The 55,998-nt window shown below is 70.9% G+C and carries 54 protein-coding genes (1 of these 54 cut by a window edge); 30 read left to right on the top strand and 24 right to left on the bottom strand.

From position 1 onward, the window contains the following. Nucleotides 1-13 precede the first annotated feature (13 nt). Complete coding sequence (gene ilvA, locus E3328_RS11945) at nt 14-1,225, top strand: threonine ammonia-lyase (protein WP_135364873.1); 1,212 nt, start codon at nt 14-16, stop codon at nt 1,223-1,225. A 225-nt stretch (nt 1,226-1,450) separates the two neighbouring features. Continuing rightward, complete coding sequence (locus E3328_RS11940) at nt 1,451-1,696, top strand: BolA family protein (RefSeq protein WP_135364872.1); 246 nt, start codon at nt 1,451-1,453, stop codon at nt 1,694-1,696. Between the two features lie 405 nt (nt 1,697-2,101). On the opposite strand, the gene E3328_RS11935 is transcribed toward E3328_RS11940, so the two are convergent. Beyond that, a complete protein-coding gene (locus tag E3328_RS11935; RefSeq protein ID WP_209452194.1) occupies nt 2,102-3,274 on the bottom strand; it encodes a DUF7118 family protein in 1,173 nt (390 codons plus the stop codon). Nucleotide 3,275: 1 nt separating this feature from the next. Beyond that, nucleotides 3,276-3,641: a phosphoribosyl-AMP cyclohydrolase gene (gene hisI / locus E3328_RS11930; RefSeq protein WP_135364871.1), complete on the bottom strand. Its 366-nt coding sequence runs from the start codon at nt 3,639-3,641 to the stop codon at nt 3,276-3,278. 146 nt (nt 3,642-3,787) lie between these two features. On the opposite strand from hisI, the gene E3328_RS11925 reads away from it, so the two are divergent. Further along, on the top strand, nt 3,788-4,045 hold the full coding sequence (locus E3328_RS11925) for a hypothetical protein (RefSeq protein ID WP_135364870.1): 258 nt from the start codon (nt 3,788-3,790) through the stop codon (nt 4,043-4,045). 25 nt (nt 4,046-4,070) lie between these two features. Here E3328_RS11925 and E3328_RS11920 read toward each other — a convergent pair whose 3' ends face one another. The 3 genes from E3328_RS11920 to E3328_RS11910 all read right to left on the bottom strand — a co-directional run bounded on the left by E3328_RS11920 (nt 4,071) and on the right by E3328_RS11910 (nt 7,122). Then, entirely contained in the window at nt 4,071-5,192 is a 1,122-nt protein-coding gene (locus E3328_RS11920) for a prepilin peptidase (RefSeq protein ID WP_135364869.1), read from the bottom strand. A 177-nt stretch (nt 5,193-5,369) separates the two neighbouring features. Beyond that, nucleotides 5,370-5,759: a ferredoxin Fer gene (fer, locus tag E3328_RS11915; RefSeq protein ID WP_135364868.1), complete on the bottom strand. Its 390-nt coding sequence runs from the start codon at nt 5,757-5,759 to the stop codon at nt 5,370-5,372. A gap of 163 nt (nt 5,760-5,922) precedes the next feature. After that, complete coding sequence (locus E3328_RS11910; protein WP_135364867.1) at nt 5,923-7,122, bottom strand: inorganic phosphate transporter; 1,200 nt, start codon at nt 7,120-7,122, stop codon at nt 5,923-5,925. Between the two features lie 156 nt (nt 7,123-7,278). On the opposite strand from E3328_RS11910, the gene hisA reads away from it, so the two are divergent. Beyond that, entirely contained in the window at nt 7,279-8,007 is a 729-nt protein-coding gene (gene hisA / locus E3328_RS11905; RefSeq protein ID WP_135364866.1) for a 1-(5-phosphoribosyl)-5-[(5-phosphoribosylamino)methylideneamino]imidazole-4-carboxamide isomerase, read from the top strand. A 237-nt stretch (nt 8,008-8,244) separates the two neighbouring features. Here the strand turns inward: hisA and E3328_RS11900 are convergent, their stop codons facing one another. Beyond that, nucleotides 8,245-9,138 (bottom strand): hypothetical protein, encoded by an 894-nt coding sequence (locus tag E3328_RS11900; RefSeq protein WP_167837388.1) that lies wholly within the window; start codon nt 9,136-9,138, stop codon nt 8,245-8,247. Nucleotides 9,139-9,242: 104 nt separating this feature from the next. On the opposite strand from E3328_RS11900, the gene E3328_RS11895 reads away from it, so the two are divergent. Next, nucleotides 9,243-9,467: a hypothetical protein gene (locus tag E3328_RS11895; RefSeq protein ID WP_209452193.1), complete on the top strand. Its 225-nt coding sequence runs from the start codon at nt 9,243-9,245 to the stop codon at nt 9,465-9,467. On the opposite strand, the gene E3328_RS11890 is transcribed toward E3328_RS11895, so the two are convergent. Then, complete coding sequence (locus E3328_RS11890) at nt 9,448-10,521, bottom strand: TrmB family transcriptional regulator (RefSeq protein ID WP_135364864.1); 1,074 nt, start codon at nt 10,519-10,521, stop codon at nt 9,448-9,450. The genes E3328_RS11895 and E3328_RS11890 overlap by 20 nt on opposite strands. A 111-nt stretch (nt 10,522-10,632) precedes the next feature. Here E3328_RS11890 and E3328_RS11885 point away from each other — a divergent pair, with 111 nt between their 5' ends. Next, a complete protein-coding gene (locus tag E3328_RS11885; protein WP_246023003.1) occupies nt 10,633-11,925 on the top strand; it encodes an MFS transporter in 1,293 nt (430 codons plus the stop codon). A gap of 3 nt (nt 11,926-11,928) precedes the next feature. Here the strand turns inward: E3328_RS11885 and E3328_RS22000 are convergent, their stop codons facing one another. After that, nucleotides 11,929-12,099: a hypothetical protein gene (locus E3328_RS22000; protein ID WP_167837387.1), complete on the bottom strand. Its 171-nt coding sequence runs from the start codon at nt 12,097-12,099 to the stop codon at nt 11,929-11,931. Nucleotides 12,100-12,277: 178 nt separating this feature from the next. Here E3328_RS22000 and hisB point away from each other — a divergent pair, with 178 nt between their 5' ends. From hisB to E3328_RS11860, 5 genes are all read left to right on the top strand, one after another. Beyond that, nucleotides 12,278-12,865 carry an imidazoleglycerol-phosphate dehydratase HisB gene (gene hisB, locus E3328_RS11880; protein WP_135364863.1) on the top strand — a complete coding sequence of 196 codons (588 nt, stop codon included), beginning with the start codon at nt 12,278-12,280 and terminating at the stop codon, nt 12,863-12,865. Between the two features lie 105 nt (nt 12,866-12,970). Further along, entirely contained in the window at nt 12,971-13,459 is a 489-nt protein-coding gene (locus tag E3328_RS11875; protein ID WP_135365712.1) for a TrpY family transcription regulator, read from the top strand. Nucleotides 13,460-13,490: 31 nt separating this feature from the next. Beyond that, nucleotides 13,491-13,679, top strand: coding sequence for a hypothetical protein (locus E3328_RS11870; protein ID WP_135364862.1), 189 nt, complete (start codon nt 13,491-13,493; stop codon nt 13,677-13,679). 97 nt (nt 13,680-13,776) lie between these two features. Then, a complete protein-coding gene (locus E3328_RS11865; RefSeq protein ID WP_135364861.1) occupies nt 13,777-14,109 on the top strand; it encodes a 2Fe-2S iron-sulfur cluster-binding protein in 333 nt (110 codons plus the stop codon). A gap of 37 nt (nt 14,110-14,146) precedes the next feature. After that, entirely contained in the window at nt 14,147-14,752 is a 606-nt protein-coding gene (locus E3328_RS11860; protein WP_135364860.1) for an IMPACT family protein, read from the top strand. A gap of 235 nt (nt 14,753-14,987) precedes the next feature. Here E3328_RS11860 and E3328_RS11855 read toward each other — a convergent pair whose 3' ends face one another. The 4 genes from E3328_RS11855 to tatC all read right to left on the bottom strand — a co-directional run bounded on the left by E3328_RS11855 (nt 14,988) and on the right by tatC (nt 19,648). Further along, nucleotides 14,988-16,400 (bottom strand): hemolysin family protein, encoded by a 1,413-nt coding sequence (locus tag E3328_RS11855; protein WP_135364859.1) that lies wholly within the window; start codon nt 16,398-16,400, stop codon nt 14,988-14,990. A gap of 154 nt (nt 16,401-16,554) precedes the next feature. Continuing rightward, complete coding sequence (locus E3328_RS11850) at nt 16,555-17,121, bottom strand: type IV pilin domain-containing protein (protein WP_167837386.1); 567 nt, start codon at nt 17,119-17,121, stop codon at nt 16,555-16,557. A gap of 113 nt (nt 17,122-17,234) precedes the next feature. Next, the gene (locus E3328_RS11845; RefSeq protein ID WP_135364857.1) at nt 17,235-17,849 is read right to left on the bottom strand and encodes a histidine phosphatase family protein; all 615 of its coding nucleotides are present in this window, start codon (nt 17,847-17,849) and stop codon (nt 17,235-17,237) included. Nucleotides 17,850-17,860: 11 nt separating this feature from the next. Then, nucleotides 17,861-19,648: a twin-arginine translocase subunit TatC gene (gene tatC / locus E3328_RS11840; RefSeq protein ID WP_135364856.1), complete on the bottom strand. Its 1,788-nt coding sequence runs from the start codon at nt 19,646-19,648 to the stop codon at nt 17,861-17,863. Nucleotides 19,649-19,809: 161 nt separating this feature from the next. Between tatC and E3328_RS11835 the strand changes: the two genes are divergently transcribed. After that, complete coding sequence (locus E3328_RS11835) at nt 19,810-22,014, top strand: twin-arginine translocase subunit TatC (protein ID WP_135364855.1); 2,205 nt, start codon at nt 19,810-19,812, stop codon at nt 22,012-22,014. A gap of 517 nt (nt 22,015-22,531) precedes the next feature. Beyond that, nucleotides 22,532-23,809: an adenosylhomocysteinase gene (locus E3328_RS11830; RefSeq protein WP_135364854.1), complete on the top strand. Its 1,278-nt coding sequence runs from the start codon at nt 22,532-22,534 to the stop codon at nt 23,807-23,809. A gap of 43 nt (nt 23,810-23,852) precedes the next feature. Here E3328_RS11830 and E3328_RS11825 read toward each other — a convergent pair whose 3' ends face one another. The 3 genes from E3328_RS11825 to E3328_RS11820 all read right to left on the bottom strand — a co-directional run bounded on the left by E3328_RS11825 (nt 23,853) and on the right by E3328_RS11820 (nt 25,147). Continuing rightward, nucleotides 23,853-24,632, bottom strand: coding sequence for a response regulator (locus E3328_RS11825; RefSeq protein WP_135364853.1), 780 nt, complete (start codon nt 24,630-24,632; stop codon nt 23,853-23,855). A 112-nt stretch (nt 24,633-24,744) separates the two neighbouring features. After that, nucleotides 24,745-24,900: a hypothetical protein gene (locus tag E3328_RS21995; RefSeq protein WP_167837385.1), complete on the bottom strand. Its 156-nt coding sequence runs from the start codon at nt 24,898-24,900 to the stop codon at nt 24,745-24,747. 1 nt (nt 24,901) lies between these two features. Further along, entirely contained in the window at nt 24,902-25,147 is a 246-nt protein-coding gene (locus E3328_RS11820) for a HalOD1 output domain-containing protein (protein ID WP_135364852.1), read from the bottom strand. A 328-nt stretch (nt 25,148-25,475) separates the two neighbouring features. Between E3328_RS11820 and E3328_RS11815 the strand changes: the two genes are divergently transcribed. Beyond that, on the top strand, nt 25,476-30,608 hold the full coding sequence (locus tag E3328_RS11815; protein WP_135364851.1) for a PAS domain S-box protein: 5,133 nt from the start codon (nt 25,476-25,478) through the stop codon (nt 30,606-30,608). 156 nt (nt 30,609-30,764) lie between these two features. Next, a complete protein-coding gene (locus E3328_RS11810) occupies nt 30,765-31,151 on the top strand; it encodes a VOC family protein (protein ID WP_135364850.1) in 387 nt (128 codons plus the stop codon). A 318-nt stretch (nt 31,152-31,469) separates the two neighbouring features. On the opposite strand, the gene E3328_RS11805 is transcribed toward E3328_RS11810, so the two are convergent. The 3 genes from E3328_RS11805 to phnD all read right to left on the bottom strand — a co-directional run bounded on the left by E3328_RS11805 (nt 31,470) and on the right by phnD (nt 34,414). Continuing rightward, complete coding sequence (locus E3328_RS11805; protein WP_135364849.1) at nt 31,470-32,468, bottom strand: PhnE/PtxC family ABC transporter permease; 999 nt, start codon at nt 32,466-32,468, stop codon at nt 31,470-31,472. After that, entirely contained in the window at nt 32,465-33,307 is an 843-nt protein-coding gene (locus E3328_RS11800) for a phosphonate ABC transporter ATP-binding protein (RefSeq protein WP_135364848.1), read from the bottom strand. The genes E3328_RS11805 and E3328_RS11800 overlap by 4 nt, the downstream gene beginning before the upstream one ends. 63 nt (nt 33,308-33,370) lie before the next feature. Next, nucleotides 33,371-34,414, bottom strand: coding sequence for a phosphate/phosphite/phosphonate ABC transporter substrate-binding protein (gene phnD, locus E3328_RS11795; RefSeq protein ID WP_135364847.1), 1,044 nt, complete (start codon nt 34,412-34,414; stop codon nt 33,371-33,373). A 150-nt stretch (nt 34,415-34,564) separates the two neighbouring features. Between phnD and E3328_RS11790 the strand changes: the two genes are divergently transcribed. The 4 genes from E3328_RS11790 (at nt 34,565) to E3328_RS11775 (ending at nt 37,213) form a co-directional block, all read left to right on the top strand. Next, a complete protein-coding gene (locus E3328_RS11790) occupies nt 34,565-35,368 on the top strand; it encodes an inositol monophosphatase family protein (protein ID WP_135364846.1) in 804 nt (267 codons plus the stop codon). 105 nt (nt 35,369-35,473) lie between these two features. Continuing rightward, on the top strand, nt 35,474-36,124 hold the full coding sequence (hisH, locus tag E3328_RS11785) for an imidazole glycerol phosphate synthase subunit HisH (RefSeq protein ID WP_135364845.1): 651 nt from the start codon (nt 35,474-35,476) through the stop codon (nt 36,122-36,124). 98 nt (nt 36,125-36,222) lie between these two features. After that, nucleotides 36,223-36,732, top strand: a complete 510-nt coding sequence (locus E3328_RS11780) for a DUF8173 domain-containing protein (protein WP_135364844.1) — start codon at nt 36,223-36,225, stop codon at nt 36,730-36,732. Nucleotides 36,733-36,820: 88 nt separating this feature from the next. Next, nucleotides 36,821-37,213, top strand: a complete 393-nt coding sequence (locus E3328_RS11775; RefSeq protein WP_135364843.1) for a hypothetical protein — start codon at nt 36,821-36,823, stop codon at nt 37,211-37,213. 10 nt (nt 37,214-37,223) lie between these two features. On the opposite strand, the gene E3328_RS11770 is transcribed toward E3328_RS11775, so the two are convergent. Then, the gene (locus E3328_RS11770; protein WP_135364842.1) at nt 37,224-39,044 is read right to left on the bottom strand and encodes a histidine kinase N-terminal 7TM domain-containing protein; all 1,821 of its coding nucleotides are present in this window, start codon (nt 39,042-39,044) and stop codon (nt 37,224-37,226) included. 552 nt (nt 39,045-39,596) lie between these two features. On the opposite strand from E3328_RS11770, the gene E3328_RS11765 reads away from it, so the two are divergent. The 3 genes from E3328_RS11765 (at nt 39,597) to E3328_RS11755 (ending at nt 42,291) form a co-directional block, all read left to right on the top strand. Beyond that, nucleotides 39,597-40,586, top strand: coding sequence for a CapA family protein (locus tag E3328_RS11765; protein WP_135364841.1), 990 nt, complete (start codon nt 39,597-39,599; stop codon nt 40,584-40,586). 85 nt (nt 40,587-40,671) lie between these two features. Next, entirely contained in the window at nt 40,672-41,952 is a 1,281-nt protein-coding gene (gene thrC / locus E3328_RS11760) for a threonine synthase (protein ID WP_135364840.1), read from the top strand. 90 nt (nt 41,953-42,042) lie between these two features. Beyond that, the gene (locus E3328_RS11755) at nt 42,043-42,291 is read left to right on the top strand and encodes a glutathione S-transferase N-terminal domain-containing protein (RefSeq protein WP_135364839.1); all 249 of its coding nucleotides are present in this window, start codon (nt 42,043-42,045) and stop codon (nt 42,289-42,291) included. A gap of 185 nt (nt 42,292-42,476) precedes the next feature. Here the strand turns inward: E3328_RS11755 and E3328_RS11750 are convergent, their stop codons facing one another. Next, nucleotides 42,477-43,895 carry a UDP-N-acetyl glucosamine 2-epimerase gene (locus E3328_RS11750; RefSeq protein WP_135364838.1) on the bottom strand — a complete coding sequence of 473 codons (1,419 nt, stop codon included), beginning with the start codon at nt 43,893-43,895 and terminating at the stop codon, nt 42,477-42,479. 245 nt (nt 43,896-44,140) lie between these two features. Between E3328_RS11750 and E3328_RS11745 the strand changes: the two genes are divergently transcribed. Continuing rightward, nucleotides 44,141-44,902, top strand: coding sequence for a hypothetical protein (locus tag E3328_RS11745; protein ID WP_135364837.1), 762 nt, complete (start codon nt 44,141-44,143; stop codon nt 44,900-44,902). A 335-nt stretch (nt 44,903-45,237) separates the two neighbouring features. Here E3328_RS11745 and nirK read toward each other — a convergent pair whose 3' ends face one another. Continuing rightward, nucleotides 45,238-46,323 carry a copper-containing nitrite reductase gene (gene nirK / locus E3328_RS11740; RefSeq protein ID WP_135364836.1) on the bottom strand — a complete coding sequence of 362 codons (1,086 nt, stop codon included), beginning with the start codon at nt 46,321-46,323 and terminating at the stop codon, nt 45,238-45,240. A gap of 162 nt (nt 46,324-46,485) precedes the next feature. Between nirK and E3328_RS11735 the strand changes: the two genes are divergently transcribed. After that, nucleotides 46,486-47,583, top strand: a complete 1,098-nt coding sequence (locus tag E3328_RS11735; protein ID WP_135364835.1) for a halocyanin domain-containing protein — start codon at nt 46,486-46,488, stop codon at nt 47,581-47,583. Between the two features lie 59 nt (nt 47,584-47,642). Here the strand turns inward: E3328_RS11735 and E3328_RS11730 are convergent, their stop codons facing one another. Then, a complete protein-coding gene (locus tag E3328_RS11730; protein WP_135364834.1) occupies nt 47,643-48,149 on the bottom strand; it encodes a DUF7858 family protein in 507 nt (168 codons plus the stop codon). Nucleotides 48,150-48,256: 107 nt separating this feature from the next. Here E3328_RS11730 and E3328_RS11725 point away from each other — a divergent pair, with 107 nt between their 5' ends. The 6 genes from E3328_RS11725 (at nt 48,257) to E3328_RS11700 (ending at nt 55,154) form a co-directional block, all read left to right on the top strand. Then, nucleotides 48,257-48,475, top strand: coding sequence for a hypothetical protein (locus E3328_RS11725; RefSeq protein ID WP_135364833.1), 219 nt, complete (start codon nt 48,257-48,259; stop codon nt 48,473-48,475). A 63-nt stretch (nt 48,476-48,538) separates the two neighbouring features. Further along, nucleotides 48,539-49,573, top strand: coding sequence for a Gfo/Idh/MocA family protein (locus E3328_RS11720; RefSeq protein WP_135364832.1), 1,035 nt, complete (start codon nt 48,539-48,541; stop codon nt 49,571-49,573). 136 nt (nt 49,574-49,709) lie between these two features. Then, a complete protein-coding gene (locus E3328_RS11715) occupies nt 49,710-50,111 on the top strand; it encodes a hypothetical protein (RefSeq protein ID WP_135364831.1) in 402 nt (133 codons plus the stop codon). 141 nt (nt 50,112-50,252) lie between these two features. Beyond that, nucleotides 50,253-51,119, top strand: a complete 867-nt coding sequence (locus E3328_RS11710) for a transcription initiation factor IIB (RefSeq protein WP_135364830.1) — start codon at nt 50,253-50,255, stop codon at nt 51,117-51,119. Between the two features lie 184 nt (nt 51,120-51,303). Continuing rightward, the gene (locus tag E3328_RS11705; protein ID WP_135364829.1) at nt 51,304-53,211 is read left to right on the top strand and encodes an ABC transporter ATP-binding protein; all 1,908 of its coding nucleotides are present in this window, start codon (nt 51,304-51,306) and stop codon (nt 53,209-53,211) included. After that, nucleotides 53,208-55,154 carry an ABC transporter ATP-binding protein gene (locus E3328_RS11700; protein ID WP_135364828.1) on the top strand — a complete coding sequence of 649 codons (1,947 nt, stop codon included), beginning with the start codon at nt 53,208-53,210 and terminating at the stop codon, nt 55,152-55,154. Before E3328_RS11705 ends, E3328_RS11700 begins: the two co-directional genes overlap by 4 nt. A 17-nt stretch (nt 55,155-55,171) precedes the next feature. Here E3328_RS11700 and E3328_RS11695 read toward each other — a convergent pair whose 3' ends face one another. After that, nucleotides 55,172-55,852 (bottom strand): MinD/ParA family ATP-binding protein, encoded by a 681-nt coding sequence (locus tag E3328_RS11695; protein ID WP_135364827.1) that lies wholly within the window; start codon nt 55,850-55,852, stop codon nt 55,172-55,174. Continuing rightward, a protein-coding gene (locus E3328_RS11690; RefSeq protein ID WP_135364826.1) for a DUF7857 domain-containing protein crosses the window boundary here: on the bottom strand, nt 55,849-55,998 show its 3' end. The gene runs 702 nt beyond the window's last position; only the last 150 of its 852 coding nucleotides appear in the window; its start codon lies beyond the right edge, outside the window; the stop codon is at nt 55,849-55,851. The genes E3328_RS11695 and E3328_RS11690 overlap by 4 nt, the downstream gene beginning before the upstream one ends.

The following is a 55,998-nucleotide window of genomic DNA, read 5'->3' as shown; positions in this document are numbered from 1 at the left end:
CGGTAGCTGTGGTATGATCGAACTCGCGGACGTGCTCGACGCGCGCGAGCGGGTCGCGGCGACCGCCCGGCACACGCCGCTGGACTACTCCCACACGTTCTCGGCGATGACCGGCGCCGACGTGCACCTGAAACTGGAGACGTTCCAGCGGACCGGCTCGTTCAAGATCCGCGGCGCGACCAACAAGATCGCGACGCTCTCCGACGAACAGCAGGACGCCGGCGTCGTCACCGCCTCGGCCGGCAACCACGCCCAGGGCGTCGCGCTCGCGGCCACCCGCATCGGCGTCGACTCGAAGATCGTCATGCCCGAGCACGCCCCCGTCTCGAAGGTCAAGGCCACCCGCAACTACGGCGCGGAGGTCGTCCTCCACGGCGCCGACTACGACGAGGCCGCCGAGAAGGCCCACGAGATCGAGCGCGAGGAGGGCCGCGTCTACGTCCACGCCTTCGACGACCCGATGGTGATGGCCGGCCAGGGCACCATCGGTCTGGAGGTTCTCGAAGACCTCCCCGAGGTCGAGACGCTCGTCGTCCCCATCGGCGGCGGCGGGCTCATCTCCGGTATCGCCACCGCGGTCAAGGCGAAAAACCCCGACGCCCGGGTCGTCGGCGTCCAGGCGGAGGGGGCCTCCAGCGTCGCCGACTCCCTGCAGAAGGGCCAGATCGTCGAACGCGACAGCGTCGACACCATCGCCGACGGCATCGCCACCCGGAAGGTCGGCACGCGGACCTTCGAGGTGATCCGCGAGCGCGTCGACGAGGTCGTCACCGTCACAGACGACGAGACCGCGGTCGCGCTCACCACGCTGCTGGAGCGAGGGAAGACCCTCGTCGAGGGCGCCGGCGCGGTGCCGCTGGCGGCCCTGCTGGAGGGCAAGTTCGACTACGAGGACGACGAGGTGGTCGTCCCCTGTCTCTGCGGCGGCAACATCGACCTGAACGTCCTCACCACGGTCATCATGCGCGGACTCGTCGAGACCGGCCGCTATCTCCGGATCCGGACCACGCTCAAGGACCGGCCGGGCGAACTCGAACGGCTCGTCGAGGTCATCAGCGACGCCCGCGCGAACATCCACGCCATCGAGCACGACCGCGCCGGCAAGGACGTGGCCATGAACGCCGCCGAGGTGGAGCTGGACCTGGAGACGAAGGGGCCGGACCACGCCGACGCGCTGCTGGAAGCGTTGCGCGAAGAGGGCTACGAGGTCGACGTGCTGGTCTGAGCGCGGCAGTGCTGGTGCGAGCGCGGCAGGATGGATAGCGCCCGCGCCGCCGCTACCGGGTTCGGAGACGTGGCGGCTCGGAGTCCCGTGTCGTCACAAGGGGCTCGGAGGGGTAACCATTCGTCATCGCCGCCACGCGGAGGAAGGCGGCGCCGGCGTATGAAACTCCCGTCTCCCGCGCGGACAGTGACAAGCGTTTTTCCGCTCGCCCGCCTCGCTCCGGGCATGGATCTCGCCGACATCGAGGCGCTCATCGAGGAGTCCATCCCCGACGCCGAGGCGGCCGTCACCCGCGCCCGCGGCGCCGACGACGACGACCACCTCGCCGCCACCGTCGTCTCGCCCGCCTTCGCCGACGAGTCGCTCGTCGACCGCCACCAGATGGTCTACGACGCCCTCGGCGACCGCATGACCACCGACATCCACGCCCTGGAGGTCGAGACCTACACACCCGAGGAACGCGAGGAGTAGTCTCCGGAGGAACCGGGAGCGAGTCTACCGCAGCGATCCGTTCGACCGCACCGCAGAACAGCGTGAAAGCCCCGACCGTCTCGGCTCGGGCGGCTCGCTGCGCGCCTCGCCTCGTTTCACTCGGCTGCGGTGCTTGCTTCCCCGGCCGTCGCCGAGACGGTCGCCCCTTTCATTCCCGCCCGTTTCTACTGACCGACCAGTCTATGCGGGCGGGAATGAAAGGGGCAGCCGGTTCGACGCAGACGGGCGACGCAAGCACCGCAGCGAACACAGTGAGCGAGGAGCGCAGCGAGCCCCTCAAGTCGAACCGGCTGGGGCTTTCACGCTGTTCTGCGGTGCTGTTCTCGATCGCTCCGGTCGCGGTGCTGGCGCCGAGAGAGTCACCGAAACTCACCGACCAGCCGCTCAAAGCCGTGGGTACTCCTCCAGCGCGTCCTCCAGCCGTTCCGTCGCGTCGCGGCACGCCTCCAGTTCGTCGGCCACGTCCCCGCTCGCCAGCCGCTCGCGCTCCTCGGGGCCCAGCTGGGCGCGGGCCTGCGCGCTGTTGCGGAGCCGCTCGTAGTCCGTCTCCCGGGGCAACTCCCGCACCTCGCGCAGCGCCACGAGCACCGCCTCCCCCTCCTCGACGCGGTCGGCGAAGCGCGCGACGACGCTGGTCAGTTCGCGTGCCCGGAACCGGAGCGTCTCGGCCTCGACGGGCGGCCAGTCGACGGTCAGCGGCTCGGCGTCCAGCCGCCGCAGGTAGGTCCGCCGGGTCGAGACGTTGCGCTTCAGCGCCGCCGGGTCGTCGACGTAATGGTCGAGCTTCGACTTCGAGTACTCCGCGTACTCCAGCAGTTGCCCGACCGGCTCCTCGCCGGCGGCGTGGCTCTCGACGTACTCCCGGAGGTCCGCGGGCGGCGACTCGAAGGGCACGAGCGGAAAGGCATCGGTCTTGGCGACGAACGCCAGCAGGTCGCGGGCGCTCGCCGACGAGCGGAAGTCGGCGAACGCGTCGCGGACGCGGTCGTTGTAGGTCTCGATGGGGTCGCGCAGCCGCTCGGTCGGGGCGTCGAGGTCCGCGTCGCCCAGGCGCTGCAGGTCCTCCAGGTCCTCGATCCGGTCCGCGAAGTCGTCCAGGCGGCGTTCGACGGCGAACCGGGCGTCCTCGTAGCGTTCCCGGGCCTCGTCGCGGTCGTCGATCCGGCGCACGTCCTCGCGGACGGGCTCCAGCGCCGAGCGGACCTTCGCCCAGTCGGACTCGGTGAGCCGGCGCTGCTGGAGCAGGTCGTCGACCTCCTCGAAGACCTCCTGGTGGCGGATGTCGTCGGGCATCTCCTCGACGACGGCGGCGATCTGGCTCTGGAACTCGATGAACGTCTTGAAGTCGCCGTCGCCGGTGACCTCCTCCTCGTAGCGGTCGAACAGCCGGGTGAGGTCGTCGTACGTGTCGGCGACGGTCCGGAGTTCGGACTCGCCGACCTCGTCGACGCGCTCGCGGGCGCGCTGGAGGGCGTCGCGGGCCTCCCGCAGGTCGGCGACGAGGTCGTCGGCGGCGGCGCGGGGGTCGTCGGCCGGGGACTGGGCGGCGTCGCTCATCTCACTCGTAGACTTCGTCGGGGTCGAACACCTGTTCGCCGACGGTCTCGCCGTCGACGGTGCGGTGGAAACACGACTCGTAGCCGGTGTGGCAGGCCCCGCCCGTCTGGTCGACGAGATACAGGAGCGCGTCGCCGTCGCAGTCGACGCGGATCTCCTCGATCTCCTGGACGTGGCCGCTGGAGCCGCCCTTCTTCCAGAGTTCCTCGCGACTGCGCGAGTAGTAGTGGGCCAGCCCCGTCTCGCGGCTGCGCTCGACGGCCTCGGGGGTGACGTACGCGAGCATGAGCACCTCGCCCGTGTCGGCGTCCTGCGCGACCGCGGGGAGGCGCTCGTTCTCGTCGAACGCCAGGTCGACGTCGCTCATACCCCACCTGGGTCCGACCGCCGAATAGGTCTTTTGTCGTCGGCGAGGCGGCCGGACCGGCGCCCGACCCGCTGACGGCGGCGTCGCGACCGCCGGTCCCGCGGCGTCGCCCACACTTATGCCGGGCGGGACACAACCCACGGGCGATGATCGGATCCGTCCGGCGGTTCCTCGCGGCGATGGCCGAGGAAGACGCGCGGACCCGGGCGTTCCTGCTCTGGAACGCGGGCAACACCGTCGTCGCGGTCGGGCTGCTCGTCGGGGCGTTCGCACTGCTGGTCGTGACGAACGCGCCCGGCTTCCAGCGCGGGGCCCTGCTCGCCTACATCGCCGTCGCCGTCCTGTGGCTCGTCTCCATCTTCACCATCGGGCCGCTCTACGAACGACTCGTCCCCGAGGAGTAATGCGGACAGCCCGTGCAAGCGCCCTTCACACGAGCACGGAGACGAGCTGGAAGAAGAGATCGCCGTAGACGAGGCTGACGACGAGGGCGACGAACATGGGGACGATGAAGGGCATCCCCGGGGAGATCCACACCACGTCCTCCTCGGTGAGCACGTCGAGGCCGTCGCGCAGCCCCTCGGGGGTCGTCCCGTAGGCCGACCCCTCGATGTCGTCGAGGAACGCCCCCGCGCCCCAGGGGTCGTCGTAGTCGCCACCCCCGTCGGCTGCCGGCTCGCCGTCGTCGCGCCCGTCGGTGGCCGACCCGTCGCCACCGCTCGCTTCGCTCCCGCGGCCGCCGTCGGCGGCCGCCCCGTCGTCGCCTTCGGCCGCCCCGCCGTCGCTCTCGGTCGCGAGTTCACCGCTCTCGGGGATCGAGCCGTCGCCGGGCGGGTCGGGGTCGTCGGGGAGGCTCGCGGGGTCGCGGTACCGCTCCGGGTCCTCGCGGAGGGCGGCCAGCGTCGCCCCGCGCCAGCGCAGGTACATCCGGAGGGCGTCCAGGTCGAGGCCGCCGCGGGTGAAGCCGTCGGGCGTCTGGAGCAGGGAGCCGTACTCGGCGGTCGCCTCCTCGGCGCGGATCGGTCTGCCGATGAACATGATCGGCGCGAGGTGGCCCGAGACGGCGTTGCGCAGCGTGACGGCGACGGGGTAGGCGGCGCCGACGAGCACCGTGTTCGAGAGGACGGTCAGCGAGAAGACGCCGACGGTCGTCCGGGTCAGCGGCAGCGACTCGGCGGGGAGGTAGTAGGTCGGGAAGGTCGGGAAGAGGACGGCGAGGACGATCAGCGCCTTCGCGTCGGCGCCGCCGAAGCCGCCGAACCAGTAGAAGAGGTAGCCGATGGACCCGACCATCCCGAGCGAGAGCGCGACGCGGAGGTAGAACCGCTCGCGGGCGACGAGCCCCCCGGGGAGGTCGCCGGCCGACACCCGCGAGACGTCCCACGCGAGCAGGGCGATCCCCAGCAGGGCCAGCGGCAGCCACGTGGCGTTGGGCACCCGCCGGGTTCGCACGTCCCGGTAGGCGGCCCAGGCGAAGACGGGGACGGCCGCCAGCCGCAGCAGGTCCGGCGGCGAGCTCTCCGTCAGGACGGTTCCCAGCCAGTCGAGCACGACCGAACCAGCGCGCCGGCGGCAATTAGTGGTTTCGACGGCGGCGGGCCCCGGCCGGGGACGGCCGCCGGGCCGCGACCGGACGGTCCCGGGCCGCGAATCGACGGCGCGGCCGCTGGGGCGGCGGAGAGTGGGGGCGAGTCGCCCCGCCCAGAAGCGTCGGCCCGGAGGGGCCGATTATATGACGCGGTTCTGCAGGTAGTCGAGGTGCTTGGCGTTGTAGACGATCTTGACCTCGTCGGTCGCGGCGCTGCCGATGCAGGTCAGGCGGACGTTCTTCTCCTCCACCTCTTCGTCGGAGAGGATCTGCTGCATGTCCATGTCGATGTCGCCCTCGACGGCGATGGCGGCGCAGTTGGCACACGCGCCGGCGCGACACGAGAAGGGCCAGTCGTAGCCCTGGGCCTCGGCGGCCTCGAGGATGTACTCGCCCTCGTTGACCTCGAGTGTGCCGTAGTCCTCGTCGTCGAGGTCGGCATCGGCGGCCTTCTCGAAGGTCTCGTCGTCGTACATGTCCCAACCCTTGTCGTCCAGTACTTCGTAATTCAGGTACTCTACGGTGGGCATCACTTGCCAAGTTCGCCCCCCTGACTGTTAGACCTTGCTGTTCGTCGGACCGTTTCGCGGCCGCGAGCGCAATATCTGCCGGCCGCGCGGGTCCTGTGGTGGACGTACGTCCGAACGTGTTCCGGCCGACGCGGAGGGGTTCACGGGGACGAGCCGGACCGGGTCACAGCGGGACGAACCGGAAGAGCAGGAACGAGGCGACGGTCGCGATCCCGGGGACGACGTTCTGGAGGAAGATGACCCGGGCGGTGGTCTCGGGCTCGAACAGATCCGCGGCCCGTGGGATGTCCTCGCTCTCCTCGTCGCCGATGGCCGGCGAGTCCGTCGGCTCGGGCGTCCCGCCCTCGCCGCCGACGGTGGGGGCGTCGGGCGCGTCGGCCGCGAGCGCGCCGACCGAGACCTCCGGGGCGTCGCCCTTCCGGGCCTCGGAGAGCGTGACCGTCCGGGTCGCCCGGCCCCAGCCGAGGCCGACGATGCTCATCGTCGCGATGATGACGAAGCTCGCGGGCACGCCCAGCGCCGAGAGGCCGGTGACGATAGTCGAGCTGACCGCGGCGACGACCAGCGCCGCGAGCAGCGGCAGGTCGGTCAGGTCGTTGCCGACGGTGTCCATCGTCCGGCGGGCGATGGTGAAGGCGCCGAGGCCGATGGCGCCCCCGCCGAGCAGGATGGCGGGGTTCATCCCGACGGACTCGCTGCCGACCAGCGGCGCGACGGCGTTGGCGACGTTCGAGGCGCCCGCCGAGAAGGCCATGTAACAGCCGATGCCGACGACCGAGAGCGTCCCGACGAACTCCCGGCGGGTCGTGTTCGGCCCCAGCACCGGCTTCGGGAGGCCGCCCGACCGGTCGAGTTCCAGGAGCGCTCCCTCGGTCTGGGTGACCGCGAACCACTCGACGAGCCGCGGGTAGTAGTAGCGGCCGACGACGGCGCTGACCCAGAACGCCAGCACCGGGGAGACGAGCCACCAGGTGACGATCTGGCCCATCTCCGCCCAGTTGAGCGTCCCGCGGGCCAGCCCCAGTCCCGCCATCGCGCCGACCGCCGTCATCGACGTGGAGGCGGGGACGCCGGCGACGTTCGAGAGGAACAGCGCCAGCCCGATGAAAAAGAGGACGCCGATGCTGATCTCCAGCGTGAACGTCGTCGTGACGATGTCGCTGCCGAGCGTGTCGACCACCTCGCGGCCGACGGTCCAGCCGCCCAGCAGCGCGAACACCGTCATCAGGCCCGCCGCCGTCACCTTCGAGATCGTGTTGCTCCCGACGGCCGGGCCGAAGGCGACCCCCGTCGAGGAGCCCCCGATGTTGAACCCGACGAAGACGGCGACCGCGAGCCCGACGAGGAGGAGGGCCTCGACCATACCGATCCCCTGACCCACCGGCGAGTAAAACCTACCGACAGTCGCCGCGTCCGGCGGCGACGCCGGCGCGAACTGACGGGGGTCGACCGGGACGGCGACCGGGCGAGGCCGGGGTCGACCGACACGCTTTCGCCCCCCGCTCGCCCACGGACGGGTATGTTCCCCGAGTTCGAGGTCGTGCCCGCCGTGGACGTACAGGACGGGCAGGTCGTCCAGCTGGTCGGCGGCGAGCGCGGTACCGGGAAGGCCTACGGCGACCCCGTCGAGGCCGCCGAGGGGTGGGTCGAACAGGGCGCGGACACCTTGCACCTCGTCGACCTGGACGGCGCCTTCGAGGGCGAGCGCGCGAACGCCGCGGCCATCGAGGCCGTCGTCGACGCCGTCGATGTCGAGACGCAACTGGGCGGCGGCATCCGCACCGTCGAGGACGCCACGGGCCTGCTAGACGCCGGGGTCGACCGGGTGATCCTCGGCACCGCCGCCGTCGAGACCCCCGACATCGTCGCCGAGATCAGCGAGGACTACCCCGGGACGGTCCTCGTCAGCCTCGACGCGAAGGACGGCGAGGTCGTCGTCTCCGGGTGGACCGAGGGGACGGGGCTGGACCCAGCCGAGGCCGCCGCCCGCTACGAGGATCTGGGCGCCGGCGGGATCCTCTTCACCGACGTGGACGTGGAAGGGCAACTGGACGGGGTCCGGACCGAGCCCGTCGAGCGGGTGGTCGAGGCGGTGGACATCCCGGTGGTCGCCAGCGGCGGCGTCGCGACCCTGGAGGACGTGCGCGCGCTGAAGGACGCGGGCGCCGCCGCGGTCGTCGTCGGGAGCGCGCTCTACGAGGGGGAGTTCACGCTCGAAGAGGCGATTGAGGGAGTTCAACAGAGATAGATAGACTTAGCCTTGTTTAGACGCTGAATCGCAGCCTGCTAAGGGGCTGTGTCGCGATCAGCAATAAACAGACGCCACTAGTTCGACTCACCCAATCGTTTTTTGTACCAGCAGATCGATCACGACTCAGAAACTGTCGAGATTCGCCGATAATTCGGATCCGCAGGAGCGGAACAATTTTTCCAGCCGCTCTAACTGCCGTCTAAACGCGGCCCTATGTTTTAGAGAAGAACACATTCAGTTCTCGTTATCAGGTCGGTTGTATGTTTGGACAACACCAACAACAATCACAGTTAGAATTTGTGCCAGTACAGTGTTTTGTAAATAAATTGCATAAATTATCGGAGATACTATTATATATGGAACTACGATCCGTACTGCTCGACTCTTTGTCCGATCCCCCAGATATGATTTAATCATTTCAACAGGAGTATATCCATCTGCTTGCTCAAGTTGAGTGTCTTCTGTATATAAGTACTTAAGATCAGACACGTAGACAGTAGCTAAACACTGTAAGATTTTATTCGCGACCTCGGGGAACGTATCAGTGAAGTACTGATCGGAATTGCGGTCTTCAACTGATTTCATATACACCTGAAGCTCTTTGGAAAATTCTGGCGGTAGAGCGTAAGGACCGTCGTACGACATGAGTTTGCGGCATTCTTCAAGTTCTTCCCGCGAATTTGTTATATTCCCACGTTCAAATTCTTTGATACTACGGGATAATCGATGATATATGGCCTCATCATGGTCGGTTAGCTGCTTCTCCGCTCTGTTATTAAATATCTTTTTCGAGAACCAAAGAGAAATAGAAACGAGCATCGGAACCCCAACCGCGATCAGATATATTATTGATTCTTGCTGGTCTGAGACGCTGATATGGTTATCGAGTGAATAAGAAACCAAAACAAACGACAGATATGTCAACATCAATGTAGCGATGTGTTTTCCGCCGATTCTGTTTTCCCACTCGTTTGCATCCTGATATTTTTTCACCACAAATTCTTCGATGGTGAATTTACTCAGGATATCATCACTCTGGATTTCTCTATCATTTAATGGGACGGTTGAGGATACCGTATCTGCTACTTCTTCGTTCTTCTCTTTATCTCTAAGATCCATACGTACCATAGTGAGTGAGTACACTTTAGACAATCAAATATTAAGTGGTATAATCAGTTTCTCTATTAAGCGAAAATGAAAGAATACCCGGTTCAATTTAGTCTAAAATTTCTATGGGCTTTCTGGGCACGGTCCTGGGCTACGGCAACAGCGTCGTGAGCCGGCTGGTGGCCGACCCGAGTTCGCTGCTGTACGTGGGGGCGGTCTGCTTCCTGGCGACGCTCGGGCTGGACCGGCTCGCGAACCGCGCCGCCGAGGAGCGGGACGGCGGCGAGGCGAGCGACGGCGGTGACGACGGCCCCGCGGCCGGCCCCGACGCTACGCCGCCCGAAGCGTGACCCGCCGGGCGGCGAAGTCCTCGAAGTAGGGGTCGAAGCCCGGCGAGTCGCCGCCGACGCTGACCGGGCCGCTGTCGGTCTCGACCACGAGTGCGTTCTCGACGGGGAAGGAGCTGGTGACCGGCGGGACCAGCGTCTGGCTGGCCTCGCGGACGGGGACGCCCTCGAAGTCGAGTTCGTGGTCGCCGCCGGTGTCGGCGACGGTCAGGTCCGCGACGAGCTCGCGGTCGGCCGCCAGGTGCTGGGCGGCGGTCGTGACGCCGTTGCGGAAGTACTCGAAGGTGGCCGGCAGCTCGGGCGGCTCCGAGACGTGGCGGACCTGCCCCATCGGCCAGACGTTGCTGACCATGTTGCCGTAGAAGCCGTTGGCGACCTCGGGTTGGCCGAAGGTGACGGCGTACTCGTCGCCGTGGCGGCCCGTCAGGACGCCGTGGGAGCCGACGAGCCCGGCGCGGGCGTCCCGGAGGACGAACACCTGCGGGCGGGCCTCCCACGTCCGGACGACGTGGGCGTACCGGCCGAAGTCGTCGACCGCGTCGGCGACAACGTCCGTGTCGGGCGCCAGGAGCATACAGTAGACGAAGACGCCACGGTCGACCGCCGCGGCCATCGCGTCCCTGACGCTGGCGAAGGCCGTCGCGGGGACGACGACGAACGCCTCGTGGGTCGCGTCCGCGAGGAAGCGCTCGGCGCGGCGCTCGACGGTCCGCCGCGAGCGGACCACCTCGAATCCCACGTCGGCCGCCGCCGGCTCGCTGTACACGTCCGCGATCGCGGATTGCAGGTCCGACACCCGCGTCGACAGCTCCGCGACGGCCTCCGCGGCCGGCCGCGCGCGCAGCACGGTCGGGCTCGCGCCCTCGTCGACGGTGACCAGCCCGCGGTCGACCAGCGTCTCCGCCACGTCGTAGACGTACCCCTGGGACACGTCCGCCGCGGCCGCCACCTCACCCGTCGTCGCCTCCCCCCGGCGGAGGACCGCCAGGTAGGTCTCCACCTCCGTCGCCGACAGCCCGAACGCCCCCAGGTGGTCCCTGATCCGCGATTCGCTCATCTTCGAGGATTCTTGGACTGTCTACAAAAACGTTTTCCGGATCGAACGGGGAGGGAGGGGTATGTATCCGACGAGCGAGCGGGACGGACCGCGACCGGGGAGGCGCGCCCGGTGAGCGGGCCGGCGACGGACGGCAACGGGACGGGCGGCGCGCCCGCCGACGGCGGCACACCACCGGGCGGCGACACCGACAGCGACGGCCCGACCGAGACGGACGCCCGCAACCGCCGACTGTGGACGGCGGCCATCTTCCTGACGATGGCGTGTACCGGCGCCGTGATGCAGATCCGCGGTGCCGTGCTGCCGACGCTGGAAGGCTCGTTCACCGTCCCCGAGTGGCAGCTGGGGCTCGTCGCGCCGGCGGGAACGGTCGGCTACCTGCTGGTCATCCTCGCCGTCGGGTCGAGCGCGGGCCGGGTCGACGCGCGGCGGTTCATCGCCGGCGGCGCCGCCCTCGCCGGGGGCGCGCTGCTCGCGATGGGGCTGGCGCCCTCGTTCCCCCTGTTTCTCGCCGCGCTGGTCGTCCAGGGGGCGGCCGTCGGAGTCTTTCGCGCGCTCGACCGGCCGCTGCTCAGCCACTTCTACCCGAGCCAGCGCGGGCGCGTCTACAACCGCTACGACGGCACCTGGGCGGTCGGCGCCGCGCTGGGCCCGCTGGCGGTCGTCCTCGCGCTGCGGGCGGGGTCGTGGCGGCTCGCCTACGGCGCGGTCGGCCTCGCCGTGCTCGCGCTCGCGCTCGTCTTCCGGTCGCTCCGGTCGCCCGCCGTCGAGTCGGACGAGGAGCCGCTCACCCGCGCGGACCTGGCCGAGCTGGTCCGCCGCCCGGAGGTGCTCGCGCTGCTGGCCGCCCTCTTCTTCGTGACCGGCGTCGAGGGCGGCCTGTTCACCTGGCTGCCCTACTACGCGCGGGCCGAGCTGCCGGCCGGCTGGGCGGAGCTGACGCTGACGGCGATGCTCGTCGCGTACGTCCCCGGCCGGTTCGCCTGCGGCGCGCTGACCGACCGGCTGGGCCCGCTCGCGCTCCTCGTCGGCGTGCTCGGGCTGCTCGTCCCCGCGTTCGCGTTCACGTTCTTCGTCGCGGACGGCCTCGCCGTGCTGGCCGGCGTCGTCGCCATCGGCCTGCTGATATCGGGCGTGTTCCCGACGATGATGGCCTACGCGACCGACGCCGTCCCCGAGCACAGCGGCCCCGTCAACGCCCTGGCGTCGGCGGTCTCGTCGGTCTCGGTCGGGGGCGTGCCGGCGCTGATGGGCGTCGTCGTCGGCGGCGCGGACGCCGCGGCGGCGATGCGGCTGCTCGTCGCGCCGCTGGTGGCCGCGCTGGGCGTGGTCGTGCTGGCGCGGGTCGCAGAGCGGCGCCGGACCGCGCGGGCCGCGGGCGGGTCGGCGCCGGGCGACGACTGAGCGTCAGCGGGGACTGGTCCGACGACCGGACGACAGCGCCGGGAGGAGGAGGGCGGCGGCGCTGACGGCGGCCACGCCGGCGGCGAGCCGGCCCGCGTCGCCGGCCGCGAAGATGACGGCGCCGGCGAGGACCCCCGACAGGGCGACCAGTTCGTGCGTCCAGTGTCGGTCCACGATCCTGTCATTGTCACAACCGGAAATAAAGCCCGGGCAGACGCGCGTCTGACGCGCGACGGACGGGCCGCCGTCGGGCGGCCGACGGTCGCGGGGAGCGGCGGATATCGGGACCGCCGGCGGAAACGGCGCTCGAACGAACACAACGGCCAAATAGGCGGGCGCGCTTGGTCGACGTATGACCGAGCGGACGGCGGCGGTGACCCGCGAGACCGCCGAGACGGCGATCGAGGTGACCCTCGACGTGGACGGCGACGGCGACGCGACCGTCGACACGGGGATCGGCTTCTTCGACCACATGCTGGAGTCGTTCGCCACCCACGGCCTGTTCGACCTCACGGTCCAGTGCGACGGCGACCTGGAGATCGACGACCACCACACCGTCGAGGACGTGGCCATCACCCTCGGCGAGGCCTTCTCCGAGGCGCTGGGCGACAAGCGCGGCATCCGCCGCTTCGCCGACCGGAAGGTCCCGCTCGACGAGGCCGTAGCGAGCGTCGTCGTCGACGTGAGCGGCCGCCCCTACTTCGCGTTCGACGGCGCGTTCTCCCAGGGCGAGGTCGGCGGGATGACCAGCCACATGGCCCAGCACTTCTGCCGGTCGCTGGCCACGAACGCCGGGCTGACGCTCCACGCGGGCGTCGACGGCGAGAACGCCCACCACGAGGTCGAGGCGCTGTTCAAGGGACTGGCCCGCGCGCTCGACGACGCCACCCGGATCGACGAGCGCCGGACGGACGTGGCCAGCACGAAGGGCGAGCTATAGATGCGCGAGGAGCGCGATTCCGCCGCCCTCGGCGCCGAGGGGACGGCCCCCGACCTTCGCACCGACGGCGGAGCCCCCGACGAAGGGGCCACCTTCGACGCGATCATGGAGAAGTTCGCCGACTCGCCCAGCCAGCAGGCGGTCATCCGGCTGCTGCTGGAGCGGGGCTTCTCCGTCAACGACGAGGGGCGGGTGGTCTCGGGCGGCATCGAGATCCCCAACACCGGCATCGCCCGGGAGGTCGACGTGGACCGCCGCGTCGTCGACGCCACCACCGACGCGATCCTCGCCGACGACCAGCTCCGCCGGATCTTCCAGAACATCTCCGCCATCCCGAGCCTGATGGACCTGGCTCCGGTGCTCGATCTGTCGGCGCTGGCGATAACAGTGCGGGACGCCGAGGAGACCGGCATCGTGGCCACGGTCACCGGCGCCATCGCCGACCGCGGGATCTCCATCCGCCAGACCATCAGCGAGGACCCCGAGTTCACCGACGAGCCGAAGCTGTACGTCATCACCGACGGGTCGATCCCGGGCGACCTCCTGACGGAGATCCGCGATATGGAGTTCGTCCACAGCATCGAGCTGCGGTGAGTTTTTGCCGCGCCCGACCGTCGCCCCCGCCGTGAGCGACTCGCCGCCGCTTCGCCACCTCGACGTCTCGCCGATAGCCGCGGTCGCGGGCACCGTCTTCCTGGTCGCGGTCGTGGCCTCGACGGTCCTCGGGGCGGGCGTCCCGGCGGAGGCGGCCGCCGCGGTCGTCGCCGCGGGGCTGGCCGCCGGGGTCGCCGTCCTCGCCCGTCGCCGGCGATGACCCGGAGCCGCCGACGGAGTGGGGCGACCGGGAGCCCGACCGACCGGTGGCCCGGGACGACCGGCAGGTTCCTGTCGCTGGCGTCCGGAGTGTCGCCGTGAGCGACGCGACCGTCACGGTCGAGCTGCCCGGCGGCGAGCGCCGCGAGGTGACCGCGAGCGAGGGGACGATACTCCGCGACGCCCTGCTGGCGGCGGGGCTGTCCCCCCACGGCCGGTACGCCCGGCGGGTCAACTGCGGCGGCCGCGGCCTCTGTGCGACCTGCGGCGTCCGCCTCGCCGAGCCGCCGGACCCCGACCACTGGCACGACGACCTGGCGGACCGCTTCGGCTACCCGCGGCTGTCCTGCCAGCTCCGCGTCCGCGACGGGACGACGGTGAAACTGCTCGACAAGCGGGTGTGGGGCGAGCGGCTGTCCGACGGCGAGTAGCGCAAGCGCTTTTCGGCTCCCCCCGGAAGTGAGCGGTGTGAGCCAGCGCGAGCCCTACCGGACGGTCGCCGGTCGCGGGGAGGCCCGCTTCGAGGTCCGGGGATCGGAGTTTCTCGGTCACGTCGCGCCCGCCCGGACGGTCGAGGCCGCCGAGGACTTCGTCGCCGAGATCCGCGGCGAGTACGCCGACGCGACCCACAACGTGCCGGCCTACCGCGTCCGCGCGGACCCCTTTCGCGAGTGGGCCAGCGACGACGGCGAGCCCTCCGGGTCGGCGGGCGACCCCGCGCTGAACGTCCTCCAGCAGGAGGGGGTCGAGAACGTCGTCGCCGTCGTCACCCGCTACTACGGCGGGACGAACCTCGGCGTCGGCGGGCTGGCGCGGGCGTACTCCCGCGCCGTCAAGGACGGCCTCGACGCCGCCGGGACGACCACCGAGCGCCCCCACGAGCGGTTCGCCGTCGCCGTCGACTACGACGACTCCGGCACCGTCCGCGGCATCCTGGAGAGCGAGGCCGTCGAGTTCGACGCCGACTACGCCGAGCGGGTCGCCTTCGACGTGCGCGTCCCGGTCGCAGACGGAGCCGCCCTCCGCGACCGCATCCGCAGCGCCACCAGCGGCCGCGCCGAGATCGACCGGTGACCGGTGGCCGCGCCGTCCGCCGACCCCGGCCGTCGCACCGTCCGTCGCTCCCGGCAGTCAGTTCCGGGGGCCGCCGGCGTGGAACACCGACTCCGAACAGCGGCGCGGATCCGCCGCTCTCGGTCGGATCTCCAGCCGAAACGAAGGGATTCGAGACGGGGTCACACGGCGGGCGACCGGCGGCCGCTCGCGGCCCACCGGACGCCGACGGATCGGTACGGCCGGACCGTCGCGGCTACTCGGAGGGGACCTCGTCGGCGTCGGGTTCGCCCTCGCCGACTTCGGTCGCCTCGTCGGGGTCGTACGCCTCGGTGCGGGTGACCCTGGCCTTCATGATGCGGGTGTTCTCGACGCCCTCGACGGCGATCTCGACCCCGTCGTAGTCGATCACCTCGCCCTCCTCGACGAGGCGGCCGGCGAGGTTGAAGATGAACCCGGCGATGGTCTCGAACTCCTCGCCCTCGGGGATGTCGATGTCGAGCGCCTCGTTGACCTCCTCGATGTTGACCTCGCCCTTGACGACGATGGTGTCGTCGCCCTCGTACTCGATGGGCTCCTCCTCGCCGCCCTCCAGGATCTCGCCGACGATCTCCTCGGTGAGGTCCTCCATCGTCACCAGCCCCTCGGTGGTCCCGAACTCGTCGATGACGATGACCATGTGTAGCCGCTCCTTCCGCATCTCGGTTAGCAGGTCGTCGACGTTCTTCGACTCGGGGACGTGCAGGGTCGGCTCGATGAGGTCCTCGAGCGCGAGGTCGCCGTCCTCGGTCTCGCCGTAGTTGCGGTCCCGGACCAGGTCGCGGATGTTGACGACGCCGATGACGTTGTCCAGACTCCCCTCGTAGACCGGCAGGCGAGCGTGGCCGCTCTGGATGCACTGCTCGATGGCCTCGTCGATCGAGGACTCGGTCGAGATGGCGTCCATGTCCAGCCGCGGCGTCATGACCTCCTTGGCGATGGTGTTGTTGAACCGGAGGGTGCGCTGGAGCATCTCCCGCTCCTCCTCGTCGAGGACGCCCTCGCGCTCGCCGGTCTCGATCATGTCCTGGATCTCCTCGCGGGTGACGTATGACGTCTCGATGGCCGAGCGGCCGCCCGTCACCTTGTTGACGACCCGGGTGAGGTAGTCGAACAGGACGACCAGCGGCAGCAGGACGTACTCCGAGAGCTTCAGCGGGCGCGAGACCCGCAGCGCCCACGACTCGGTGTTCTCGACCGCGTAGGACTTGGGCGCGCTCTCGCCGAACAGCAGGACGATCGCGGTGATCCCGAACGTCGCCGCGGCCACCGCCTGCCCCTGGCTCATGTAGAGGCCGAACAGGCCGGTCGCGATCGACGACATCGCGATGTTGACCAGGTTGTTCCCCACGAGGATCGTCACCAGCAGACGGTGGGGGTCGGACTTGAGGCTCTTGAGCGTCTCGGCCCCGTACCGCCCCTCCTCGACGAGCGCCTCGATCCGGTGGGACTGCAGCGAGAACAGCGCGATCTCCGACGAGGAGAAAAACGCCGACAGCCCGATCAGCACGAGGATCAGGAGCGCGCCGGCGATGGCGATGTAGCTCTTCGGGACGGCGTTTCCGAACACGTCGATCGTCTGCTGTGCGACCGGCGCCAACTGCGGCCACGCCGCTGCGGGTATACCCATCGACGACGAGACTTGTCGGGGGGCGGAATTAAGGCTTGTCATACCGGCCCTTTATAATATCGAGCGATCGGGGCAGTTCCCGTCCGTCTCCCGCCCGAGTCGTGATTCCGGCTCCGGGATCGTCCACCGTGAACCGTCGGTCGCCCGTTCCCCGTCACGACGCCCCCACCTCGGTCCGGGTCAACTGTGCGCCGGTCGGCCGGTGAATCACCCGGACCGCCGCCCGGTCGCCCGGCCGCACGTCCAGTTCGTTCTGGGCGATCCGGACGGAGGCGGTCTCGCCCGCGGCCCACTGACCGTCCGTGTGGGCAGCGTCCAGCGCCCCGTCGACGCCGGCGTAGGTCCGGTCGAACAGGTCCGCACCTCGGACGTGCTCGTCGGTGAGGCGCCTGGTCGGGAACCCCGAGAGCCGCGCGCGGTCGCCCGTGCGCTCGAACGCGACGACGACGGCCAGGTCCGCGACCGCCAGGGTATCACCCCCTTCGTGGACGAGTCGGAGCCGCTGGCCGTCCGGCCAGCCGTCCGTCGCCGACAGCTCCGCGTCCAGGCTGGCCTGCGGGGCCGGCTCCGGACGGGCGCCCTCGAACCCGACCGCCGCGGCGGCGACGGCGGCGAGCAGGACGGTCACCCCGACCAGCAGGACGACGCCCACGACCGGCGTGGCGGCGCGGTCGCTCCGGAGGGGCTCGCGAGGCGGGGAGGCCGGCGGGTCGTCGGTCACGCGCCGGGCTGGTCGCCCGTTCGGATTTAAATATTCGTGCGGTCGCGGCCGACGCGGTCGGCGCGTCGTTCGCACGGTTCGGCCGCCCGGCGAGCGGGCCGGGCAGGGGAGCGCTAGAGGTGGTCGGTGCCGTCGCGGTCGACGACCGAGCACGCCGCCCCGTCGACGGCGAGTTCGGTCACGCCGCAGTTCGCGGGCGAGAATTCCGGCGCGAGCGCCGCCAGCTCGCGGCCGGTCACCGCCGCCAGCACGGCCCGGATCGGCCCGCCGTGGGTGATGACCGCCGCGGTCTCGTCCCCGTCCAGTTCATCGACGAGCCGCTCCCAGCCCTCTCGAACCCTGGTCTCGAACGCCGACAGGGACTCGCCGCCCTCGACCGACCGCACGGCGAGCAGCGACCCCTCGCGGTGGTACTCGGGGTGGCGGGTGGCGATGGCGGTCCGGGTCAGCCCCTGGAGGTCGCCGAAGTCCCGCTCGCGCCAGGCGCGGGCCCGCTCGGGCTCGGCCGCGACGCCGGCCGCCCGGAGCTCCGCGGCGGTCTCCAGCGTCCGCTTCAGATCCGAGACTACGAGCCGGTCGAGGTCGTGGCCGTCGGCGAGGTGGGCGCCGACGGCGCGGGCCTGCTCGCGGCCGGTCTCGGTGAGCGTCGCGTCGGCCCATCCCTGGATCCGGCCGTCGCGGTTCCACGTCGTCTCGCCGTGTCTGACCAGCAGCACCCGCCCGGTCATGGCCCCGCCGGTCACCCCCGGTTCTCGTACCAGTCGAGGACCACGAGGACGAACTCGTAGGTGACGATCAACCCGACGGCGACGCCGGCGGCCTCGACCGTCGAGAGGTCGACCGCGTCGACCCGCCGGAGGAGTGCGGGGTCGGGGCTGCCGAGGTAGCCGACGAACAGCGACAGCGGCCAGACGCCGACGCGGGCCCGGGCGAGGTAGCCGTAGGCCCCCGAGCGACCGCCGAACCGCCGGTCGACGTAGAGGACCGCCTCGTAGACCGCGATGAGGCCGAGACCGACGAGCAGCGGCGTCAGCCGGGTGACGCCGAAGTCAGCAAGCGCCGACGTGACCGCGGGAGGGAGCTGCTCGTAGTAGCTCCCCGGTAGCGGCGCGGTCGAGACGAGGTAGCCGACGGCGGCGGCGCCGAGCCAGACGAACGGCCGGCGGGCCGCCAGGTCCTCGGCCGTGACCGCCGCCGCCTCGCCGGTCCAGTACAGCAGCAGCAGGGTGCCCTCGAAGAGGACGATCATCGTCGCGGCGACGAGGATGGGCGCCATCCCGGTCGGGTCCGGCGAGAACAGGAAGGCGACGGTGGCGAACCCGCCCCAGAAGTAGATGCGGCGGGCCGCCAGCCACCGCCGGGAGGTGACGCCCATCATCACCGCGAGCATGATGAGCAGGGGGATCTGGAAGACCAGGGCGAAAAAGCCCAGCATCATCACGATGAGGTTGAACGTCTCGGTGAGGCTGAACGTGACCTCGGCGGCCTGGGCGGTGTAGCCGGTGAAGTAGACGAACAGCGTCGGGAGGACGAGCAGGTACGCGAAGAGGATGCCGACGCCGGCGAGGACGAGGCTCGTCGGCACGGAGGCGAGGTAGTAGCGGCGTTCGCGGGGGTAGAGCCCGGGGCGCATGAACAGGTACGACTCGTAGACGGTCACGGGGAGGGCGACGACGAACCCGACCAGCGAGGCGACCTTCAGCCGGGCGAACATCAGCGCGAGCGGGTGGAACAGGTACGGACACGCCGCGTCGGCGGAGGGCGCGGTCGTCGGGCAGGCCTCCGGCGACCCCGACAGGAAGGAGTACCACAGGAAGTTGATCAGGCGGTCGGCGAACGGGAAGGTGAGCCCGCTGACCAGCGCCATCGCGACGACGACCACGCCCAGCCGGCGGACCATCTCTTCGATGTGCTGGGCCAGCGGCATCTCCTGATCGTCGGGGGCGCCGCCCAGTCCCTCGCCGGCTGGCGCGGCCGGCGCGCCCTCCGCCGGCCCGCCCGAGGACGGGTTCGCGTGGGGGTTGATGTCGCCGCCGAACTCCGTGGCGTCGCCGCCGTCGGCCGCGGCGCCCTCCTCGACGGTGTTGACCGGCGCCGCCTCCGTCGGGTCCGCCGAGGGCGACCCCTCGTCGTCGGCGTCGGCGTCGTCTGCGGCACTATCACTGGAGTCGGCACCGGCGTCGCCGTCGGCGTCGTCGACCCACTCGCTGGGGTCGCCCGGCGTCTCGTCGTCGGAGACGCCGGGCAGCCCCGCGTCGTCGGCGACACCGGCCCCCTCGGAGTCGTCGCCGGAGCTGTCGTCGCCGGAGCTGTCGTCGTCGGGGAGGTTGTCGGGCGCCGGCGAGGGGTTGGCGTCGGGTCGGTGTTCGTCGGCAGAGTCGTCGCGGTCGGGGTCGTCGGGGCCGCCCGGGATCGGTTCGTCGGGCGGTCCCGCGGACTCGTCGGGCGAGTCATCACCCTGTTCCTCGTCGGGCGGACCGGCGGCTCCCCCCTCCGCGTCGCCGTCGCCGGACCGCTCGTCAGTCATTCGTGGCCGGGTTTGCGCTCCCCTATTGTAAGCCTTCTTTTCGCCCGCCCCGTCGACCGGGGCGAGCGGGCCGCGCTCGGGCGCTCGGGCGGCCGTCCCGGCCCACGCGGACTCCCGTGATGAATAGATTGATAACAGTCACTCGGTTACCACTCCCCGAGATGGCTGCCGCGATCGACGAGGACACGAAGCGGACCGTCGCACAGGGTCGCGCGACCCTCGGGTCCATGATCGGCAGCGCCCGCGAGGACCTCCAGAAGGCGTTCATGGTCTTCGTGATCGGTTTCATGGGGACGTTCTACGCGCTGCGGCTCTACATCTGGGACGCGCTCAAGGCCGACCTCAACCAGAACGAGAACATCCGCATCGTCGCCACGACGCCGTTCGACGTGATCCTCCTGCAGGCGAAGATCGGGATGTTCATCGGGGTCCTGATGGCGATCCCGGTCGTGATCTACTTCGGCCGCGACGCCCTCCGGGCGCGGGGCTGGTGGCCCGCCGAGGACATCCCCCGCTGGAAACTGGTCTTCCCGGCGGTGCTCTCGGCGGTCCTGTTCGCGGCCGGCCTCGCCTACGCCTACTACCTCTTCTTCCCGCTCATGCTCGGCTTCCTCGCCGGCAACGCCGCCAACGCCGGCTTCGAGCCCGCGTGGTCGATCGTCAAGTGGACCCAGTTCATCGCCTTCCTCGGGTTCTCGTTCGGGCTGGCCGCGCAGCTGCCGCTGGCGATGAGCTCGCTCGCCTACCTGCGCGTGCTGAGCTACCAGGCGATGCGCGACCGCTGGCGCTACGCCGTGCTGGGTATCTTCGTGTTCGGCGCCTTCTTCTCGCCGCCGGACCCGCTCACCCAGATCATGTGGGCGCTCCCGCTGATCGGTCTCTACGGGTTCAGCCTCGCGCTCGCCCGCTTCGCGGAGCTGCTGCGGCGGTCGGCCGACGAGGTCTCCGCCGGGATGGTCGCCCGCCGCTACTGGAACAAGCTCCTCGCCGTCGCCCTGCTGGCCGGCGGCGCCGGCTACCTCTTCGTCACCCGCTACGGCGTCCCCGCCGTCAACGACCTCGTCACCTCGATATCGGACCGCGTCGGTCCCTTCCCGACGCTCACGGAACTGACGGGGCTGGACACCCAGGTCGTCGCCGCGCTCGTCGGCGCGGGGCTGGCGCTGGTCGCGCTCGGCGCCGCGGTCTTCTACTTCTCCATCAAGGAACTCGACGCCGCGCGGGACCCGACGGAACCGACCGGCTCGCCGACCGACATCGACCTGCTCTCGCTGTCGGCGGCGGCCATCCCCGCCGCACCTCCGGAGCGGTTCGAGGAGATGGACGAGGCCGAGGCGACCGAACTCGCCCGGGAGGCCATGGAAGAGCAGGAGGACCCCGACAAGGCACAGGCCATCCTCGACCGCTTCGACGAGGTCCAGGAGGCCCAAGAGGCCCGCGCCGAGGCCGCGGAGGGCGGCGAGGCGGCCGGCGGCGAAGCGGCCGCCGGTGACGGCGCGGCCGGCGACGAGGAGGAGGGGGGCGTCCTCACCTCGACGACGGCCGGCGTCGTCGACTCGTTCACCGAGGAGGAGACCACCGAGGACGACATCGGCGGCTACTACTACGACATCGCCTTTATCCTGGAGAGTCTCACCTCCCGAGCCTTCCGCATCGTCGGCCTGTTCGGGATCGTCATGGCCGCGACGTTCGTCTTCCTCTACCAGGGCGGGATCGGACGGCTCCGGCAGATCTTCTTCGGGCGGATGCCCGAAGGCCAGATCGCCCAGGCCGACATCGTGACGCTGCACCCCGCGGAGGCGCTCATCTTCGAGATCAAGTTCGCGACGCTTTTGGGGCTGGTCGCGACGCTCCCGCTGATCCTCTACTACGCCTGGCCGCGGCTGAAAGAGCGGGGGCTGGTCGGCGGCGACCGCCGGCTGCTCGGCCTGTGGGCCGTGACGCTGCTGGTCGGCATCGTCGGCGGGTCGGTCGTCGGCTTCCTCTACGTCGCGCCGGCGATCATCTCCTGGCTGGCCGCCGACGCCATCGAGTCGAGCATGGTCATCTACTACCGGATCAACAACTTCGGCTGGCTGGTCGTGCTCACGACCGTCGGCTTCGGCCTGCTCGTCGAGGTCCCCGTGACGATGTTCCTGTTCCACCGCGGCGGCCTGGTCTCCTTCCAGACGATGTTCGACCGCTGGCGGACGGTCGTCATGGCCATCGTCGTCTTCGCCGCGTTCATCACCCCCTCCAGCCTCCTGACGATGCTCGTGTTCGCCATCCCCGTCGCCGTCGCCTACATGGTCGGCCTCGGACTCCTGTGGGTGTACACCCTCGGCGGCCGCCGCACGCCCAGCCGCGAGGGCGAAGCCGCCGACTGAGGACTCCCCGCCGTGAATGCGTGTGTCTGTTCGGCTCGCGTCGCGAGTGTCGCGGCTGTGTCCGCTCGTCGCGAGTCCCAGCCCGCCCGCTAGCTGTCGGCTCTACTGCACTCGACAGTGAGTGATGAACGCCCCCGCCGCGCTCGCTAGCAGGGATCAGTACCGCAGGAGACAGCAGGCGCTGAAATCCCTCGGCCCGCTCAGACGACTATACGAGCGCGAGCGCGCCTCGCCCTTTCAGTCCGCCAGGGACCGCAACGGCACCGCACCGGACGGCAACCGCCCCGCTCGGCACCGCACGGCACCGCAACCGCACAGCACCGCAGACGGCCACGAGCCTCCCCAGCCGATTCGCTCGCTCCCACCGGTCGCTCCCTCATCCCTCGCGCGGCTACAGTCGCGCGCATGAACGCGCGCTTCAGCGCGCGCCAGTTCGGCCGGACGATCGAGCGTCGCGGTCGGACGCGTCGACCGCCGATCCGGTGGGGTTTTCCCGGGGCTACACGTTCGTTGGGCCATGACCGAGCCGATCACCGAGCGCGTCGACGACCCGGAGGCGAAACGGGAGTCGGGCCGCCGGAAGATGGAGTGGGCGCGCCAGCACATGCCGATCTGCGAGTCGCTGCGCGAGGACTTCGAGGAGAACCGGCCGTTCGCCGGCGAAGTCGTCGGGATGGCGATGCACGTCGAGGCCAAGACCGCGATCCTCGCCGAACTGCTCGCGGTCGGGGGCGCGGAGGTCGCGATCACCGGCTGTAACCCCCTCTCGACGCACGACGACGTGAGCGTCGCCCTCGACGCGGTGGAGGGCGTGACCTCCTACGCCGAGCGCGGCGTCGACGACGAGGCGTACTACGCCGCCATCGAGGCGGTCATCGAACACGAGCCGACCGTCACCGTCGACGACGGGATGGACCTGGTGGCGGCGATCCACGAGGACTACCCCGAGCTCATCGACACCATCGTCGGCGGCTGCGAGGAGACGACGACGGGCGTCCACCGCCTGCGCGCGATGGACGACGACGGCGAACTCGCCTACCCGATGTTCGCGGTCAACGACACGCCGATGAAGCGGCTGTTCGACAACGTCCACGGCACCGGCGAGTCCTCGCTGGCCTCGATCGCGATGACCACCAACCTCTCGTGGGCCGGCAAGACCGTCGTCGTGGCGGGCTACGGCCACTGCGGCAAGGGCGTCGCGAAGAAGGCCAGCGGCCAGAACGCCAACGTGGTCGTCACGGAGGTCGAGCCCCGCCGCGCGCTGGAGGCGCACATGGAGGGCTACGACGTGCTGCCCATGGACGAGGCCGCCGCCGAGGGCGACGTGTTCATCACGACCACCGGCAACCGCGACGTGATCGTCTCCGAGCACTTCGAGGAGATGCAGGACGGGGTCCTGCTCGCGAACGCGGGCCACTTCGACGTGGAGATCGACCTGGACGCCCTCTCGGAGCTGGCGGTCGACGAGTACGAGGCCCGCGACGGCGTGCGGGCCTACGAGCTGGCGGACGGTCGCCGGCTGAACGTGCTGGCGGAGGGGCGGCTCGTCAACCTCGCGACGCCGGTGGCGCTGGGCCACCCGGTCGAGGTGATGGACCAGAGCTTCGGCGTGCAGGCGGTCTGCGTGCGCGAACTCGTCGAGTCGGGCGACGAGTACGACGCCGGCGTCCACGACGTGCCCGACCGGCTCGACCGGGAGGTCGCGGAGATCAAGCTCGACGCGGAGGGCGTCGACTTCGACTCGCTGACCGAGACCCAGGAGGAGTACATGGGCTCCTGGCAGCACGGGACGTAGAACGGTCGAAAATTTTCGGGCCGCGGCCCGTCGAGCGGCGCGGCTACTCCTCGGCGGCGCCGGTGAGACAGAAGACGAGCGAGCCGTCGTCGAGGCCGGCGACGCGGGTCTGTGCGGTGAAGGTGTCGCCGCCGTCGGTCTCGCAGACGGTGCCGCCGGTCCACTGCCAGTCGTCGCGGACGGTCTCCAGGGCCGTGGACTCGAGCCGCTGGACCTCCTCGTCGGGGAAACACGCCCGCCAGGGGCGCCCGACCAGGTCGTCGGGGTCGGCCCCGAAGCGGCTGGCGAACACCCTGTTGACGAAGGAGAACGCGCCGTCGGGGTCGACGACGGCGACGGCGTCGCCGGTGGCCTCGATGGCGGTGAGGCTCCGCTCGGCGGTCCGCATCGTGCGGCGGTGGTGGACCAGCCGCCGGATCCGCCCGGCGAGGATCGACATGGTGGTCGCGGGGCTGTCCTTCCGGAGGAACTCCGTCCACGTGGCGTCGGGGATCTCCTCGGCGATGGCTGCCCGTTCCGACCCCGTGAAGAGGACGAACGGGAGCGTCGGCGCCCGCGCGCGCACGTCGGAGAGGAACTCCAGGCCGTTCGTCCCGGGCATGTCGTAGTCGCTGACGACGCAGTCGACGTCCTCGACGTGGGCGAGCGCCTCGGCGGGGACCGTCTCGGTCCGCACCGCGATGTCGTCGTGCTCAGAGAGGTGCAGCTCGATCAGGTCCAGGTAGTCGGGGTCGTCGTCGACACAGAGCACGTCGATCGACTCGTCACTGCCCGCCGGTGCGCTCGCCGTCGCCGGAGCGATGTCGTCGATCACGGCTGTCACAGGTGTCGGTGCGCCGTCGGACCCGACGGCGCGTCGGCCGCGCGTTCGGTCCGGTCGGTCGCCGGCTCGGGACCCGCGGTCGCCGCCCCGGCGCCCACCGCCTCCGGACTCCTCATTGCTCGATCGGCTCGGTCACGTCCGACTGGATCCAGGCGTGCTCGTTCTCCGGGTCGGCGATCATCGCCAGGCGCGTGTCGCCCACGTCGTACTCCTCGTAGGTCTCCCGGATCGCACCCTCGGCGTCCTCCGTCGAGCCCGTCGAGGCCATCTCAGACGCCTCCCTCGCCGTCGACGGTGACCGTCCCGTCGTCGGCGATCACGACGCTGTGGCCGTCGTACTCGAACTCCACCGTCGCCGCCCCGCTCTCGTAGATCGCGTCCAGCGCGTCCGTGTCCACGACCTCGTACAGCGGCGGTTCCATCCGAAGCGGGTCGCTCCCGGTCTCGTCCGCTATCGCCTCGATCACGTCGATACTGACCTGCCCGCTCGATCCGTGTACTGCTATGCCGTCCATCCTGTCACCGGATAGGACCACTGCCGGTATCGAACTGTCCGCTACGTGCATACCGCGACCGGCGACCCCGGGGTAATATGTATAGCGTCCCCGGAGGAGTGCCGGTGCCGACGGGCCGGGGACAGCCGTCGCGTATCCGGGACGGCGGGCTCGACGTTCGGGATCGCGGGTTCGCGTCCGACACGGTCGAACAGGCGTCCCGGTCGCCGGTCACCGCGGCGGGCCCTCGACCGGCCGCGAGTCGGCGCCGCGGACCGCCCCGACCCCGAGTCCCGGCGACGTGTCGGTCGGCGGAGACCTTAATTGCGCGCCCTCGCAATGGCCGACAATGGACGCTGGTTCGACGCGCGACCCCGGGCCGGGCCGGGCGGTCGCGGACAGGGGGAACCGTACACCGACGGCGGTCAACGGGCGTGACCGCGGGCCGCCCGACACCCGCGGTCGCGCGCCCGTCGCGCTCGTCGCGGCGGCGCTCGCCGCGCTCGTCGCCTGCCTCGCCGTCGAGGGGCTGCCGTCGGCGCAGTCGCTCGGCCCGCTCGGGGGGCTCGCGGGGACGGGACTGCTCGGGCTGGCGGCGTCGGGCGACGGCGACGACGGGGTCGCCGAGCTGGTCGACGACATCGAGCGGGCGCGCGACGGCGAGGACGTGAGCTTCGACACCGACCGCGAGGACGGGCTGGGCGAGCTGGCGGCGGCCGTCGAGGGGCTGGTCGACGACCTCCGGGAGTGCGAGCGCGAGCGGCGCCTGCAGGAGCGGGTCATCGAGTCGGCGCCGGTCGGGGTCGCGGTCGCCGACGCGACGGAGCCGGACAACCCGCTGGTCGCCGTCAACGAGCGCTTCGAAGAGCTGACCGGCTACGAGGAGTCGGAGTGTCTCGGGCGCAACTGCCGGTTCCTCCAGGGCGAGGACACCGACGAGGAGCGGGTCGCGCAGTTCCGCGAGGCCATCGACGCCGAGGAGGAGGTGACGGTCGAGCTGCGCAACTACCGCGCCGACGGCACCGAGTTCTGGAACCGGGTCCGGCTGGCGCCCGTCGAGGACGCCGACGGCGAGGTGACCCACTACGTCGGCTTCCAGGAGGACGTGACCGACCGCGTCGAGCGCCGGGCCGAGCTCGCCCGCGAGAAGTCGCTGCTGGACTCCATCTTCGAGCAGGTCCCGATCCACCTCTACGTCAAGGACCGGGAGGGCCGCTACGAGCGGGTCAGCAGCGCCTACGTCGAGGGGACCTACGGCTGGGACCCCGACCGGCTCGTCGGCAGGACCGACCCAGAGCTGTTCGACGACGAGCTGGCCGCGGAGAGCCACGCCGACGACCTGCGGGTCGTCGAGACCGGCGAGGCCATCGTCGGCAAGGAGGAGTACGTCCCGGACGTCGACGAGTGGAACCTCACGACGAAGGTCCCCTGGCGGGGGCCCGACGGGGAGGTCCGCGGGCTGTTCGGCGTCTCCCAGAAGGTCACCGAGCGCAAGGAGCGCGAGCGCGAGCTCGCCGAGTACCGCGAGTTCACGGACGACATCCTCGACGCCATCGACGACGTGTTCTACGTGCTGGACGACGACGGCGACCTGCTGCGCTGGAACGAGACGCTCGCCGAGGTGACCGGCTACGACGACTCGGAGATCGCCGACATGCAAGCGACCGACTTCGTCGTCGAGGCCGACCGCGAGGCGGTCCGCAACGGGATCGCGAACATCGAGGAGCTGGCGGGCGTCCCGCTGGAGGCCCGCTTCGAGACGAGCGACGGCGAGGCCGTCCCCTTCGAGATCGTCGCCTCGCCGCTGGAGAACCCGGACGGCGAGCGGATCATCGCCGGGGTCGCCCGCGACATCTCCGAGCGCAAGGAGCACGAGCGCCGCCTGACGGCCGTCGTCGAGAACACCGAGGACCCGATCTACATCAAGGACCGCGACGGCCGCTACCGGTTCGTCAACGAGGCGTTCGCGTCGTACTTCGGGGAGTCGCCGGCGGCGATCACCGGCGCCACCGACGGGGAGCTGTTCGACGAGGTGACGGCCGAGGACATCCGGGGCGACGACCGGCGCGTCCTCGACGACGGCGAGCACGTCTCCCGCGAGGTGACCCGCCCGGTCGACGGCGAGAACCGCGTCTTCCTCGACCACAAGTACCCATATCGCGACGAGGACGGTGCGGTCGCGGGGGTGATGGGCATCAGCCGCGACATCACCGAGCGCAAGGCCGCCGAGGAGAAGCTCCGCGAGCGCGAGCGGCGCCTCCAGGAGTACCGGGAGTACACCGAGGAGATCCTCGATGCCATCGACGACGTGTTCTACGTCCTCTCGGCCGAGGGGGGGCTCCAGCGGTGGAACGGGTCGCTGCGGGCGGTGACCGGCTACGACGACTCGGAGATCGCCGACATGCACGCGACGGACTTCTTCGCCGAGGACGACCGGCCGCGGATCGCGGCGGCGATCGAGACCGCGCTGCGGTCGGGCGACACGCGCGTCGAGGCGCCGTTCCTGACCGCCGACGGCGAGGCCGTCCCCTTCGAGTTCGTCGCCTCGCGGCTGGAGAGCCCCGACGGCGAGCCGGTGGTCGTCGGGATCGGCCGGGACATCTCCGAGCGCAAGGAGCGGGAACGGGAGCTACGCGCGACCAAAGAGCGCATGCAGAAGTTCGTCGAGACCTCCCCGGTCGGCGTGGTCGCGACCGACCCCGAGGGGCGGGTCACGCTGTGGAACGACGCCATGGAGGCGATCTTCGGGTGGTCGGCCGAGGAGGTGCTGGGCGAGCCCTACCCCGCGGTCCCCGCCGACCGCGAGGGCGACGACGAGGTCCGCCAGCGCGTCCTCGCGGGGGAGTCGGTCACGGGCGTCGAGCGCGAGCGCGTCCGGAAGGACGGCGAGCGCATCGACGTCTCGCTGTCGACGGCGCCCGTCCGCGACGACGACGGCGAGGTCGAGGAGGTCGTCGGCTACATCGAGGACATCACCGAGCGCAAGGAGCGCGAGCGCGAGCTCGCCGCGCGGTCGGCCGCGATGGAGCAGTCCATCGACGGGATGGCGATCCTCGACGAGGACGGTCGCTACGAGTTCGTCAACCGCGCCCACGCCGAGGTCTACGGCTACGACGACCCCGGGGCGTTCCTCGGCGAGCGGTGGGAGCTGTGCTACGAGGACGCGGAGGTCGACCGCCTCGAACGGGAGGTGCTGCCCGTCCTCGCCGAGGCGGGCGACTGGCGCGGCGAGGCGGTCGGCCGCCGGGCCGACGGCTCGACGTTCCCCCAGGAGCTGTCGCTGACCGTCCTCGACGACGGCCGGCAGGTCTGCGTGGTCCGCGATATCACCGAGCGCAAGGCCCGCGAGCGCGAGCTCGAACGGACGCGGGACCTGCTCCAGCAGGCCGGCCGCATCGCTTCCATCGGCGGCTGGGAGCTGGACCTGACGGGCGACGACCCCGAGATGACCTGGACCGACGAGCTCTACCGGCTCCACGGCGTCTCCCCCGACACGGACATCGACCTGGAGACGGCCGTCGAGTTCTACCATCCCGACGACCGCGAGCAGATACGGGAGTACTTCCGCCGGGCCGTCGAGGTCGGCGAGAGCTACGACATGGAGGTGCGCCTCGGGACCGACGAGTCGGTCCGGTGGGTGCGCGCCATCGGCGAGCCCGTCCGCGAGGACGGCGAGGTCGTCCGCGTGCGCGGCTCCATCCAGGACATCACCGAGCAGAAGGAACGCGAGCTCGCCCTGGAGTCGCTCCACGAGGCGACGCGGGGCCTGCTGGGCGTCGAGACCGACGAGGAGACCGCCGAACTCGTCGTCGAGACCGCCCGGTCGGTGCTGGACGTGGCCGGCGTCGCCGTCTACCTGCTCGACGACAGCGCCAACCGGCTCGACGCCGTCGCCTGCTCGGAGGGGTTCGAGCGGCTCTGCGACGCCGACCCCGTCCGCGCCGGCACCGCCGACTCGCTGCTGTGGAACACCTACGTCACCGGGACCCCGACGGTGTTCGACGACACGGGCACCGTCGCCGAGTCGGCGGTGTTCGGCCCCGCGGTCAGCGGCGGGCTGCTCGTCCCCGTCGGCGACCACGGCGTGTTCGTCGTCGCCACCGAGGAGCGGGCGGTCGGCGGCGCGACCCGCCAGCTGGCCGAGACGCTCGTCGCGACGACCGAGGCCGCGTTCGACCGGCTGGCCAGCGAGCGGACGCTCCGGGAACGGGACGCCGAGCTCGCCGAGCAGAACGCCCGCCTGCGCCGCCAGATCGGGATCACCGACCTCATCCGCCGGATCGACCAGTCGCTCATCCAGGCGGAGTCCCGCGAGGCCATCGAGTCGGCGGTCTGCGACCGCCTCGTCGAGAGCGACGACGTGGCCTTCGCGTGGATCGGCGGCCTCGACGCCGCCGGCAACGCCGTCGAGCCCAGCGCCTGGGCGGGCGACGGCGCCGAGTACCTCGACGCGGTCGACCTCGCGACCGGCGGGAGCGCGACGGAACCGGCCGTCCGCACCGCCGTCGACGAGACGCCGACGGTCGTCGGCAACGTCGTCGACGACCTCCAGCGCGAGGACTGGCGCAAGGCCGCGCTCGCCCGGGAGTTCCACTCCGTCGTGAGCGTCCCGCTGGCCTTCGAGGAGTACTTCTACGGCGTGCTGACGGTGTACGCGTCGGAACCGGACGACTTCGGCGACCTCGAACGGGAGGTGTTCGCCGAGCTCGGCGAGAACATCGCCCACTCGATCAACGCCGTCGAGACCCAGCGGGCGCTGCACACCGACCAGCGGGTCGAGCTCTCCCTGTCGTTCGACGCCGACGACGACGTGCTGGGCCGGCTGGCCCGGACGGCCGACTGCCGGGTCGCCTTCGAGGGGCTGGCCGCCCACTCCGACGCCGAGACGGGGCTGTTCCTCACGACCGCGGGCGCGCCGGTCGAGGCCGTCACCGACGCGCTGGACGACCTCGTCTCCGTGCGGGAGTTCCGGCTGGTCGGCGAGCCCGAGACGGCGGGGGACGCCGACACCGACGGCGGGACGGGCGAGGCGCTGTTCGAGGTGACCGTCGAGGGCGACGCGCTCGCCGCCGAGTTCGTCCGCCACGGGGCGAGGCCGCGGTCGATCCGCGCCGACCCCGGGGGGCTGGAGGCGGTCGTCGACGTGTCGACCGCGACGGACGTGCGGGCGTTCGTCGAGATGCTCGGCGAGACCTACCCCAGCGTCGAGCTGGCGAGCCGTCGGACCGTCGACCGCTCCGGGGAGGACGACCGCCGGACCGGCTCGGCCTTCGACGCGCTGACCGACCGGCAACTGGAGGTGTTGCGCACCGCCTACTACGCCGGCTTCTTCGAGTGGCCCCGCACCTCCACCGGCGAGGACGTGGCCGAGATGCTCGGCGTGAGCCAGCCGACGGTCAACCGCCACCTCCGCGTCGGTCAGCAGCGCCTGCTCGAACGCCTCTTCGAGGACCACACCGTCGCCGGCACCGGGGCGGACTGACGGGGCAGGCGAACGCGGCGGCCCCGACGGCACCGTTTCGTGTGGAACGCTCCCGGAGCCGACCGCGAGACGCCGTGACGACGCCGTGACTTCGGGCCGGCCGGCACTTCCGGTCCATGGCGTGCCGTTATCCGCCAGCGGGTCGGAGCGGCGGGTATGTCGACAGACAGTCAGGATTCGGGGCCGGCGATGGAACTGACGACCGTCTACGTGGGCGTCGAGGACATGGACCGGGCGCTGGAGTTCTACGCGGAACTGTTCGGGACCGGCCCGGCGACGGCCGACGACCGCTTCTCGACGTTCGCGTTCGACGGCGTCGACTTCGGTCTCTATCGGGCCGGCGCCGACGGCGGGGAATTCGCGTTCGGCGACAACTGCGTCCCGAACTTCGAGGTCGAGGACGTCGAGGCCGAGTTCGAGCGCGTCTCGGAGCTGGCCCCGGCGGTCGTCCACGGGATCGTCGACGTCGACGGCTACCGCTGTTTCCACGTCCGGGACACCGAGGGCAACACGATCGAGATATTCGGCGTCGACTCGGAGTGACGGCGTTCGGGGGGTCTGTGCCGGGTCGACCGTCGCCGTCGGTGAACGGTGATCGACCCCGGTCTGTTCGGTGACAGTATCGACCGCGGCCGAGGGTGAGTGCTGAACGCCCTCGGCCCGCTCGCGGTCGCTGAGCGACATACCCTCGCGGCCAGAGGCCGCTTCGGGTAGCGGTCGCTCAGACGACTGAGACCTCGCGCGGCTACGGTCGCGCGCACGAGAGCGCGCTCCAGCGCGCGCCGTGACGGACAGTCGGTCGCCGTCACGCTCGGCGGAGACGAACCGCAGAAAAAGACGATCAGAGCCGGGTCGGACCGTTCACTTCCGGTCGCGGGGGACGCCGAGGCCGAGCCACTTGCGGGCGTCGAAGAAGTCCCGGAGGCGGTCGAGGAAGCCGGTGTCCTCGTGCTCGCTGGGGCGCAGTCGCGCGCGGATGCGCGTCGACAGCAGCTCGATGGAGAGGACGACGACGAAGACCATGATGACGCCGGCCGCGGTCTGGCCGTAGTACAGGAGGTCCTGGCTGTTGCGGATCATCAGGCCGAGGCCGCCGGCGCCGACGACGCCCAGCGAGATGGCGATGCGGGTGTTGATCTCCAGGATGTACAGCGTCCAGGCGATGTACGACCGGGAGACCTGGCTCAGCATGCCGAAGCCGATGGTCTGGGAGCGCGAGGCCCCCGTCGAGCGGATCGCCTCGATGGGGCCCTCGTCGATCTCCTCCAGTTCGTCGGTGAACAGCCGGCCGAGGTTGCCGATGCTGTCGGTCGCGATGGCCAGCACGGCGGTCACCTGGCTCGGCGGGCCGATGGGGATGTAGAGGAAGATCCAGACGATGGCGGGGATGGCGCGGATGGCGCTCATCGTCCCGCGGAAGATGAAGTTGAACGGGAAGGGGGTGACCCGTTCGCTGCCGAGGACGCCGAACACGAGCGCGAGCGGGAAGCCCAGGACGGTGCCGAGGAATCCCAGGAGGACGGTGACGAGGCTGGCCTTGACGAGCGAGAGCCGCGGCGACTGCAGGCTCTCGACGATGTGGGCGCCGCCGTCGCCGAAGCTCGCCGGGATCGCCGCCAGTCCGGTGATCCCCTCGTTTTGCGTGTAGACGGTGAAGTTGACGAAGTTCGGCGGGAAGAAGCTGAGCAGGAACTCGATGAACCCGGGGTAGCGGTCGACGATGAGGCCGAACTCGAACTCGATGAACCCCAGGCCCCAGTAGGTCACCGCGAGGACGCTCCCGAGGAAGGCCAGCCAGAGGACCTGCCGGACCCGGCGGGCGCGTTCGAGCCGCTCGAACGTCTCGTCGATGCCGCTCACGCGCCCCCACCTCCCTCGTGGGCGGTGGCCGACTGGTCGAAGGCGTCACCGGGGGTGGCGCCGCCGAGGTCGCCGCCGTCGTCCGCGTCGGCGTCGCCGGGGACGACACCCTCGGGGGAGTCGCCGTCGTAGTAGATGTCGTCGATCACGTCCATCGTGAGGTCGCCCTCGCGGCCGTCGAAGACCAGTTGGCCGTCCTTGACGCCGAGGAAGCGGTCGCCGAACTCCCTGGCGATGTTCACCTGGTGGAGGCTGGTGACCGTCGTCAGGTCGTGCTCGTCGGCGGCGCGTTTCAGGTAGCCCATCACGTCGCGGGCGGCCTTGGGGTCGAGGCTGGCGACGGGCTCGTCGGCCAGCAGCAGTTCGGGCTCCTGGACCAAGGCGCGTGCGATGCCGACGCGCTGTTTCTGGCCGCCGCTCATCGACCCGGCGCGCTGGCCGGCGTCCTCCAGCAGGCCCACCGTGTCGAGCGCGTCGAGGGCGGCCCGCTTGTCCGCCTCGTCGTGACCGCCCGCGAGGCTCCGGAAGAAACCGTTACGCGAGAGCGCGCCGGTCAGGGCGTTGCCGTAGGCGCTGAGGCTCTCGACGAGGTAGTGCTCCTGGAACACCATCCCGACCTCCCGGCGGTTGCCCTCGACGGCGCGGCCGCCGATAGAGACGCTCCCGGCGCTGGGCGTCGTGAGGCCGTTGAGCACCCGCAGGAACGTCGACTTCCCCGCGCCGGAGGGGCCGAGCAGGACCACGAACTCGCCCTCCTCGATCTCGACGGACACGTCGTCGAGCGCCACCGTGTCGTCGCCGTACACCTTCGTCACGTTGTCGAATTCGACGGTTGTCATGGGTTGGACTGCCACGTGAACCGCTGGGACCCGCCGGCCGTCCGACGGGTCGTCGCTCGCGCGTTACTCGAAGATGTCCGGGCCGACGCCGAGCTCGTCGGCCACGTCGATCACCGACTGGTAGGTGTCCACATCGGCCTCGCGGACGGCGCTGAACCACAGGTCGTCGTCGGTGCCGTCCTCGCCGTCGGCGCCGTAGTAGATGCGGTCGGGCGCGTTCAGGAACGACTGCCGCAGCGCCTCCTTGGCGTCGTCGCTCAGCTCAGGCGAGACGACGATCGGCGCCCGCGGCAGCCCCGAGTCCTCGTGGAGCGTGCGCGCGGTGTTTTCGAACTCGTCGGGCGTCGGGCCGGTCTTGGTGTCGCGGACGAACGCGCCCATCGCGGCCGCGTCGGCGCGCCCCTCGTTGAGCAGCGTGTACGACTGGACGTGCCCGCCGGCGAACCGCGCCTCGAACTCCGCCTGCGAGCCGTTGCCCTCGGGCAGTTCGCCCACGTCGAGGTCGCCCTCCGAAGAGATGCTGTAGAGGGGGTACAGACAGCCGCTGGTCGACAGCTGGTCCGAGAACGCGACCGTCTTGCCCGAGAGATCCGAGAGGCTCTCGATGTCGCTGTCGTTGGGCACGGCGATGATGCTCTTGTAGGTCCAGCTGCCGTACCCCTTGCGCTGGAGGATCACCTCGGCGTTGTCGGTGTTGACGCCCAGCGCGGCCGCGAAGGGGCCGGTCTCGGCGATGTCGGCGGTCCCCTCGCCCAGCGCCTGGATGACGGTGCTGTAGTTGGTGCCGATGTTCATGTCGACGCTCAGCCCCTGGGGCACGTCGTACTCCTCGTCGAGGTGGGTCTCCAGGTAGTCCCGGATCGGACCGTACTGGACGTAGAGGTTCTGCTGGGGGACGCTCGGCGACAGCCCCATGTTCACCTCGCGGTCGCCGCCGAACGAGAGGGTGTCCCCGGCCGCCTCGGTGGCCGTCGACCCGCCGTCCGACGCGTCCGTCGACCCGCCGCCGCCCGGCGTGTCCGTCGAACTACCGCTCGTACAGCCGGCGAGCGACCCGGCGCCGGCGAGCACGCCCATGCCCTTCAGAAACGTTCGTCTGTCGCGCATCGCGTGAGCCATCGACCGAATCCAGATTAAGTTTTCATAATAGATTTAATCCCGTCTATTTAGTGCTATATATCAACCGCTGGCCCGGATCGGCGGACGTTCGGTCGTATCGGTGGGACTATCGACCGTCGGTCCCGAGGGGCGGGCACGATGGCACACGACGAGCGGGCGGCGACGGCGAGACGGGCGGCGGCGGCGGGCGCGGCGGTCGCGGCGGAGCTGTTCCGCGACGACCTGGCCGTCGAGCGCAAGGACGGCAAGACGGACCTCGTGACGCGGGCCGACCGCGAGGCGGAGGCGGCGGTACTCGACGCGATCGCGGAGTCGTTCCCGGAGGAGCCGGTCGTCGCCGAGGAGACCGCCAGCGGCGCCGCCGTGCCCGAGGAGGGCCCGGCGTGGATCGTCGACCCGATCGACGGGACGAACAACTTCGTCCGCGGGATCCCCGTGTGGGCGACCGCCGTGGCCGCGGTCGTCGACGGCGAGGCGGTCGGCGCCGCGGTCGTCCTGCCCGCGCTCGACGACACCTACGTCGCCGACGGCGAGGGCGCGCGGTTGAACGGCGAGCCGCTCGGCGTGAGCCCGCGGACCGACCCGGACACCCAGTCGGTCGCGCCGACGTTCTGGTGGGGGCTGGACCGCCGGGCCGAGTACGGCGCGGCCGCGACGGAGATCGTCGAGCGGTTCGGTGACCTCGTGCGCTTCCGGTCGGCGCAGGCGACACTCGCGATGGTCGCGGCCGGGTCGCTCGACGCCACGTTCACCAACCGCGAGACCAACGCCTGGGACACCGTCGCCGGCGCCTTCCTCGTCCGGCAGGCCGGCGGCCGCGTCACCGACCTCGACGGGGACCGCTGGCGCCACGACAGCCGCGGGCTCGTCGCCTCCAGCGGTCACAACCACGACGCGGCGGTCGCCGCCGCCCGCGCCGTCGACGACCACCGGTCCGAGTGAGCGGGGCCGCGGGGCGGCCCGGGCGCGCCCGGCGTGACCGGAGCGGCCCCGCCGAAGCTTGCGCGGACGGAAAGGGACTTGTCCGGGGTGTGCGTAGCTCGCGGTATGAACACGCGACAGACCGCGGCCGAGGTCGTCGTGGTCGACTACGGGCTGGGAAACCTCCGCAGCGTCACGCGCGGGCTCGAACGCGCGGGCGCCGCGGTCGAACTCAGCGCCGACCCGGCCGACTTCTCGGGGGCCGACGGGATCGTCCTCCCGGGCGTCGGCGCCTTCTCCGAGGGCATGGACAACGCCGGCCCCTTCCGCGACGCGCTGGTCGAGCAGGCCGAGGCCGACACGCCCCTGTTCGGCATCTGCCTCGGGATGCAGATGCTGCTCACGACCAGCGAGGAGGCCGAACGCGAGGGTCAGGGCGATGTGGAGGGACTGGACCTGGTCCCCGGTCGCAACGTCCGCTTCCGGGGCGACCTGAAGGTGCCCCACATGGGCTGGAACGAGCTCGACGTGGCCCGCGACCACCCGCTCGTCGAGGGCGTCGACGGCGACCACGCCTACTTCGTCCACTCCTACTACGCCGAGCCCGACGACCCCGAGGCGACCGTCGCCACCACTGACTACGGGACGGACTTCGCCTCGATCGTCGCGAACGAGCGGGGCACCGTCTTCGGCACCCAGTTCCACCCCGAGAAGTCCGGCGAGACCGGCCTGCGCATCCTGCGGAACTTCGTCGACATCTGCGTCGACGGCGTGTGAAGTCGGGTCGTCGCGCCCGCTCCTGCCCGCGTCGGACGAACGCGGCGGGATCGCCCGCGCCGGTGGCTACTTGAGGGCAGCCGTCGTCTCCGCCGAACATGCTCACAGCGCTGACGGCGGTCGCCGAGGCGGTGCTCCAGGTGAACGTCGACGTCGACCTGAACCCGGTGGCCAACGTCGTCCAGAGCGCCGTCGGATCCGCCCTGACGACGCTGGTCGTCGGCGCCATCCTCACGGCCGTCGCCCCCGCGTTCCTCGAAGACCGGATGGCCGCGGTCGTCGACGACCCCGTCGGCTCGTTCGTCTACGGCTTCCTCGTCCTGATATTCGCCGTGCTCGCGATTATCGTCCTCTTTTTCACGCTCATCGGCATCCCGTTCGCGCTCGGTCTCGGCCTGCTCGTGTACCTCGTCTGGGCGGTCGGCGCGACGGTCGCCTTCCTCGCGGTCGCCGACCGCCTCGTCGACCGCGAGGGCGACGACTGGCTGAAACCGCTCCTCGTCGCCGCCGCGCTCAACGGCGGGCTCGTCCTCACCGGCGTCGGCGGGATTCTCGCGTTCTGTATCGGGGCCGCCGGGTTCGGCGCCGTCCTCGAAGACCGGCTCTGAGCGGTTCTCCCCTCGGATCTTCGCGGGGCCCCCTGCCCCTAACGAGTAAGGTATTCCTACCATTGAGAATCGCCCCGTCGGTTCTGGTATGTACGAGATAGAGGCGGACCCGCAGGCGAACCGACTGCACCTGGACTTCACCGGCCGGCTGGACCGCGCGGAGATGGAGACCGCGGCCGACGAGACGGTCGAGGCGGCCGAACGGCTGCGCGACGGGTTCGACATCGTCAACGACCTGTCGGGGTTCACGCCGCCGTCGCCGGAGGCCGCCAAGCCGATCAAGCGCGCCCAGGCCGAACTGAAGGAGATGGGCGTCGACCGCGTCGTCCGCGTCACCGACGAGGAGACGAGCCAGGTCGTCGTCAACGCCTTCGAGCGGCGCTCGCGGGACGTTGGCTACAGCGGCGAGACCGCCGACTCCGTCGCCGAGGCCGAGCGCAAACTCGACGAGACCGAGGTCGCGGGCTACGCGAGCGCGTAGTCGCGCGGGCCTACGACCCGCCCGTCGGGTCCCGCGTCTCCCCGTCGGGCACGGTGAGCGTCGCCCGCGTGCCGTCGCCGGTGTCGAACGCGAGGTCGCCGCCCAGCGCCGTCGCGCCCCAGTCGGCCAGCCACAGGCCCAGGCCCGACCCGTGTTCGAGCGCCGACTCCGCGCCGGCGGTCAGCACGTCGAGTTCGTGGTCGGGCACGCCCGGGCCGTCGTCGGCGACGGTGACCGCCACCGCGCCCTCGCGGGGCTCCGCCGACAGCGTCACCGTCGGCGCCTCGCCGGCGTGCTCCAGCGCGTTCTCCAGCAGCGTCCCGACGACGACCTGCAGGACCGCCGGGTCGGTCGTGACCGCCGCGTCGGTCGCCTCGACGGTCACGGTCGCGCCGTCGGCCGTCTCGACCGCGTCGGACTCGCCGTCCACGTCGGCCGCCTCGGACCCCCCGGCCACGTCGGCGGCGTCGACGTGCTCGGCTCGCACGGTCGCCAGCAGGTCGGCCACGTCGACCCGTTCGGCGCGGGGCTCGCTGTCGAGGACCCGCTCGACGGTCCGGGCCTTCTCCCCGAGCGCGACCAGTTCGGTCGCCTTCGCCTCGGCGCGGGCGAGCATGTCGCCGACCGCCGGGTCGTCGACCTCCCTCGCGGCGGCCTCGGTGAACCCCTGGACGACCGTCATGTCGTTGCGGAGGTTGTGCCGCAACACCCGGTTGAGCACGTCGAGGCGCTGTTCGCGGCGCCGCTCGTCCGTCACGTCCTGGAAGACGACGGTGTAGCCGACGTGGGTGCCCCCCGCGTCGGAAAGCGGCGTCGTCGTCACCGTGAAGATCCGCCGCCGGCCGCCCGACTGGACCGTCACGGTCTCCATCTCGGTCACGTCGTCCGTCTCCCTCACGCTTTCCGTCTCCGTCGCGTCGTCGGCCGCCGTCCGGTCGTCGGCCGCCATCGATCCGGCGCCGTCCTCGCCGAGCAGTGCCGACAGCGGCCGGGTGAGCGCCGCCGACTTCCCGACGCCGAAGGCCGCCTCGGCGGCGCCGTTGAGCGTCACGACCCGGCCGCGTTCGTCGACGATCACCACCGGCGCGCCCAGGTCGTCGATGGCCGCCCGCTCGCCGACCCGCCGGGTCGCCGGGTGGAACTCGAACATGTCGCTGCCGACGAACGCGTAGGCGTCGAGCGCGACGTGCGGGAGGAAGGCGACGGTGACGAAGTTGACCGCCCCGACCGGGCCGACGCCGTGGAGCCAGGCCAGCACCGCCGCGACCGGCGGGAACGTCGACAGCCCCACCGCGACGGCCTCCCGCCGGTACAGCGGCCCGTAGCTGACGACCGTGTCGAACAGCAGCAGGCTCCCGACCGTGATCAGCAACACGCCCGCCGTCGCCGCCAGCAGCGCCCACAGCCGCAGCTCGTAGGTCGCGCCCGCGACGCCCAGGACCCGCACCACCTCGAAGTCCGTCCACGCCAGCCCGTGGACCGGGTTCGTCGCCCCGAGCAGCCCGACCAGTCCGGGAAAGGCGGCGAACCCCCACCACGCCCGGTCGACGACGCCCCCGCGGCCGGTGTACGCCAGCGCGAACGCCAGGAAGTACACGCCCGTCCCGGCCATCGCCGCCCACGACACCACCTCCAGCGCCCACCGTACCGGCTCGGCGAACGTCGCCAGCGCGACCCCGTAGGCGAGGCTCCAGGTCGCCTGCGCCCCCAGGCTCGCCAGGAACCAGTCCGCCCCGGGTTTGCCGCGGTAGCGCCACAGGTAACGGATCAACAGCAGCGTCCCGCCCCCGGCCAGCAACGATGCCGCCACCGGCCACGGCGGGAGTACCATGGGCTATCCAGCGAGTACAGCCACTTCGGGATTTGGGTCCCAGGGTTCGGGGCTGCCCGATTCGGCGTACGGTTTGGCCGGGTGTTTCGGGTTGCGTTTGGGTCGTCGGTGGTCGAATGAACGTCGTTGCATTCGACGGAGAGTGATGAGGTCCCACGGCCCGCTCGCTAGCAGTCGTCTCGATCGCAGAGGACAGCAAGCGCTGAAAGCTCTCGCCGCGCTCGCGGTCGCTGAGCGACATACCCTCGCGGCCAGAGGCCGCTTCGGGTAGCGGTCGCTCAGACGACTACATAAACGCGAGCGCGCCTCGCCCTTTCAGTCCACCAGGGACCGCGACCGCACGGCACGGTACCGCGACCACCCCGCACAGCGCCGCAAGCGGCCACGAACCTCCCCAGCCGATTCGCTCCTGCCGTCGCTCATCCCTCGCGCGATGCTGTCGCGCGACGAGACGCGCGACAGCGCACGCCGACCGCACCGCGACCCCGTCCTCGAATGCGCTTTCGGGGGCCGGACCGAACGTACTTGCGGTACGGTCACGTACCACACGGTATGCCCCGGATCGGACTGACGGGGGACGTGATGCTGGGGCGGCTGGTCGACGAGCGCTACGGCCAGCCGGGCGTCGCGCCGGCGGGAGTCTGGGGGGACCTGCACGAGCGGCTCCGCGCGCTCGACGGCCTGCTGGTCAACCTCGAGTGCGCCGTCTCGACGCGCGGGCGGAAGTGGACCCGAACCGAGAGACCGTTCCACTTCCGGGCGACGCCGGACTGGGCGACCGACGCGCTCGACGCCGCGGGGGTCGACTTCGCCTGCCTGGCGAACAACCACCTCCTCGACTTCGAGGAGCCCGCGCTGCTCGACACGCTCGACCACCTCGACGCGGTCGGCGTCGCCCACGCCGGCGCGGGCGCGACGCTGACCGAGGCGCGAGCACCGGCGCTCGTCGAGGTCGACGGGCTCGACATCGCCGTGGTCGCCGCGACGGACAACACGCCGGAGTACGCCGCCGGCCCGGACAGCGCCGGCGTCGTCCACCTCGACTTCGACCCCGACGACGAGGCGACGCGGGCGGCCGTCGAGTCGATGGTCGCCGACGCCCGGGCGCTGGACCCCGACCTCGTGGTCGCGTCGGTCCACGGCGGGCCGAACATGGAGACCGAACCCGACGACACCCTCCGGGCGTTCCACCGGTGGCTCGCCGAACGGGTCGACCTCGTCCACGGCCACAGCGCCCACGTCGTTCAGGGCGTCGAGGCGGTCGACGGCACCCCGGTCCTCCACGACTGCGGGGACTTCGTCGACGACTACCGCGTCGACCCCGAGCTGCACAACGACCGCGGGTTCCTGTTCGTCGCCGACGCCGACGCGTCGGGCGTCACGTCCCTGCGGCTCGAACCGATCGAGATCCGCGACCGTGCGGTCTACGCGGCCGAGGGCGCGGCCGCCGAGTGGGTCCGCGAGCGGATGGCCGAGCGCTCGGCCGCCTTCGGGACGACCGTCGAACGCGACGGCGAGGCGCTGCGGGTGCCCGTGGGGTAGCCGAGGGGGACGCGCGGCCGATCGCCGCGTCGGGGGGCGCGAACGATCGGCCCTCTTTTGGTCGCCGGGCGTTCAGGTTCCTCCAATGAGCGCACACCTGGCCCTCGACGAGTCCGAGCCCGCCGTCGCCGACGACGGCGTCTGGCTCACCTGCATCGAGTGCGGCGAGCGGTTCGCCCCCTTCGAGGCGGTCCGCTACACCTGCGACGACTGCGACGGCCTGCTGGAGGTCCGCTACGCCGACCTGCCCACCTGGGACGACTTCGGCGCCGGCGGCTCGCCCGAGAGCGGCCCCTACGGCGTCTGGCGCTATTCGGCCGCGCTCCCGTTCGACGAGGGCGTCTCGCTGCCCGAGGGCGGCACGCCGCTGCACTACGTCCCCCGCATCGAGGAGGAGGTCGGCGTCAACACCCTGCGGGTCAAACACGAGGGGATGAACCCGACTGGGAGCTTCAAGGACCGCGGGATGACCGTCGGCGTCCGCGTGGCGAAGGAGGTCGGCGTCGACCGCCTGGCCTGCGCCTCGACCGGCAACACCAGCGCTGCGCTCGCCGCGTACGGCGCCCGCGGCGGCATGGAAACCCTGGTCCTGCTGCCCGCCGGCAAGGTCGCCGCCGGCAAGGTCGCCCAGGCCAGCCTCCACGGCGCCCGCATCCTCGAAGTCGACGGCAACTTCGATTCGTGTCTCGACATCGTCCAGGACCTCGCCAGCCGCGGCGAGGCGTACCTGCTCAACTCGCTCAACCCGTTCCGCCTGGAGGGCCAGAAGACAATCGGCCTGGAGATCATGGAACGGTTCCACGCCGACGAGGGCCGGTACCCCGACCGGATCGTCCTCCCGGTCGGCAACGCCGGCAACACCGCGGCGCTGTACAAGTGCTTCCGCGAGCTCCGGAAGGCCGGCGCCATCGACGACGACGACGTGCCGAAACTCACCGGCGTCCAGGCCGAACATTCGGCGCCGATGGTCGAGGCCATCGAGGAGGGCAACGACGAGGTCCGCCGCTGGGAGGAGGTCGAGACCCGCGCGACCGCCATCCGCATCGGCAACCCCGTCAACGCCCCGAAGGCGCTGCCGGGCATCCGCGAGACGGGCGGCACCGCCGTCGCCGTCTCCGACGAGGCGATCACCGACGCCCAGCGTTCCCTCGCCGAGGAAGGCGTCGGCGTCGAACCCGCCTCGGCCGCCTCGGTCGCCGGCCTCCGCAAGCTCCGCGACGAGGGCGAGATCGACGCCGACGAGGACGTGGTCTGCCTGACGACCGGTCACCTGCTCAAAGACCCCGACGCCGCCTACGAGGCCGGCGGCGACCCCGAACCGGTCCCCAACGACACCGAGGCCGTCCTCGACCACCTCGCCGAGTAGTCCCGGGGCTCCGGCGACCGGGCGTCGCTCCTGCGCGGCGGGTACACACGACCGGTGGGCTCTTGCCCGTCGAGTCCCGACTCGTCGGTGATGGCGAACCTCGAACTGTACGAACTCGAAGGCTGTCCCTACTGCGCGAAGGTCAAGAAGAAACTCGACGAACTGGACCTCGACTACGAGTCGCACATGGTCCCCCGGTCGCACGACGAGCGGACCGAGGTCGAGGAAGTGAGCGGCCAGACCGGCGTCCCCGTCCTCGTCGACCCCGACAACGGCGTCGAGGGGATGCCCGAGAGCGACGACATCGTCGAGTACCTCGAAGCCGAGTACGGTAGCTGATCGGCCGCGAGCGGAGCGAGCGCTTTTTCGCCCACGTTTTTGCGCGAGTGGCACCCGCAGCGAGCGAGGCGAGCGAGGACACCCGAGCGGAAAAACGTGGGACTGACATCGTCGAGTACCCCGAAGCGGAGTACGGCAGCTAACGTGACGCCGTTTTCTGCTGCCCTCACCGCCGAGCCGCGCCGCTACAGGTAGTCGACGGACTCCCCGTCGAGGCCGTCGAAGCCCTGCCGTTCGTGCGACCACTCGAAGACGCCGGCGTCGCGGCGCTCGGCGAGGAAGTCGACGATGCGCTCGCCGACGTTCTCGCCGTAGAGGTCCGGGCCCGACCGGAGGCGCTCGCGGACGGCGTCGGTTTCGAGGGCGTGCGTGACCATGTCGTGGACGAACTCGCCGGAGACGGGCGGGACGAGCAGGTTCGTCTCGGCGTCGAAGACCGTCTCCGGGCGGTCGGTGTTGAACCGGGCGGTCAGACAGGCCGCCTCGTCGATGTGGTTCAGCTCCTCCTGCATGCTGCCCGAGTCGGTGAGTTCGGCGAGACACTGCCCCGAGCGGAGGAACTCGTAGACGTGGGCGTGTTTCTTCCAGAGGCCGGTGAAGAGGAAGTTCTCGCGCTCGTCGGCCAGCCGCCGGAGGCGGTCGCGGTAGCCGTGCCGTTCGAGCGCGTGGCGCGTGGCCGTGAGTTCGACGAAGTTGACGTTGTATCCGTCCTCGACGAGTGCGACCACGCCCTCGACGAGCGCCCGGAACCGGCCGGGCAGGAGGTTCGCGCGGCGGTGGATGTCGACGCGGATCCAGTCGTCGCGCTCCGCCAGCACGGGATACACGTCGAAGACGCTCTCGCCGCCGTGGTCGGCTTTCATCTCGATGGCGTCGACGACGGAGTTGCCGACGACCGGGACGCGCTCGTCGCCGTCGACCGTCCGGGGGTAGCCCTCCGATTCGAGGTGCTCGCGGTTGAGTTCGACGGGCGCGAACTGGTAGCGGGCCGCGGCCGAACCGACGAAGGTGTCGTACTGCTCGGGGAACGGCTCCGTGCGGTCGACAGACCACTCGCCGTCCCACTGGGCGTCGACGAGCGCCGCGGGGTCGAGGTCGGCGGCCCCGCCGGCGTCCGACCGTTCCCCCGCCGCTCCGCGGACGGCGTCGTAGTCGGGCGCCATCCCGCGGAGGCCGGCCTCGTTGTGGGCCACCCCCTGGTTCGTGGCGAACAGCCAGGCCTGGGGGAAGATCGCGGCGGCGTGGGTGTCGCCGTGGACCAGCGGGAGGACGGTGGTGTCGGGCCACTCGTCGAGTCGCTCGGCCAGTTGCCTGACCGCGAGCATCGTCTGGGCGGTCTTCTCGCTCAGGTCGCCGCGGATGCCCAGGTCGGCGGCGATCGCCGGTTCGAGGTCGTACTCCTCTAGTCCGTGGCCGAGCAGGTCGTCGTAGTGCTGGCCGGTGTGGACCACGAAGCAGGGCAGGCCCCGTTCGCGGGCGGCGGCGACGACCGGCGCCTGCTTGTAGAAGTCGGGCTTGGTCGCGGTGACGACCGCGAGGACGAACTCGCCGCGGTCCATCTCCGCCGCGAGCCGGTCGTCGTAGATCGTCGGGTCGGCGTCCATACCCGCCGTCCCGCCGGGCGCCGCTTGTCGGTTTCGACATCCATCTTTTTGCCGGAGAGGTATCCTCGCGCGCCGGGGGTGCGCTGCGGGTATCCCTCCGGCAAAAACGGGGGTGAAAAACACCGTCAGAGCGGAGCTCTGACGAGCCCTCGTGGTTCGAGAGAGCTTCGCTCGGCGAGTGCTCAGTGCAGAGTACATACTGTACGGACCGAATGAATAACCGTTCGACACAGTACCGGTAGTTCATGGCTTTGGACCCACCCGCCCGTCGAGGACTGTTCTTTTTCGTAGTCGGTGCTGTCCTCCTGGCGAACGTGGGCCACCTCCACGCTATATCACCCGGCAGCGAGCGGTACGAGTACCAGCGCGTGGCCGTCACTGCCACCGACGACGACCTGCGGTTTTCTGTCAACGACGAGTGGGCCAACCGACCGGAGAGCATCGCCGGCATCGGCTGTGATGGCTTGACCGACACCAGCAGCCGACGACTTTGTGTACTAGAGACGTGGCTGTTAAACGGGAGTGGCCCACCGCGGACGCTGACCACCGACCGAACGGACGAGTACTGGACCGCGGACCAGGCATACACCATCCACGGTGGACGGTTCTACGAACGGACCCGGACGACGCACCGCACCTCGGAGACGGTGCCGGAGGGCCAGGTCAGAGTCACGCTGACGCCTCGTTCATCTATGGAGACGCTAGACGCCATCGCCGTTCCCATCGAGAGGGCACCGCCGGAACTGCGCCGCGTGATTCGGCGGGACTCGTTGACGACTGACCACTACGTCCACGGCGCAGAGGTAGACACCGAACTGCCGTCTGTCCCCGCCAACGAGTACGACGACGGAGGGCTGATAATCGAGACAGACGACGGATTCGCCGTCGTCACCACCAGTTATCACCCAGGCAGGCCAGCGCTACGTTTCGTCGCCGGCGTACTCCAGTGGCTCCTCGGGCTCGGACTAGTGGCCAGCGGCGGCCACCGCTATTTGACGCATCGGTGACCGATTCGCGTCCCGTGTGCAGCACGAAGCATTGCACATCCTCACAATCCGAGTGAACCGCTGTCGATACATTCGCAACCCGAACTGAACATCGTCACTAGAACGAGCGACGGTCGCCGCCTACAACCCGCGCCAGAGCCGCTCGGGCGAGATGTACTTCAGCGCGGCGAGCGGCGCGAGGACGGCGACGACGGCGAGCGCGACCGCACCTCGGGGGAGACGGGACTGCGCTGTCATTGCTGACACCCCGCTGGGGGGTTCGATGCCGATTCACGTGACTGTATCGCCAGGCCGTCAGAACCCCGCCAGCGGCGAAAGCTCCGACCGGGTCCCGCTCAGTCCTCGGGTTCGGGGTCGAAGATCTCGGGGTCCTCCTCGCCCTCGACGCCGAGGACGGCCATGGCGCCCTTGCGGGCGACCCGCGACAGCGAGTGGTCGACGAGCTTGATCGGGCCGGGCACCGGGAACTGCATCGTGGCGATAGCGGTGCTACCCGGCTGGACGGGCGTCGTCTGGATGTTCCGCTGGGGCCGGCCGCCGAGCCCGCCCTGGGGGTAGACCTCGTCCCAGACGCTCCCGATGGGGTGGAAGGAACTGGCGAGGTTCGGCCCGCCCACGCAGTAGTAGACGCGGGCGGTCTCACCGGTCTCGGCGGCCATCGCGCCGTAGTTGTCCGGCGTGATGGCGTACTGCTCGCCGTTGATCAGCACGTAGGTCGGCTCCTCGCGGGCCATCGCGCCCATGTCGAAGGTGTGGTGACCCTCCTGGCCGGCCTCGCCGTCCGTGTAGATCTCGTGCTGTCCGAGGTAGAACTCCCGGTCGACCTCGGGCAGGCCCCCCTCGGGTTCGACGAGGATGATGCCGAACATCCCCGAGGAGATGTGGTAGTCCATGTTGGCGACGGCGCAGTGGTAGATGAACGCGCCGGGGTAGGTCACCTTGAAGCGGACGCGCTCGGTCTCGCCGGGCCCGACCATCGTCGCCTCGGCGCCGCCGCCCGGCCCGCGGACCGCGTGCAGGTCGATGTTGTGGGGCATCCGGTTGTCCTCGGCGTTGTGGACGGTCAGGTCGACCGTGTCGCCGACGCGGGCGCGGATCATCGGTCCCGGGACCTGCCCGTCGAAGGTCATGTACTCGAAGGTGACGCCCGGTTCGATCTCGGCGGTCACCTCCCGCGTGGTGAGTTCGGCCTCGACCGTGGCGGGTTCGTCCCGGTCGACGGGGTCGGGGACGGCCGTCGGGTCGGCGGCCACCCGGTCGACCGTCGGCTCCTTCGGGGCGTCCAGCGACCGCGGCTCGCTGTCGACCTCCGTGACGGTGACCTTGTCCTCGGGGATCTCGCCGGCGCAGCCGGCGACGGCCGCCGCGCTCGCCGCGGCGCCGGTCTTCAGGAACGTCCGACGGGTGGATTTGCTGGTCATGACCGGTTCACATCCGGATGTGGGTGGACCGCACGGATAAGGGGGGCGCGGGTTCCCGCCCCGAGAGGAGCGTGGCGAACATGTTCGCCGATACCCGGCGGCGTTCCCAGGCTCCGGGAACGCCCGAGTGAGGTTATTTGGGGACGGCGGCAACGGTCGTGTATGAGCACGGACGACGGCATCGACGAGGGGCGGCGGACGGTCATGAAGACCCTCGCTATCGGGGCGACGGCGGGCGGGCTGGGCGCGGCCGGCGCGCGGCCGGCGGCCGCCCAGTCGACGGACCTGTCCGACTGGTTCTCGAACGTGGGCAACGCCGACGGCGTCGTCGACGAGACCGGCGAGAGCGAGGTCACCGTCGAGGTGGGGGTCCAGGCCAACAACGGCGCGTTCGGCTTCGGGCCCGCGGCCGTGCGCGTCGATCCGGGGACGAAAGTCGTCTGGGAGTGGACCGGCGAGGGCACGCCCCACAACGTCGTCGCCGACGACGGCAGCTACGAGAGCGAGATGATATCCGAGGCGGGCGCCACCTTCAGCCACACTTTCGAGAGCGAGGGCGTCTCGAAGTACCTCTGTGTCCCCCACCAGGCGATGGGCATGAAAGGGGCCGTCATCGTCGGCGACGTCGACGTGACCGTCCCCAGCGGGGGTTCGACCGGGACCGCCGCCGGCGGGAGCGCCGCCGGCAACGAGACCAGCGGCTCCGGCAGCGGGAGCGGATCCGGCGGAGGCGGCGAATTCACCGAGCCCGACTACGACGGCTGGTTCGACGGCGTCGGCAACTACGACGGCACGGTCGACAGGACCGGCCAGGACGAGGTCACCATCGAGGTCGGCGCCGAGGGCAACGGCGGCCCGTTCGCCTTCAGCCCGGCGGCCGTCCGGGTCGACCCCGGGACGACCGTCGTCTGGGAGTGGACCGGGAAGGGCGGCCAGCACAACGTCGCGGGCGAGTCCCACGACTTCGAGAGCCCGATGCAGGGCTCCGAGGGCGACACCTACGCCCTGGAGTTCGACGGCGAGGGGGTCGTGAAGTACGCCTGCACGCCCCACGAGGCAGCCGGGATGAAGGGCGCCGTCGTGGTCGGCAACCCCGCGGGCGCGTCCGGGAGCGGTGCCGGGATCGACCTCTTCGAGACCTCGCTGTGGGGGCTGGCCGGGGCCATCGTCGCCGCGCCGTTCGTCGCCAGTCAGGTCGTGGCGAACAGGCGCAAAGACGACGACGACCGCCGCCGCGGCCCCCGCCAGCCCGCGGACTGACCGCCGGTCGCGGGCTCGGAGCGACGCCCCCGGTCGCGTTCTCGACCGCGGACGCCCGTTCAGAACTCCACGTCGCCCGGCCCGTCCATCGCATCGCCGAGCGTCTCCCGTTTGTCCACGTCGCCGACCGAGAGCGCGCCCTCCACCGCCTCCATCGCGCCCTCGATCGGGTCGTGGGTCTCGACGAAGGCGGCGAGGGCGAACTCCTGGTCGGAGACCCCCGCGAGTTCGACGGCCTCGGTTCGGGGCAGCTCGCCGGCCAGCCAGTCGGCGACGATCTCCCGGCCCATCGGGCCGACGGGCGAGACGTGCTCGCCGAACAGGTGCAGCGCCTTCGCGCCGTCGGTGGGCGCGACCCCGGCGACCCGGGCGGCGGCGCCGACGGACTTGCCGGCGGCGTAGGCGTCGACCAGCGCCGCGGCCTCGGCGGGCGAACACGGCAGCTCCCCGGCGAACGGTTCGAGCCGGTCGGCCAGCGGGTCGTCCGTGCGGTCGACGGTCGGGACGCCCCCCTCGCGCTGCTCGGCGACGACCTCGACCCCCGCGGCGATCTCGTCCAGCCCCATTGTCACCGGCTTTTCCCCGCTCCGGTTTAATGGTTGGGGAGCGAACACGACGGTCGGTCGCGCGTCTGACGGGTCTTCTTGTCGCCGGCGGCCCCTATCGACCGGATATGCACGACATGCCCGGCGGGAGCTGCGGCTGCTCGGAACGCTACGGCGGCGACGCGGACGGACACGACCACGATCACGGCGACAGCGGCTCGATGACGGACGGGGAGGCCGGATCGTCGGCGGACGACGACACCTGCGACGACTGCGGGGCGGCCTACGAGTGGCGGCTGGACCTCGACGGCGTCCAGCACTACGACTGCCCGCACTGCGACGCCTGACCCGTCGGGGCACGACTCTCCGGCGACGGGGGTTACTTACGGGTGGGCGCGCGCGGAGTGTGCATGGCTGACTCACTGCGGTACGGGATCGTCGGCTGCGCGGGCATCGGCAACACCCACGCCGAGGCCGTCGCGGCGGTCGACGGCGCCGAGCTCGTCGCCTGTGCGGATCTGGACCGCGAGGCCGCCGAGGAGTTCGCCGACGACCACGAGGTCCCCGAGACCTTCGGGGACCCGGGGGAGATGGTCGCCGAGGCCGGCGTCGACGCCGCGAGCGTCTGCACGCCGAGCGGGACCCACGCCGACGTGGCGACCGACCTGGCCGGGGCGGGCGCGGGCGTCCTCTGCGAGAAGCCTCTGGACGTGACCGCCGAGCGGGTCGACCGGATGGTCGCGGCCTGCGAGGCCGCCGGCGTGCCGCTGGCCGGCGTCTTCCAGCGGCGCTTCGACCCGGCGGTCCGCCGCGCGAAGCGGGCCGTCGAAAACGGGGAGATCGGCCGGCCCGTGCTGGCCGAGACCCAGCTGGAGTGGTTCCGCCCCCAGGCCTACTACGACTCGGCGGGGTGGCGCGGCACCCGCGGGATGGACGGCGGCGCGTTCATGAACCAGGGGATCCACGCGCTCGACGCTCTGCAGTGGGTCATGGGCGGCGTCGAGTCCGTCCAGGCCGAGGCGGACGCGCTCGCCCGCGACCTGGAGTGCGAGGACACCGGCGCCATGGTCCTGCGCTTCGAGAGCGGCGCCGTCGGCACCGTCGCGGTCACGACGGCGACCAAGGGCGGCACCGACCGCACCGAGATCAACGGGACCGAGGGCTCGCTCTCGCTCGACGACGGGGGCGTCGAACTCCGCCTCGGGACCGGCGAGGAGTCGCTGTGGGGCGCCGAGACCGAACCCCGCGAGGTCGAGGGCGACCCCCACGACGCCGGTGCCGGCCACGAGGGCGTCGTCCGCGACTTCGTCGCCGCCGTCCGCGAGGGCCGCGACCCCGAGGTCCCCGCCCGCGAGGCGCGCGCGGCCGTCGACATCGTCCTCGCCGCCTACCGCTCGGCCGAGACCGGCGAGCGTGTCCACCTGGACGAGGTCCGGGGCGAGTGAGCGGTCGCGGGATCCGTTGTCTCGATCGAGAACTGCATTTCCGCTTCTGTCCGAATCGACACCAGCGAAGGTCGGTTTTATCGCACCTGATACTCGGGGGAGTGGATTCATGGGGGTGAATCGGAGTCGATAGGATATGCCGAAGCAGACCGCGGTCGACGCGGAGAAGTACACGATCGAGGTCGACGACGACATCGACGCGATACTCCACACGTGGGACGAGTTCGCGGCCGGTCAGGAGTTCCGCGACGGGTGCAACGAGTTGCTCGACGTGATCCGGCGCAACGACAAGTCGAAGGTGCTCATCGACACGAGCGGGATCCGGGCCCACGACGACGAGGACAAGCGCTGGCTCCAGGAGGAGTGGATCCCGAAGGAGATCGAGGCGGGCATCGACTACAGCGTCTCCGTCCACTCCGACAGCGTCATCTCCGAGATGGAGATGGAGGAGTTCGTCGACCAGACCCAGGACCTGCCCTTTACCTACGTGATGGCCGGCGACCGCGCGGAAGCCCGCGAGTGGCTCGCCGAGCGGTAGCCGCGACTCGCCGAACACGCCACCGGCCGACCCGGTGACCGACCACCTACCGGTAACCGGTCGGTGGATCGGCCGGCTCACGGCCCGAGACCGGGGGCTACCGCACCGTTTATTAATCCCCTTCCGGGCGAAGCGTCGCGTATGAGCACGACAGTCACTGCGTGCCCGGAGTGCGAGGGGAGTCTGCGAAGCGACGACAGCGAAACGGTCTGTACGAGCTGCGGCCTCGTGGTCGCCGAGGACAACATCGACCGCGGCCCCGAGTGGCGTTCGTTCGAGGATGAGGAGACGAACCGCGAGCGGACGGGCGCGCCGCTGACCCGGTCGCGCCACGACCGGGGCCTCTCGACGGAGATCGGCCGCTCGACCCGCCTCAAGGGCCGCAAGCGCCGGCGGATGGCCCGGATGCGCCGCCAGCACAACCGCACGAAGATCGGCTCGAAGGCCGAGCGCAACCAGGTGTACGGCTTCACGGAGATCCGCCGGCTCGTCGGCGCGCTCGGCCTCTCGGACCACGTCCGCGACCGCGCGTGCGTCCTCTTCGAGTCCGCGCAGGACGAGGACCTGCTGCGCGGCCGCTCGCTGGAGGGGTTCGCCGCCGCGACGGTCTACGCCACCTGCCGCACCGCCGAGGTGTCCCGGACCATCGACGAGGTCGTCGACGACGCCCGCGCGTCGAAGGCGGAGCTCTCGGCTGCCTACGACGCCCTCAACCGCGAGCTCGGCCTCCCCACCGGCCCGATCGACCCCGCGGAGTACCTCGCGCGGTTCGCCAGCGAGCTCGACCTCCCGCAGGACCTGGAGGCCCGTGCCCGCGAGCTGGTCGAGCGCGCCCGCGAGCTGAACCACGTCGACGGCCGCAACCCCGCCGGCGTCGCCGCCGGCTGCCTCTACACCGCCGCCGACGAACGGGCCTACCCGCTCACCCAGGCCGAGGCCGCCGACGCCGCCGACGTGACGCCGGTCACGCTGCGGGCGACCTACCAGGCGCTCGCCGGCGAGGACTGAGCCGCCGGACCTGTCAGATCAGTTTCTAAAGTGTCGTTCCGGAAATAGTTATCGGCCGGGGGTGAGACGCTGGAGGCGTGCTCGGGCTGTCAGCTTCCGCGGGGCGCGGCCGCCCCGTCAGCTTGCGAGGGTGTCCCACACGGCCGAACCTGTTAAACCAGACGGCTATCAACGGAGTGACCATATGGGTGTGAACGCGGAGGGGTCGGGCGAACCGGTGCCGGGCGACGGCGCGGACGGCGACCGCCACCCGGTGGCCTGGCTGTTCGACGAGTACGCGCGGCCCTACTGGACGTCGCTGGTCGGCGGACTGACGCTGTCGACGGCCGAGCAGTTCCCGTCGCGGCTCCAGACGGTGATCATCGGCGTCGCCATCGACGCCGTGTTGCTCGGGACGGGGCCGTTCCGGCTGCCGCTGGTTCCGGATCCGTGGCTGCCGACGGAACAGAGCGCGCAGTTGCGGCTGTCGCTGGCCCTGCTGTTCGGGTGTTTCGTGGCCGTCGCGGTCCTGAACTTCGCGGGCCGGCGGGTCCTGGGCCGGTTCGGCCAGGCGTTCCAGCACGAGGTCCGGACGGAGGTGTTCGACACCGTCCAGCGACTGGAGATGGACTACTTCGACCGGCACGACACCGGCGAGGTGATGAGCGTCCTCAACGACGACGTGCAGGAACTCCAGTCGATCGTCGGGGGCGTCATGGCCCGGGGGCTGTCGCTGGTGACCGTCGCTGTCGCCTCCTACGCGTACCTGCTGTGGCTCAACTGGCAGCTCGCCGTCGTCCTCGCCGTCGTCCCGGTCGTCCTGTTCGGCATGAGCTACGGGTTCTCGCAGTGGATCGAGCCGAAACAGCTGGCCGTCCGCGAGCGCGTCGGCGACCTCAACAGCCGGCTGAACAACAACATCGACGGCGTCTCGGTCATCAAGGCGTTCGGCACCGAGGCGACCGAGCGCGAGCGGGTCCGCGAGGCCTCCCGGGACCACCGCGCGGCTCAGTGGGACGCCCACTGGGCGTCGGCGACGATGGACCCCGTCACCCGGACGGTCTCACAGCTGGCCCGCGTCGTCACGCTGGTCCTCGGCGGCGTCTGGGTGCTCTCGGGCCCGCCGCTCTTCTTCACCGGGACGCTCACCGCCGGCGCGCTGTACGTCTTCTACCGCTACGTCGGCTCGCTGATGGTGGCGATGCAGGGCGTCGCCGAGGTGGTCGAGGCCTACCAGACGGGCAAGGCCGCCGCGACCCGCCTGCAGGGCGTCGTCGAGCACGACAACGTCGTCGACAGACCCGACCCGGAGGAGCTCTCCGACCCCGACGGCGCCGTCAGCTACGACGGCGTGACGTTCACCTACCCCAGCCGCGACGAGCCGACGCTGTCGAACGTCTCGTTCGACGCCGAGCCCGGCGAGACCGTCGGTATCGTCGGCCCCACGGGCGCGGGCAAGTCCACGGTGCTCAAGCTCCTGCTCCGGTACTACGAGCCCGACAGCGGACGGATCAGCGTCGACGGGCGGGACGTGCGCGACGTGACCGTCGAGAGCCTCCGGGGGTCGGTCGGCTACGTCTCCCAGGACCCGTTCCTGTTCTACGGCACGGTGCGGGAGAACGTCGCCTACGCCCGGCCGGAGACGGACGACGAGGCGGTCGTCGAGGCGGCGAAGCTGGCGGGCGCCCACGAGTTCGTCGCCGACCTCCCCGACGGCTACGACACGATGGTCGGCGAGCGCGGGGTGAAACTCTCGGGCGGCCAGCGCCAGCGGATCGCCATCGCGCGGGCCATCCTGCGCGACCCGGCGATCCTCGTCTTCGACGAGGCGACCAGCCACGTCGACAACGAGACGGAGGTCCTGATCCAGCGGACGCTGGCTGACCTCGCGGCCGACCGCACCACCTTCGTCGTCGCCCACCGGCTGTCGACGGTGAAAGACGCCGACCGCATCCTCGTCGTCGACGGCGGCGAGATCGTCGAGCGGGGCACCCACCAGCAGTTGCTGGCGGCGGACGGCCTCTACGCCAACCTCTGGCACGTGCAGGTCGGCGACGTGACCGCGCTGCCGGACGCGTTCCTGGAGCGCGTCCGGCGGGAGGAGTCGGCATGAGCGGCGCGGACGCGACCGGCGGCGACCCCTACCGCGCCGACGCCCGGTGGCCGGTGCTGGCGCTGCTGTGGGAGTACGGTCGCCCGCACCTCCCCTACGCGCTCGCCGGGCTGGTGGTCCGCCTGCTGTGGATGCTGCCCGGCCACGCCAGCCCGCTGCTGGTCGGCTACCTGTTCGACACCGTCTTCAGCGACACGACCCCGTTCACCCTCCCGCTGGTCGCCGCCGACCTGGTCCCGGAGACGCAGGTCGGCCAGCTGTACCTCGTCGTCGGGCTGATCCTCGCGATCTCGGTGGTCGGCCAGGCCATCGAGTGGGTCCGCTCGCTGGCCTGGGGGGTGTTCGCCTACCGGCTCCAGCACGACGTGCGCGTCGACGCCTACGACACCGTCCAGCGCCTGGAGATGGGCTTCTTCGACGACCACCAGACCGGCGAGGTGATGAGCATCCTCAACAACGACGTCGACGCCATGGAGACGTTCTTCACGGACACCATCGACGACGCGGTGACCGTCGTCACCCGCCTCACCGCCTACGCCGTCCTCATGGCGCTTCTGAACTGGCAGTTCGCGCTGGTCGCGCTCGCCGTCACGCCCGTCATCGTCGTCGCCAACTACGTGTTCTCGGGGTACATCGGCGAGATCTACGGCCGCGTCCGCGAGACGCAGGGCAAGCTCAACGCGCAGCTGCGGGCCTCGATCACCGGGATCTCGGTGGTGAAGGCCTACACCGCCGAGCCGTACGAGCGCGAGCGGGTCGAGCGCTCGTCCCGGAACGTGGTCGACGCCGTCGTCGACGCCATCGACCTGGGGTCGTACCACTACCCGATGATGCGCTTCCTGACGGGCGTCGCCGTGGCGCTGACCTTCGGCGTCGGCGCCGTCTGGGTGGTCGGCGGGCCGCCCGGTCCGTTCACCGAGCCGCTGACGACCGGCGCCCTGGTCACCTACCTGATCTACGTCCAGCACCTCAGCTGGCCGCTGCAGGACGTGGCGAGCGTCGTCGAGAGCTACTCGGACGCCGACGCCTCCGCCCAGCGCCTGCTCGGCGTCCGGACCGCCAGCCAGTCCGTCGAGGAACGCGACGACGCGGCCGAGCTGACCGACGTTCGCGGCCGCGTCGAGTACGACGGAGTGACCTTCGGCTACCCAGAGAGCGAGCGCGGCGGCGACCCCGAACCGTCCGGATCCGCCGAGGGCCCCGTCGTCGAGGACGTGACCTTCGAGGTCGAGCCCGGCGAGACCGTCGGCATCGTCGGCCCGACCGGCGCCGGCAAGTCGACGCTCCTGAAGCTGCTCGTCCGCTTCTACGACGTGGACGAGGGAGCGGTCCGCGTCGACGGACGCGACGTGCGCGAGGTGACCCTGGAGAGTCTCCGCGGGGCGGTCGGGTTCATCAGCCAGGACCCGTTCCTCTTCTCGGGGACGATCCGCGAGAACGTCGCCTACGGCACCCCCGGGGCCGACGCCGAGGCCGTCTGGGCGGCGCTCGAACGGGCGGAGGCCGACACCTTCGTCGAGGGGCTGCCCGACGGGATCGACACCACCATCGGCGAGCGCGGCGTCAAGCTCTCGGGCGGCCAGCGCCAGCGGATCTGCCTCGCCCGCGTGATGCTCCACGACCCCGCCGTCCTCGTCCTCGACGAGGCGACCAGCCACGTCGACAACGAGACCGAGGCGCTCATCCAGCGCTCCATCGAGTCGCTCGTCGCCGACCGCACCACGCTGGTCGTCGCCCACCGGCTCTCGACGGTCAAGGACGCCGACCGCATCGTCGTCCTCGACGACGGCGAGGTGGTCGAGCGGGGGAGCCACGGGGAGTTGCTCGACCGCGACGGGCTCTACGCCACGCTCTGGCAGGTCCAGGTCGGCGACGTGCAGTCGCTGCCCGACGAGTTCGTCGACCGGATCGAGCGCCGCGCCGACGCGCTCGACGACGACTGAACCGGTGGGGACGCCTCTCAGGAGACGGGACTCCGGGCGCCGCAGGCCCGCTCGACGGTCCCGGCGAGGTCGGCCAGCGCCGCGGCCGCCGGCGCGTCCGGGCGGTGGGCCGCGACGGGGACGCCGGCGGCCTGCGCGTCGGCGACCGCGGCCGACTCGGGGACCGTCGTGACGGGGCCGCCGAGTTCCCGCGCGACCAGGTCCGTCGGCGACGCCTCGCTCGCGCGGTTGAGGACGATGGCGGCCAGTCCGGCGTCGAGTTCGCGGGCGAGGGCACGGGCGCGGAGCGCGTCACCGAGCGCCGCCGGCGCGGGCTCGGTCACGAGGACGCAGGCGTCGGCGACGAGCAGGCCCAGGCCCACGTCGCCGCACATCCCCGCCGGGCAGTCGACGACGACGCGGCCGTACGCGTCCCGGACCGCCTCGACCGCAGCCACCAGTTCCGTCGGGTCGCAGGCCCGCGCGCCGGCCAGCGAGCGCCCGCAGGGGAGCAGGTCGACGGGCCCGCCCTCGCTGACGGCCTCGACCGGGTCCGCGCGGCCGGCGAGCACGTCGTGCAGGTCCGGCCCCCGGTCGGCCGGCAGGTCCGCCATCGCCAGGTCCGCGTCGACGACGACCGCCCCCAGCTCCGCCCCGAGGTTGTACGCCACCGTCGACTTGCCCACGCCGCCCTTGCCGCCGACGACCGCCAGGATCATCGCCCCCCGCCGCCGGTTCCGCCGGGCCGCACCTCGCGGTCTGCAGGCTCGCGTCCGCCGACCGATTCGCCCGCTCGACGGTGCTCCGGGGTACGGTCGGCCCCGCCCGTCCGCGCGAGCAGTTCGTCGATCCGCCCGCGGACCCG

This window comes from Halosimplex halophilum (genome assembly GCF_004698125.1).
GTDB lineage: Archaea > Halobacteriota > Halobacteria > Halobacteriales > Haloarculaceae > Halosimplex > Halosimplex halophilum.
Note: the sequence above shows the minus strand (reverse complement) of the source record. Positions and strands in the feature narration are given on the sequence as shown.

Coding starts and splice junctions, on each gene's coding strand:
- ilvA (WP_135364873.1), top strand. CDS start 14: ATGATCGAACTCGCGGACGTGCTCGACGCGCGCGAGCGGGTCGCGGCG.
- E3328_RS11940 (WP_135364872.1), top strand. CDS start 1,451: ATGGATCTCGCCGACATCGAGGCGCTCATCGAGGAGTCCATCCCCGAC.
- E3328_RS11935 (WP_209452194.1), bottom strand. CDS start 3,274: ATGAGCGACGCCGCCCAGTCCCCGGCCGACGACCCCCGCGCCGCCGCC.
- hisI (WP_135364871.1), bottom strand. CDS start 3,641: ATGAGCGACGTCGACCTGGCGTTCGACGAGAACGAGCGCCTCCCCGCG.
- E3328_RS11925 (WP_135364870.1), top strand. CDS start 3,788: ATGATCGGATCCGTCCGGCGGTTCCTCGCGGCGATGGCCGAGGAAGAC.
- fer (WP_135364868.1), bottom strand. CDS start 5,759: ATGCCCACCGTAGAGTACCTGAATTACGAAGTACTGGACGACAAGGGT.
- E3328_RS11910 (WP_135364867.1), bottom strand. CDS start 7,122: ATGGTCGAGGCCCTCCTCCTCGTCGGGCTCGCGGTCGCCGTCTTCGTC.
- hisA (WP_135364866.1), top strand. CDS start 7,279: ATGTTCCCCGAGTTCGAGGTCGTGCCCGCCGTGGACGTACAGGACGGG.
- E3328_RS11900 (WP_167837388.1), bottom strand. CDS start 9,138: ATGGTACGTATGGATCTTAGAGATAAAGAGAAGAACGAAGAAGTAGCA.
- E3328_RS11895 (WP_209452193.1), top strand. CDS start 9,243: ATGGGCTTTCTGGGCACGGTCCTGGGCTACGGCAACAGCGTCGTGAGC.
- E3328_RS11890 (WP_135364864.1), bottom strand. CDS start 10,521: ATGAGCGAATCGCGGATCAGGGACCACCTGGGGGCGTTCGGGCTGTCG.
- hisB (WP_135364863.1), top strand. CDS start 12,278: ATGACCGAGCGGACGGCGGCGGTGACCCGCGAGACCGCCGAGACGGCG.
- E3328_RS11875 (WP_135365712.1), top strand. CDS start 12,971: ATGGAGAAGTTCGCCGACTCGCCCAGCCAGCAGGCGGTCATCCGGCTG.
- E3328_RS11855 (WP_135364859.1), bottom strand. CDS start 16,400: ATGGGTATACCCGCAGCGGCGTGGCCGCAGTTGGCGCCGGTCGCACAG.
- E3328_RS11845 (WP_135364857.1), bottom strand. CDS start 17,849: ATGACCGGGCGGGTGCTGCTGGTCAGACACGGCGAGACGACGTGGAAC.
- tatC (WP_135364856.1), bottom strand. CDS start 19,648: ATGACTGACGAGCGGTCCGGCGACGGCGACGCGGAGGGGGGAGCCGCC.
- E3328_RS11835 (WP_135364855.1), top strand. CDS start 19,810: ATGGCTGCCGCGATCGACGAGGACACGAAGCGGACCGTCGCACAGGGT.
- E3328_RS11830 (WP_135364854.1), top strand. CDS start 22,532: ATGACCGAGCCGATCACCGAGCGCGTCGACGACCCGGAGGCGAAACGG.
- E3328_RS21995 (WP_167837385.1), bottom strand. CDS start 24,900: ATGGCCTCGACGGGCTCGACGGAGGACGCCGAGGGTGCGATCCGGGAG.
- E3328_RS11820 (WP_135364852.1), bottom strand. CDS start 25,147: ATGGACGGCATAGCAGTACACGGATCGAGCGGGCAGGTCAGTATCGAC.
- E3328_RS11815 (WP_135364851.1), top strand. CDS start 25,476: ATGGACGCTGGTTCGACGCGCGACCCCGGGCCGGGCCGGGCGGTCGCG.
- E3328_RS11810 (WP_135364850.1), top strand. CDS start 30,765: ATGTCGACAGACAGTCAGGATTCGGGGCCGGCGATGGAACTGACGACC.
- E3328_RS11800 (WP_135364848.1), bottom strand. CDS start 33,307: ATGACAACCGTCGAATTCGACAACGTGACGAAGGTGTACGGCGACGAC.
- phnD (WP_135364847.1), bottom strand. CDS start 34,414: ATGCGCGACAGACGAACGTTTCTGAAGGGCATGGGCGTGCTCGCCGGC.
- E3328_RS11790 (WP_135364846.1), top strand. CDS start 34,565: ATGGCACACGACGAGCGGGCGGCGACGGCGAGACGGGCGGCGGCGGCG.
- hisH (WP_135364845.1), top strand. CDS start 35,474: ATGAACACGCGACAGACCGCGGCCGAGGTCGTCGTGGTCGACTACGGG.
- E3328_RS11780 (WP_135364844.1), top strand. CDS start 36,223: ATGCTCACAGCGCTGACGGCGGTCGCCGAGGCGGTGCTCCAGGTGAAC.
- E3328_RS11775 (WP_135364843.1), top strand. CDS start 36,821: ATGTACGAGATAGAGGCGGACCCGCAGGCGAACCGACTGCACCTGGAC.
- E3328_RS11770 (WP_135364842.1), bottom strand. CDS start 39,044: ATGGTACTCCCGCCGTGGCCGGTGGCGGCATCGTTGCTGGCCGGGGGC.
- E3328_RS11765 (WP_135364841.1), top strand. CDS start 39,597: ATGCCCCGGATCGGACTGACGGGGGACGTGATGCTGGGGCGGCTGGTC.
- thrC (WP_135364840.1), top strand. CDS start 40,672: ATGAGCGCACACCTGGCCCTCGACGAGTCCGAGCCCGCCGTCGCCGAC.
- E3328_RS11755 (WP_135364839.1), top strand. CDS start 42,043: ATGGCGAACCTCGAACTGTACGAACTCGAAGGCTGTCCCTACTGCGCG.
- E3328_RS11750 (WP_135364838.1), bottom strand. CDS start 43,895: ATGGACGCCGACCCGACGATCTACGACGACCGGCTCGCGGCGGAGATG.
- E3328_RS11745 (WP_135364837.1), top strand. CDS start 44,141: ATGGCTTTGGACCCACCCGCCCGTCGAGGACTGTTCTTTTTCGTAGTC.
- nirK (WP_135364836.1), bottom strand. CDS start 46,323: ATGACCAGCAAATCCACCCGTCGGACGTTCCTGAAGACCGGCGCCGCG.
- E3328_RS11735 (WP_135364835.1), top strand. CDS start 46,486: ATGAGCACGGACGACGGCATCGACGAGGGGCGGCGGACGGTCATGAAG.
- E3328_RS11730 (WP_135364834.1), bottom strand. CDS start 48,149: ATGGGGCTGGACGAGATCGCCGCGGGGGTCGAGGTCGTCGCCGAGCAG.
- E3328_RS11725 (WP_135364833.1), top strand. CDS start 48,257: ATGCACGACATGCCCGGCGGGAGCTGCGGCTGCTCGGAACGCTACGGC.
- E3328_RS11720 (WP_135364832.1), top strand. CDS start 48,539: ATGGCTGACTCACTGCGGTACGGGATCGTCGGCTGCGCGGGCATCGGC.
- E3328_RS11715 (WP_135364831.1), top strand. CDS start 49,710: ATGCCGAAGCAGACCGCGGTCGACGCGGAGAAGTACACGATCGAGGTC.
- E3328_RS11710 (WP_135364830.1), top strand. CDS start 50,253: ATGAGCACGACAGTCACTGCGTGCCCGGAGTGCGAGGGGAGTCTGCGA.
- E3328_RS11705 (WP_135364829.1), top strand. CDS start 51,304: ATGGGTGTGAACGCGGAGGGGTCGGGCGAACCGGTGCCGGGCGACGGC.
- E3328_RS11700 (WP_135364828.1), top strand. CDS start 53,208: ATGAGCGGCGCGGACGCGACCGGCGGCGACCCCTACCGCGCCGACGCC.
- E3328_RS11695 (WP_135364827.1), bottom strand. CDS start 55,852: ATGATCCTGGCGGTCGTCGGCGGCAAGGGCGGCGTGGGCAAGTCGACG.